This is a genomic window from Polaribacter gochangensis (assembly GCF_046224025.1).
Taxonomy (GTDB): domain Bacteria; phylum Bacteroidota; class Bacteroidia; order Flavobacteriales; family Flavobacteriaceae; genus Polaribacter; species Polaribacter gochangensis.
In genome coordinates this window covers 692,057-749,727 of the sequence record NZ_JBJXRF010000001.1, presented here as the reverse complement: position 1 = coordinate 749,727, position 57,671 = coordinate 692,057, and the positions used below count along the sequence as shown (strand labels likewise).

Annotated in this window: 50 protein-coding genes (1 of these 50 cut by a window edge); 10 read left to right on the top strand and 40 right to left on the bottom strand. The window is 30.2% G+C overall.

The window, feature by feature from the left end; genetic code table 11:
- Window positions 1-1,235, top strand: the 3' portion of a protein-coding gene (locus tag ACEWL1_RS03470) for an ABC-F family ATP-binding cassette domain-containing protein (protein ID WP_409231888.1). 634 nt of this gene lie to the left of the window's left edge; only the last 1,235 of its 1,869 coding nucleotides appear in the window; its start codon lies off the left edge, out of view; the stop codon is at window positions 1,233-1,235.
- On the opposite strand, the gene ACEWL1_RS03465 is transcribed toward ACEWL1_RS03470, so the two are convergent.
- The 4 genes from ACEWL1_RS03465 to ACEWL1_RS03450 form a co-directional block, all read right to left on the bottom strand.
- A complete protein-coding gene (locus tag ACEWL1_RS03465; RefSeq protein WP_409231887.1) occupies window positions 1,236-1,952 on the bottom strand; it encodes a 3'-5' exonuclease in 717 nt (238 codons plus the stop codon). It abuts the gene before it with no gap.
- An 86-nt stretch (window positions 1,953-2,038) separates the two neighbouring features.
- Window positions 2,039-2,965, bottom strand: a complete 927-nt coding sequence (locus ACEWL1_RS03460; RefSeq protein ID WP_409231886.1) for a T9SS type A sorting domain-containing protein — start codon at window positions 2,963-2,965, stop codon at window positions 2,039-2,041.
- 163 nt (window positions 2,966-3,128) lie between these two features.
- Window positions 3,129-4,235 carry a hypothetical protein gene (locus ACEWL1_RS03455; RefSeq protein ID WP_409231885.1) on the bottom strand — a complete coding sequence of 369 codons (1,107 nt, stop codon included), beginning with the start codon at window positions 4,233-4,235 and terminating at the stop codon, window positions 3,129-3,131.
- A gap of 120 nt (window positions 4,236-4,355) precedes the next feature.
- Window positions 4,356-7,130 carry a TonB-dependent receptor gene (locus tag ACEWL1_RS03450; protein ID WP_409231884.1) on the bottom strand — a complete coding sequence of 925 codons (2,775 nt, stop codon included), beginning with the start codon at window positions 7,128-7,130 and terminating at the stop codon, window positions 4,356-4,358.
- A 195-nt stretch (window positions 7,131-7,325) separates the two neighbouring features.
- On the opposite strand from ACEWL1_RS03450, the gene ACEWL1_RS03445 reads away from it, so the two are divergent.
- Both ACEWL1_RS03445 and ACEWL1_RS03440 read left to right on the top strand, forming a co-directional pair.
- On the top strand, window positions 7,326-8,027 hold the full coding sequence (locus ACEWL1_RS03445; protein WP_409231883.1) for a response regulator transcription factor: 702 nt from the start codon (window positions 7,326-7,328) through the stop codon (window positions 8,025-8,027).
- Between the two features lie 12 nt (window positions 8,028-8,039).
- Window positions 8,040-9,077: a sensor histidine kinase gene (locus ACEWL1_RS03440; RefSeq protein ID WP_409231882.1), complete on the top strand. Its 1,038-nt coding sequence runs from the start codon at window positions 8,040-8,042 to the stop codon at window positions 9,075-9,077.
- On the opposite strand, the gene ACEWL1_RS03435 is transcribed toward ACEWL1_RS03440, so the two are convergent.
- From ACEWL1_RS03435 to ACEWL1_RS03335, 21 genes are all read right to left on the bottom strand, one after another.
- Window positions 9,051-10,091 (bottom strand): glycosyltransferase, encoded by a 1,041-nt coding sequence (locus ACEWL1_RS03435; RefSeq protein WP_409231881.1) that lies wholly within the window; start codon window positions 10,089-10,091, stop codon window positions 9,051-9,053. The genes ACEWL1_RS03440 and ACEWL1_RS03435 overlap by 27 nt on opposite strands.
- A gap of 78 nt (window positions 10,092-10,169) precedes the next feature.
- Window positions 10,170-11,444: a phosphoribosylamine--glycine ligase gene (purD, locus tag ACEWL1_RS03430; RefSeq protein WP_409231880.1), complete on the bottom strand. Its 1,275-nt coding sequence runs from the start codon at window positions 11,442-11,444 to the stop codon at window positions 10,170-10,172.
- Window positions 11,445-11,498: 54 nt separating this feature from the next.
- Window positions 11,499-12,251: a glycosyltransferase gene (locus tag ACEWL1_RS03425; RefSeq protein ID WP_409231879.1), complete on the bottom strand. Its 753-nt coding sequence runs from the start codon at window positions 12,249-12,251 to the stop codon at window positions 11,499-11,501.
- A gap of 2 nt (window positions 12,252-12,253) precedes the next feature.
- Window positions 12,254-13,615: an undecaprenyl-phosphate glucose phosphotransferase gene (locus ACEWL1_RS03420; protein ID WP_409231878.1), complete on the bottom strand. Its 1,362-nt coding sequence runs from the start codon at window positions 13,613-13,615 to the stop codon at window positions 12,254-12,256.
- The gene (locus tag ACEWL1_RS03415) at window positions 13,605-14,732 is read right to left on the bottom strand and encodes a glycosyltransferase (RefSeq protein WP_409231877.1); all 1,128 of its coding nucleotides are present in this window, start codon (window positions 14,730-14,732) and stop codon (window positions 13,605-13,607) included. Before ACEWL1_RS03415 ends, ACEWL1_RS03420 begins: the two co-directional genes overlap by 11 nt.
- Before the next feature lie 117 nt (window positions 14,733-14,849).
- On the bottom strand, window positions 14,850-16,019 hold the full coding sequence (locus tag ACEWL1_RS03410) for an O-antigen ligase family protein (protein WP_409231876.1): 1,170 nt from the start codon (window positions 16,017-16,019) through the stop codon (window positions 14,850-14,852).
- Window positions 16,012-17,271 (bottom strand): DUF6418 domain-containing protein, encoded by a 1,260-nt coding sequence (locus tag ACEWL1_RS03405; protein WP_409231875.1) that lies wholly within the window; start codon window positions 17,269-17,271, stop codon window positions 16,012-16,014. The genes ACEWL1_RS03410 and ACEWL1_RS03405 overlap by 8 nt, the downstream gene beginning before the upstream one ends.
- The gene (locus tag ACEWL1_RS03400; RefSeq protein WP_409231874.1) at window positions 17,268-18,281 is read right to left on the bottom strand and encodes a hypothetical protein; all 1,014 of its coding nucleotides are present in this window, start codon (window positions 18,279-18,281) and stop codon (window positions 17,268-17,270) included. The genes ACEWL1_RS03405 and ACEWL1_RS03400 overlap by 4 nt, the downstream gene beginning before the upstream one ends.
- Entirely contained in the window at window positions 18,274-19,500 is a 1,227-nt protein-coding gene (locus tag ACEWL1_RS03395; RefSeq protein ID WP_409231873.1) for an MATE family efflux transporter, read from the bottom strand. The genes ACEWL1_RS03400 and ACEWL1_RS03395 overlap by 8 nt, the downstream gene beginning before the upstream one ends.
- Before the next feature lie 15 nt (window positions 19,501-19,515).
- Window positions 19,516-20,037: a KdsC family phosphatase gene (locus tag ACEWL1_RS03390; RefSeq protein WP_409231872.1), complete on the bottom strand. Its 522-nt coding sequence runs from the start codon at window positions 20,035-20,037 to the stop codon at window positions 19,516-19,518.
- 1 nt (window position 20,038) lies between these two features.
- Window positions 20,039-21,073 carry an N-acetylneuraminate synthase family protein gene (locus tag ACEWL1_RS03385; RefSeq protein ID WP_409231871.1) on the bottom strand — a complete coding sequence of 345 codons (1,035 nt, stop codon included), beginning with the start codon at window positions 21,071-21,073 and terminating at the stop codon, window positions 20,039-20,041.
- Window positions 21,070-21,804 carry a cytidylyltransferase domain-containing protein gene (locus tag ACEWL1_RS03380; protein WP_409231870.1) on the bottom strand — a complete coding sequence of 245 codons (735 nt, stop codon included), beginning with the start codon at window positions 21,802-21,804 and terminating at the stop codon, window positions 21,070-21,072. The genes ACEWL1_RS03385 and ACEWL1_RS03380 overlap by 4 nt, the downstream gene beginning before the upstream one ends.
- A 15-nt stretch (window positions 21,805-21,819) precedes the next feature.
- The gene (rfbC, locus tag ACEWL1_RS03375; RefSeq protein ID WP_409231869.1) at window positions 21,820-22,365 is read right to left on the bottom strand and encodes a dTDP-4-dehydrorhamnose 3,5-epimerase; all 546 of its coding nucleotides are present in this window, start codon (window positions 22,363-22,365) and stop codon (window positions 21,820-21,822) included.
- On the bottom strand, window positions 22,365-23,219 hold the full coding sequence (gene rfbA / locus ACEWL1_RS03370) for a glucose-1-phosphate thymidylyltransferase RfbA (protein WP_409231868.1): 855 nt from the start codon (window positions 23,217-23,219) through the stop codon (window positions 22,365-22,367). The genes rfbC and rfbA overlap by 1 nt, the downstream gene beginning before the upstream one ends.
- A complete protein-coding gene (rfbB, locus tag ACEWL1_RS03365; RefSeq protein ID WP_409231867.1) occupies window positions 23,219-24,229 on the bottom strand; it encodes a dTDP-glucose 4,6-dehydratase in 1,011 nt (336 codons plus the stop codon). The genes rfbA and rfbB overlap by 1 nt, the downstream gene beginning before the upstream one ends.
- 3 nt (window positions 24,230-24,232) lie before the next feature.
- Window positions 24,233-25,267 carry a hypothetical protein gene (locus ACEWL1_RS03360; protein WP_409231866.1) on the bottom strand — a complete coding sequence of 345 codons (1,035 nt, stop codon included), beginning with the start codon at window positions 25,265-25,267 and terminating at the stop codon, window positions 24,233-24,235.
- Between the two features lie 26 nt (window positions 25,268-25,293).
- On the bottom strand, window positions 25,294-26,958 hold the full coding sequence (locus tag ACEWL1_RS03355; RefSeq protein WP_409231865.1) for a DUF6909 family protein: 1,665 nt from the start codon (window positions 26,956-26,958) through the stop codon (window positions 25,294-25,296).
- A 49-nt stretch (window positions 26,959-27,007) separates the two neighbouring features.
- The gene (locus ACEWL1_RS03350; RefSeq protein WP_409231864.1) at window positions 27,008-28,651 is read right to left on the bottom strand and encodes a S41 family peptidase; all 1,644 of its coding nucleotides are present in this window, start codon (window positions 28,649-28,651) and stop codon (window positions 27,008-27,010) included.
- A complete protein-coding gene (rnpA, locus tag ACEWL1_RS03345; RefSeq protein ID WP_409231863.1) occupies window positions 28,629-29,030 on the bottom strand; it encodes a ribonuclease P protein component in 402 nt (133 codons plus the stop codon). Before rnpA ends, ACEWL1_RS03350 begins: the two co-directional genes overlap by 23 nt.
- A gap of 43 nt (window positions 29,031-29,073) precedes the next feature.
- Window positions 29,074-29,952, bottom strand: coding sequence for a dimethylarginine dimethylaminohydrolase family protein (locus ACEWL1_RS03340; protein WP_409231862.1), 879 nt, complete (start codon window positions 29,950-29,952; stop codon window positions 29,074-29,076).
- Entirely contained in the window at window positions 29,949-31,259 is a 1,311-nt protein-coding gene (locus tag ACEWL1_RS03335) for an amino acid permease (RefSeq protein WP_409231861.1), read from the bottom strand. Before ACEWL1_RS03335 ends, ACEWL1_RS03340 begins: the two co-directional genes overlap by 4 nt.
- Window positions 31,260-31,315: 56 nt before the next feature.
- On the opposite strand from ACEWL1_RS03335, the gene ACEWL1_RS03330 reads away from it, so the two are divergent.
- Window positions 31,316-32,398, top strand: coding sequence for an SRPBCC family protein (locus tag ACEWL1_RS03330; protein ID WP_409231860.1), 1,083 nt, complete (start codon window positions 31,316-31,318; stop codon window positions 32,396-32,398).
- A 70-nt stretch (window positions 32,399-32,468) separates the two neighbouring features.
- Window positions 32,469-33,647 carry an acyl-CoA dehydrogenase family protein gene (locus ACEWL1_RS03325; RefSeq protein ID WP_409231859.1) on the top strand — a complete coding sequence of 393 codons (1,179 nt, stop codon included), beginning with the start codon at window positions 32,469-32,471 and terminating at the stop codon, window positions 33,645-33,647.
- Window positions 33,648-33,744: 97 nt separating this feature from the next.
- Here ACEWL1_RS03325 and ACEWL1_RS03320 read toward each other — a convergent pair whose 3' ends face one another.
- The 9 genes from ACEWL1_RS03320 to ACEWL1_RS03280 form a co-directional block, all read right to left on the bottom strand.
- Complete coding sequence (locus ACEWL1_RS03320; protein WP_409231858.1) at window positions 33,745-35,061, bottom strand: TolC family protein; 1,317 nt, start codon at window positions 35,059-35,061, stop codon at window positions 33,745-33,747.
- A complete protein-coding gene (locus ACEWL1_RS03315; RefSeq protein ID WP_409231857.1) occupies window positions 35,051-38,248 on the bottom strand; it encodes an efflux RND transporter permease subunit in 3,198 nt (1,065 codons plus the stop codon). Before ACEWL1_RS03315 ends, ACEWL1_RS03320 begins: the two co-directional genes overlap by 11 nt.
- 3 nt (window positions 38,249-38,251) lie before the next feature.
- Entirely contained in the window at window positions 38,252-39,364 is a 1,113-nt protein-coding gene (locus ACEWL1_RS03310) for an efflux RND transporter periplasmic adaptor subunit (RefSeq protein ID WP_409231856.1), read from the bottom strand.
- A 176-nt stretch (window positions 39,365-39,540) separates the two neighbouring features.
- The gene (locus ACEWL1_RS03305; protein ID WP_347173019.1) at window positions 39,541-39,750 is read right to left on the bottom strand and encodes a YgaP family membrane protein; all 210 of its coding nucleotides are present in this window, start codon (window positions 39,748-39,750) and stop codon (window positions 39,541-39,543) included.
- Between the two features lie 18 nt (window positions 39,751-39,768).
- Window positions 39,769-40,074, bottom strand: coding sequence for a hypothetical protein (locus ACEWL1_RS03300; RefSeq protein ID WP_409231855.1), 306 nt, complete (start codon window positions 40,072-40,074; stop codon window positions 39,769-39,771).
- A 59-nt stretch (window positions 40,075-40,133) separates the two neighbouring features.
- The gene (locus ACEWL1_RS03295) at window positions 40,134-43,328 is read right to left on the bottom strand and encodes an efflux RND transporter permease subunit (RefSeq protein ID WP_409231854.1); all 3,195 of its coding nucleotides are present in this window, start codon (window positions 43,326-43,328) and stop codon (window positions 40,134-40,136) included.
- A gap of 47 nt (window positions 43,329-43,375) precedes the next feature.
- Window positions 43,376-44,455 (bottom strand): efflux RND transporter periplasmic adaptor subunit, encoded by a 1,080-nt coding sequence (locus tag ACEWL1_RS03290; RefSeq protein ID WP_409231853.1) that lies wholly within the window; start codon window positions 44,453-44,455, stop codon window positions 43,376-43,378.
- A gap of 50 nt (window positions 44,456-44,505) precedes the next feature.
- Entirely contained in the window at window positions 44,506-45,816 is a 1,311-nt protein-coding gene (locus tag ACEWL1_RS03285; protein WP_409231852.1) for a TolC family protein, read from the bottom strand.
- Window positions 45,817-45,922: 106 nt separating this feature from the next.
- Window positions 45,923-46,510, bottom strand: a complete 588-nt coding sequence (locus tag ACEWL1_RS03280) for a methyltransferase domain-containing protein (RefSeq protein WP_409231851.1) — start codon at window positions 46,508-46,510, stop codon at window positions 45,923-45,925.
- 82 nt (window positions 46,511-46,592) lie between these two features.
- Between ACEWL1_RS03280 and ACEWL1_RS03275 the strand changes: the two genes are divergently transcribed.
- Window positions 46,593-47,591: a metal-dependent hydrolase gene (locus tag ACEWL1_RS03275; RefSeq protein ID WP_409231850.1), complete on the top strand. Its 999-nt coding sequence runs from the start codon at window positions 46,593-46,595 to the stop codon at window positions 47,589-47,591.
- Between the two features lie 17 nt (window positions 47,592-47,608).
- On the opposite strand, the gene ACEWL1_RS03270 is transcribed toward ACEWL1_RS03275, so the two are convergent.
- The 3 genes from ACEWL1_RS03270 to ACEWL1_RS03260 form a co-directional block, all read right to left on the bottom strand.
- The gene (locus ACEWL1_RS03270) at window positions 47,609-47,746 is read right to left on the bottom strand and encodes a hypothetical protein (RefSeq protein WP_347173027.1); all 138 of its coding nucleotides are present in this window, start codon (window positions 47,744-47,746) and stop codon (window positions 47,609-47,611) included.
- 67 nt (window positions 47,747-47,813) lie between these two features.
- A complete protein-coding gene (gene trxA, locus ACEWL1_RS03265; protein WP_409231849.1) occupies window positions 47,814-48,113 on the bottom strand; it encodes a thioredoxin in 300 nt (99 codons plus the stop codon).
- 81 nt (window positions 48,114-48,194) lie between these two features.
- Window positions 48,195-48,827 (bottom strand): Crp/Fnr family transcriptional regulator, encoded by a 633-nt coding sequence (locus ACEWL1_RS03260; RefSeq protein ID WP_409231848.1) that lies wholly within the window; start codon window positions 48,825-48,827, stop codon window positions 48,195-48,197.
- A gap of 129 nt (window positions 48,828-48,956) precedes the next feature.
- Here ACEWL1_RS03260 and ACEWL1_RS03255 point away from each other — a divergent pair, with 129 nt between their 5' ends.
- Genes ACEWL1_RS03255 through ACEWL1_RS03245 form a run of 3 tightly spaced genes read left to right on the top strand, consistent with a single transcriptional unit; the run spans window position 48,957 to window position 51,399 of the window.
- Window positions 48,957-50,135 (top strand): peptidogalycan biosysnthesis protein, encoded by a 1,179-nt coding sequence (locus ACEWL1_RS03255; RefSeq protein WP_409231847.1) that lies wholly within the window; start codon window positions 48,957-48,959, stop codon window positions 50,133-50,135.
- A 35-nt stretch (window positions 50,136-50,170) separates the two neighbouring features.
- Window positions 50,171-51,040, top strand: coding sequence for an acyl-CoA thioesterase (locus ACEWL1_RS03250; protein ID WP_409231846.1), 870 nt, complete (start codon window positions 50,171-50,173; stop codon window positions 51,038-51,040).
- Between the two features lie 2 nt (window positions 51,041-51,042).
- Window positions 51,043-51,399, top strand: a complete 357-nt coding sequence (locus tag ACEWL1_RS03245; protein WP_409231845.1) for an SdpI family protein — start codon at window positions 51,043-51,045, stop codon at window positions 51,397-51,399.
- Here ACEWL1_RS03245 and ACEWL1_RS03240 read toward each other — a convergent pair.
- The 3 genes from ACEWL1_RS03240 to porZ are packed head-to-tail and all read right to left on the bottom strand — an operon-like array spanning window position 51,389 to window position 56,894.
- Window positions 51,389-53,848: a TonB-dependent receptor gene (locus tag ACEWL1_RS03240; RefSeq protein WP_409231844.1), complete on the bottom strand. Its 2,460-nt coding sequence runs from the start codon at window positions 53,846-53,848 to the stop codon at window positions 51,389-51,391. The two genes, ACEWL1_RS03245 and ACEWL1_RS03240, sit on opposite strands and share 11 nt — an antisense overlap.
- Window positions 53,848-54,570 carry a DNA repair protein RecO gene (recO, locus tag ACEWL1_RS03235; RefSeq protein ID WP_409231843.1) on the bottom strand — a complete coding sequence of 241 codons (723 nt, stop codon included), beginning with the start codon at window positions 54,568-54,570 and terminating at the stop codon, window positions 53,848-53,850. The genes ACEWL1_RS03240 and recO overlap by 1 nt, the downstream gene beginning before the upstream one ends.
- Window positions 54,570-56,894: a type IX secretion system anionic LPS delivery protein PorZ gene (porZ, locus tag ACEWL1_RS03230; protein ID WP_409231842.1), complete on the bottom strand. Its 2,325-nt coding sequence runs from the start codon at window positions 56,892-56,894 to the stop codon at window positions 54,570-54,572. Before porZ ends, recO begins: the two co-directional genes overlap by 1 nt.
- A gap of 92 nt (window positions 56,895-56,986) precedes the next feature.
- On the opposite strand from porZ, the gene ACEWL1_RS03225 reads away from it, so the two are divergent.
- The gene (locus tag ACEWL1_RS03225; RefSeq protein WP_409231841.1) at window positions 56,987-57,460 is read left to right on the top strand and encodes a CYTH domain-containing protein; all 474 of its coding nucleotides are present in this window, start codon (window positions 56,987-56,989) and stop codon (window positions 57,458-57,460) included.
- Window positions 57,461-57,671 lie beyond the last annotated feature (211 nt).

The following is a 57,671-nucleotide window of genomic DNA, read 5'->3' as shown; positions in this document are numbered from 1 at the left end:
AACGTGTTTGTAATGAAATTGTTGAATTAGATCACGGAAAATTATACAGATATAAAGGCAATTACTCGTATTATTTAGAGAAAAAAGAAGAACGAATTGCACTAGAACAAACTACGGTAGAAAAAGCAAAAAACCTCTACAATAAAGAGCTAGATTGGATGCGTCGTCAGCCAAAAGCTAGAACCACAAAATCTAAATCTAGAATTGATGATTTTTACGAAATCAAAGAAAAAGCACACAAGAGAAGACAAGATCATCAAGTTCAGTTAGAGATTAATATGGAACGTTTAGGGAGTAAAATTCTAGAACTTCATAAAATTAAAAAATCTTTTGATGATACATTAATTTTAGACGGATTTGAATACGTTTTTAAACGTGGAGAGCGCATCGGTATTATTGGTAAAAACGGAACAGGAAAGTCATCTTTTTTAAATGTAATTACGCAAAAAATCCCTGTTGATGGCGGTAAAGTTGTACTAGGCGAAACTGTAAAATTTGGGTATTATACACAAAGTGGAATCGTTATAAAAGAAGGACAAAAAGTAATTGAAGTTATTAGAGAATTTGGGGAATTTATTCCGTTAACCAAAGGACGAAAAATTACCGCTGGTCAATTATTAGAGCGGTTTTTATTTGATAGAAAAAAACAACACGATTTTGTAGAAAAGTTAAGTGGAGGCGAACAAAAACGCTTGTATTTATGTGCGGTTTTAATTCAGAATCCAAACTTTTTAATTTTAGATGAACCCACAAACGATTTAGATGTTGTAACCTTAAACGTCTTAGAAAATTTCTTGTTAGATTTCCCAGGAAACTTATTAGTAGTTTCTCACGACAGGTATTTTATGGACAAAATAATGGATTCTCTTTTTGTTTTTAGGGGAGAAGGAGTGATCGAAAATTTTCCGGGAAATTATTCAGATTTTAGAGCCTATGAAGATTCTAAACCTAGAGAAGAAAAACCGAATATCCCTTCATCAAAAAAAGAAGTAACAAAAACTGTTTCTAAACCAAAAGGAAAATTAAGTTTTAACGAAAATAGAGAATTTGGTTTGCTAGAAAACGATATTGCTAAGTTAGAGAAAAAGAAAACTCATATCGAACATCAGTTTGCAAATAACGAAATTTCTCCGGAAGAAATTAACGAGAAATCACAAGAATTAGAGAAAATTATTTTCGATTTAGAACAAAAAGAAGAACGTTGGTTAGAACTTTCAATGAAATTAGAAGGCTAATTAAGCTCTTACAATTTGAAACTCTTCAAGCAATTCTTCATTATTAAAACGCAATACTAATTGCGCAACAGCAATGGTGTCTTTTTCGCAATACGTAACAATTCTATCTAAATCTTTCTCTTTGTAATATACGCTTGCAACTTCGCTACCATCAATGTCATCTTTCGGAGAAGGAATTCCTAAAATAGACGTTAATAATTTTAAAGAAGAATAATGTTTATAATCTCCAAATTTCCATAATTCCATGGTGTCTAAGTGCGGAATTTCCCATGGCTTTTTACCAAACAGATTCAGTTTTTTTGGCAATTCAATTCGATGAATAATCATTCTTCTTGCGATATAAGGAAAGTCGAATTCTTTTCCGTTGTGGGCACACAAAACATGTTCGCTCTTGTTAAAATGTGTGTCTAATAGCCTCTTAAAGTCTATTAACAACTCTTTTTCATCATCCCCAAAAAACGATTTTACACGCAATTGTTTTTCGTTCTTTTGATTCACAAAATACCCCACCGAAATACATATTATTTTTCCGAATTCAGCCCAAATTCCGGCTCGTTCGTAAAATTCTTCAGCAGTAAACTCTTCTTTACGTTGGTAGGCGGTTTTTTGATCAAAAAGTTGTTTTGTGATTTCAGAAACTGAGTTCCAAGATGCTTCTTGTGGAACCGTTTCTATGTCTAGAAATAAGATGTTTTCTAGTTTTAAATGTAAATTCATAGCAGTAAATTTTTACTGTGAAGTTACTAAAAATAAAAAAGCCTCGAAAATTCGAGGCTTTTTTTTATATAGTTTTCTTGCAAAAGTTATTCTATAACTAATTTTTTAGTAGCCACTTTATCTCCTTCAAGAACTTTCATAATATAAATTCCAGAGTTTATATGAGAAACATTTAATTGCTTCGTTGCTCCAGAGAATTTTTGTTGAAAAACACGTTTTCCTAAAACGCTATAAATAGAAACTTCTTTTTCGTTAGAGTTTGAAGTTCTTACTGTTAACAATCCATTATTAACTGGGTTTGGGTAACTAGAAAATCCTTCAATGGTGTTCTTTCCTACTGATGCTGTAGCGTCAGAATATACTAATACATCAGCAAAAGTCTGACCTATCATTAAATCATCAACTCGAACAGTTTCATTTTCTTCTGAATCAGACTGTCTTAGGTCAAAACTTAATATTGTCGCTGCTCCTGTTCCAGTACCAGAAATAGATGTATCTGTTGAAGCAGTAGGGTCAATCCAAAGTTGAGCTGTACCAGTTACTTGGTCAAACTTTATAATTGCTCTATATACTTGGCCAAATGTTAAGTCAGTAGCCCAATTTGCTTCAGCTGTACTTGATGATGATGAAATTCCAACGGTATAGTCACCACCGCTTCCTCCGGTTTGAATATCCATTCTCGCTTTGAATCCTAAGTGAGTAAAATATTCAAAGTCTGATCCAGCTTTGTATGGAGCTCCCAAATCATCTACAGAAAAATCAAAAGCTACATAAATATCTCCTGAAACTGAAGCAAATGGAATTTTGACATCCTCGTCAGGAGTACCATGTTGAACAACAGCTTTACCTGAAGAAACTAAAAAATTTCCTGCTGTTCCACTTACGTTTTCCCAGGTACTATTTCCAACGAGACTTCCATCAGTATAAGAAAAGTTTTCAGCTAGAATAACTTGTCCAAAAGACATTGCCGAAATTAATATGAATACTAAAGTTAAAAAGTAATTTTTTTTCATGTATAAAAGTTTAAAGGTTGAATTAATCCCTAAATATATAAAATAATTCTTTATTTTCTTCGTTACAGAGAAATTTTCACAATGTAACATATTGGTTTTAAGTATTGCTTAAAGTAAAAAAGCAGGTTTTCCCCTGCTTTTTTACTCTAATTAATTCTAAACTTTACAAACCAACTGCCCAACCTGCTGTCCAAGTTGGTGCTAATTTTCCATTTCCAGCTCCTGTAGTTGTACCTTCAGTAAAATACGTTTCTGTTCCTGTATATTCATGTTTTGTTGTAACATTATCAAACTGAATGTTTGTAAATACAATGTTTCCATTTTTTACATTATCGTTTGCTGCAGTATCGGTTGATTTAATCTTAATTCCTAAATCAAAACCTGAAGTATAAATATTAGACGCTGTCCAATGTCCTCCACCTTCTTTAATGTATAATGCTCCTTCAGAGCCAGGACCAACAATTGAAATATTTCTTAAAACTGCTGTAGTTGTTGGACTAGCATTTCCGTCATCACCGTTATTAGAACCTTCAATTCCTGCTTTTGTTCCTTTGCTTATGTACCAGTATTCACCAGTTCCAGACCATCCATCAGCAAAATCAATTGAATCATCTCCAGAACCTGTAGAAACTAAATATTTACCTGTAACTGTTCCTCCAAAAAATTCGATTCCGTCGTCACCACCATTATAAGATTGCACGTATTCGAAAGTTGTTCCAGAACCCACACCGAATAAAGAAACTCCGTTAAATTCTTTTGAACCATTAAACGTTGCTCCTGTATATTCTACTCTTAAATACCTGATTGATCCAGAATTGTCATTTGCAACTGTTCCTCCATATGTTAAATCAGAAACTTCAGCAGTTGCTGTTGCTCCTTTGTTTGTTGGTGCTTTTCCGCAAATTACCAATCCGCCCCAATCTGCTGGTGCTGGAGTAGCTTTAGAGGATGTCATTACCACAGGATTATTTGCAGTTCCTTCAACAAAAATTTGAGCTCCTTGAGCTACTGCAATATAAGCACTTGTTCCTCCAGATGCTTTTATTACAGTTCCTGCAGGAATTACTAATTTAGCTCCTTCTTCAACCACTAGTCCACCAGTTAAATTGTATTCTACACTTGCGTCTAAAGTGACTGTTCCTTGTGTAATGATTCCTTTAAAATTTGTTGGGTCTACTTGAAAACCTATTGTAGGTTCATCATTAGAAGTTGTACAGTTTGAAAAAGCAATTGCTGCAATTGCTAAAATCGATAAAATAGTTTTTTTCATTTTGTGTTTTAATTATTTTCTTCCACAAAGAAATGGCTTCTGTTTGGTGTGTGTTTTATCTAAAGTTTAATAGTTTGTTAAGCATAAACCTATGTTGTTACGCTTATGTTAAGCGTTTTTTTAATCTAATTTATAAGTAAGTGATACACTTGCGTTTACTCCGTTTTTAAAAGAAAGTACTTCTACATTTTGAATTTCTTGCACTCTTTTAATGGATGGGTTTAAAAGGTTTTTTAAAGAAAAGCCAATTTTAATCTTTTTAGAAAGTTCTGATTTTAATATTACATCTAAACTTCCAACTCCTTTATCAATATGATCTCCTTTTCCAGCAGAACCAATTGCGTACACTCTATCTGAAAAATAATTGTACGTTATGGTTGCTAATAAATTAGCTGTCTTAGAAAAATCTTTTTTATAAGTTACATCTGCATTTAAAATTAAATCTGATGCTCCTGTTAATCTTCCTTCTGTGTTTGTAAAGTTTACATTTAGGTTGGTTTCGTTGATTACTTTAAGTCTGTCAAAATCTTGATTCGAATGCATATATGACGCATTAAATCCGGCAGATAATTTATTTGTCAATACCTCTGTTTCTTTATCATTTTCTAATGAAAAAAGGTTTTTTCTAATTTCAAATTCTGCTCCAAAAATAGTTGCTTGTTTTCCTGTATTTACATAAGAAATATCGTTTGTTGCAGAAGCAACAATGACTTCGTTAATTGGATTTTGAATAATTTTTCCAAATCCGGTTATAGAAATAACTTCTTCTCTTCGTGGAAAATACTCCCAACGTATATCTGCATTGTAATTGGTAGATAAATTTAAATCTGGATTTCCGAATTTAATTTGAGTTACTTCTTCGAATTGAAACGGAGCTCGTTCTTTATATTGTGGTAATGTGTACGATTTACTTGCTGCTAATTTTAAATTATTTTTGTCATTTACTTCATATTTAAACGTTGCGTTTGGTAAAAACTCAAACTTTGTAAAAGTGCTTTTATCTCCTGCTGGATCTAAAGAGGTTTTCCAACTAATATCTTGGTACAAATACTCAAATCGTACTCCTAAAACTGCTGTAAATTTTGGTGAAAACTTGTAGCTTGTTTCTAAAAACCCTCCATTTATAAATTGTTTGCCAAAATAGATTTGTGGATCTAGTGCGTTTGCTGTTGAAGCATCACCTCTAAATGTTTCTATTTTAAAAAAGTTGTTTGTTAAGCTAGATTGATTAAAATACGCATTTAAATTTGATGGATCAACAATTGGTTGTGCTGCATTTCTATTGATTCTAAAATTAAATTGGGTTGCTTTAAAATCTACTTTTTTAAATCTTCCACTATAACCTGCTGTAAATTTTCCTTTGTATGCTTCTTCTTTGTCTTTTGCGAAAAGGTAAGTAGTTGAAAAATTTGCCGAAACTTCATCTTCAAACAATTCTTGGAAAAAACGATGATTATCAGAAGCTGCTAAATCAGAAACTATTTTTACTCCTGTTGGATCATTATTATCTTTAGGAACCAACATATTTTGTCTTCTGTCTGGAATTACATTGTTAATATGATTGTATGAAATTCCCCAATCAACAGTAACTTTATCTCCAATTTTATGATTTCCCAAAAACTGATTTACAAACAATGCTGTTTTATCAAAAGTTGCTCTTTTTACAAAACCTCCACCATTACTTGCGTTGTCAAAAACATTAATTATTCCACTATATTCATCTAAACTTTGATTTGAAGAATTGACAAATAAAGAACTAAATTTATATGTGTTTTTTGCATTTACTTTATATGCAGCGTTTAACATTACTGTTGTATTCGTTTTATAACTGTATGATTTAAAGGCATAATCTGTATACGCTAAACCTTGTGCATTTACACTTCCTCTTTGTATTCCGTCTTTAAACTTATATCCACTAGAAAATGATGCTGTTCCAAATAAATTAAGCTTTCCTTCTTCTCCTATGTAATATTTTTTCCCTCCTTTTATAGAAATATTTGTTGCAATCGGAGTTTTAGAAACATTGTCCCAACTTGTTGTAAAATTATATCCCGTTAAAGCATTTGTTGGATATTCATTTTTATAAAAGCCTAAAGAATTAGGTCCGTCTTGTAAATAAAAATCACCTGAAAGATTAGAATTTGTTCCAGAACCAATTCCAATTTCCATAGATGGTTTTCCAACGTGTGCTTTAGATACAATATTTACATTTGCGCCACCAAAATCTCCATAAATTGTTCCATTATATATTTTATTAATGTCTATTTTTTGAACAATATCTGTAGAAAATAAATCTAGCGTAATATTTTTTCTTGATGGATTATTTGATGGAATTGGCAATCCGTTTAATGTAGTAGAGTTGTACCTGTCTCCTAAACCTCTTACAAAAATGTAATTAGAGCCTTCTTGTTTAGAAATCCCGGTTGCTTTCGTTACGGCAGTTGCCAAATCAGAAATTCCTTTATTTTCTAATTCTTGAGCGCCAATAGTCGTCTTAATTGCAACTGCTTTCTTTTGATCTAATAAAATTGCAGAAACTTTTGCTCTGTTGATAGTTGATTCAATTTTTATTTCATCTAATGTAACTCCGTCTTCTACACTTAACTTTTCGTTAATAATTAAGGTTTCTTTACCTTTTACATCAATCTGTTTTTCTAACGTTTTATATCCAATAAAACTAAAAACCAGTATGTGTTTTCCTGCATCAACATTTAGTAAATAGTTCCCGTCAAAATCTGTTGTTTGCCCAACAGTAGATCCTTTTATAAATACATTTGCAAATGGTAAAGGTTCATTATTAGAGTCTGCATCGGTTATAATTCCTTTTACAGTTCCTTTACTTTGAGCAGAAATTAATTGACTTAAAAATACAAATACAATGATTATTTTTTTCATTTTTTCTTTACTATATATTATTATCTTTTAACATACTGCAAATGTCTAGTGGCTTTGTAAAGGAAATGTTAGACTAAAATTAACCTTGCGTCAACAGAAGGTTAAGTCTAAGTTAAGTCTTTAAATGATTGTTATGTAACCTTTGATTTACAATATTTATCCATACTTTTGAACTATAAATGTCAAAAGACAATCATGAAAAAAAGTGATATTAAGATTTTATTAGTTGATGATGAGCCAGATATTTTAGAAATTGTTGGATACAATTTAAAAAATGAAGGGTATCAAGTTTTTACAGCAAAAAACGGTGCTGAAGGTGTAAAAACAGCAAGAAAAGTAATTCCGCATTTAATTCTGTTAGACATCATGATGCCAGAAATGGATGGAATTGAAGCTTGTGAAAAAATTAGAAAAATTAAAGAGTTAGAGCATGTTCTTATTTCTTTTTTAACTGCAAGAGGAGAAGATTATTCTCAGGTTGCTGGTTTTGATGCTGGGGCTGATGATTATATAACAAAACCTATAAAACCAAAAGTTTTAGTTAGTAAAATTAAGTCATTATTAAGGCGTTTAAAAAATAACGAGGAGCAAGAAACCACTACCAAAATTGGTGATATTATAATCAACAGAGAGGAATACGTAGTTTTTAAAGGCGATCAAAAAATTGTCTTGCCTAAAAAAGAGTTTGAACTTTTTTCTTTATTAACGTCTAAACCTGGTAAAGTATTTAAGCGCGAAACTATTTTAGATTCTGTTTGGGGAAACGAAGTTGTTGTTGGCGGAAGAACCATTGATGTTCACATTAGAAAGCTAAGAGAAAAAATTGGTGATGATTTCTTTAAAACCATCAAAGGCGTTGGTTATAAATTTGTTTTAGAAGAAGAAACCAACAACTAAAAACCTTTTTTTGTGAAGTTAAAAAAAACATATTCTTTTGCAATTATCACAGCTATATATTTAGTACTCTTGGTTATTGTTATCAATGTTTTGACTTATTTTTTATATCAAAAAATTGGCTTTTGGGTGTTGCCTTTTACTGTTTTAACGCTATTAATAATTTCCTTTTTTATCATTCAGTATAGAGTTGAACACTTTATTTATAGGCGTGTTCGTAAAATATATGACGATGTTTCTCTCTTACAAATTGAAGATTTAAAAAGAAAGTCTGTTACGACAGATATGGAAACTCTTTCTAAAAGTCTTCAAAAATTTGCCGAAGGAAAACGTATTGAAATCCAAAATTTAACAGAAAGAGATTCTTTTAGGCGCGATTTTTTAGGAAATGTTGCGCACGAATTAAAAACGCCGTTATTTACTGTTCAAGGCTATTTACTAACCTTAATTGAAGGTGCATCAAAAGATAAAGAAATTCTAGAAAAATATTTAAAAAGAGCCAATAAAGGTGTAGAAAGATTGGCGGCTATTGTGAAAGATTTAGATATGATTGCCAAATTAGAAACCGATGGTTTAAAAATAGATTTACAACCATTTAATATTCTAGAACTCGTTCAAAATGTATTTGATTTGTTTGAAATGAGAGCGAAAAAAAAGAACATTTCTTTAGTCTTTGACAGAATCTATGAATTTCCTATTTATGTTATTGGTGATATTGAAAAAATTGAACAAGTGCTTATCAACTTAATTGTAAACTCAATTAAATATGGTAAAATTGGTGGTGTAACCAAAGTTGCTGTAGATGATTATAACGAAAATAAATTCATTATTAAAGTTTCAGATAATGGAGAAGGCGTAAAGCAAGAACATATTTCTCGTTTGTTTGAACGTTTTTACAGAGTTGATCAAAGTAGATCAAGAAATCAAGGTGGTTCTGGTTTAGGTTTGGCAATTGTAAAGCATATTATTGAAGCGCATAACCAAACCATTCTTTTAAAAAGTACTTTTAAAGAAGGTTCAGAATTCTCATTCTCTCTTGAAAAGGCAAAGTAACTTTTTGTCTAATTTATTTTGATTACAAGAAAGTCCAATGTAGTTTTTTACTTCATCCAAAGCACTCAACTTAAAATCTTCTTCTTTACTAAAAGGAGCACATTTTATCACTTCTAAATGCTTTGCCAAATATTCTTGTTCTGTTTGACTTTTTGTCGGAATAAAAAACGCTTGCTTTTCTAAAACTGCCAAATCCATAATCGATGAGAAGCCAGATCTACAAATAATAATTTCTGATTGATTGATTTCTGTTTCCAATTCTTTTGAAAGTAAATAATTATAAACGGTTAAGTTTCCGATCGTTTTTTTTGTTTGATTTTCTTCAATCTTACCTTGTACCAACACTACTTTTTTAGGATAGTTTTTAAAAACTTGTAATAGGTTTTCTTCTAATCTTTTTCTTTGCGACTCGATGCCCGACAGCACAATTAAAATCGAGTTTTTAATTGGAATATTTACTTTTTCAAAGCGACTTAAAGCGCCAATATATTTTAAGTTTAATTTTTTATTAGTTGATTTAGAAAGTTTTCCTGACAAAGAATTTTCTTTTGAATCTGGTACCCAACATTCATTAAATTTTTGAATGATTTTCTGATGAATTTTTGTTGAAAAAAAAGTAAAAAATCCTGATAACACATTCAATTGATGCGTGATATACACAGACGGAATTTTCGCATTTCTAACTCCAAAACGATTGTCAGAAATGATCCCAACAACATCGTTGTTTTTAGCAATAAAATCACCAATAACAATGGTTTCTTTTTGTATTGCTTTTATAATTTTTGGAAACTGGATTAACAATCCTAATTTTAAATTTTTAGTATAAGAAATGTTGTAAGATGGTAATTCTAAACTTTCTAAATCTGGAAATTCTTTTTGTAAAAATGCTAAAGCTTTTCCGTCTGAAGCAAGTATAGGAACGAAGTTGTTTTCTAATAAAAAATGAATGATTGGCACACATCGAGAAGCATGACCTAATCCCCAATTTAGCGGTGCAACAATTATTTTTTTCACAAAGTTAATTTTAGGTTGCGACTCTGCTCAACCCGACAATAATTTTGTCTCCTCGAGCGGAGTCGAGAGGTTTTGTTTCTAGATTAAATCAAAACCAATATCTTTTCTATAATTCATGTTTTCAAAAGAAATTTTATCAATTGAATTGTACGATTTTTTCAATGCTTCTTCAATCGTATCACCAAAAGAAGTTATTGCCATCACTCTTCCTCCGTTTGTAAAAACTTTTCCGTTTTCTGAAGTTGTTCCTGCGTGAAAAACGATAGAATCAGTAACCGATTCAATTCCTAAAACTTCTTTGTTTTTTTCATATGCTTCTGGATATCCGCCAGAAACCAACATCACTGTTGTTGCAATTTTTGAGGTTACTTCAACCGATTTTTCGTGCAATGTTTGGTTGGCAACACCTTCAAACAAATCGAATAAATCAGATTTAATTCTTGGTAAAACAGCTTCTGTTTCTGGGTCGCCCATTCTTACGTTGTATTCTATTACTTGCGGATTTCCATCAACGTTCATCAACCCAATAAAAATAAACCCACGATAATCAATTCCATCTTTTTGCAATCCTTTTACAGTAGGAATTACAACTCGTTCTTCGACTTTTTGTAAAAATTCTTTGGATGCAAAAGACACAGGAGAGATTGCTCCCATTCCGCCAGTATTTAATCCTTCATCGCCTTCGCCAATACGTTTATAATCTTTTGCCGAAGGTAAAATTTTATAGCTTTTGCCGTCTGTTAATACAAAAACAGACAATTCTATTCCGTCTAAAAACTCTTCAATAACAACGGTTGACGAAGCTTCTCCAAATTTTTGATTAGAAACCATTTCTTCTAATTCTGATTTTGCTTCTGCTAAAGAATCTAAAATCAACACACCTTTTCCGGCTGCTAATCCGTCTGCTTTTAATACATACGGAGCATTTAACGTTTCTAAAAACGCAAATCCTTCTGCTAAGTTTGCTTTTGTAAAAGATTGATAACGCGCGGTTGGAATGTTGTGTTTTTCCATGAAAATTTTAGAAAAATCTTTAGATCCTTCTAACAAAGCACCGTCTTTTTTAGGTCCGATTACAGGAATATTTTTCAATTCGCTATCTGCTAAGAAAAAATCATGAACTCCATTTACCAATGGCGCCTCTGGCCCAACAACAACCATGTTAATTTTATTCTTTAATACAATTTCTTTTACGGCTTTAAAATCGGTTGGGTTGATATTTATATTACTTGCAATTTGCGAAGTACCTGCGTTTCCTGGCGCAACAAAAAGCTGATTTACTTTGTTACTTTCAGATAATTTTAAAGTAAATGCGTGTTCTCTACCTCCAGAACCTAAAATAAGAATGTTCATTGTTGTGTTGTTGTTTTAGGCTACAAATATACATTCTGAAAATGTATTATCTGTTTAATTTTGCCATTTCTTAAAGTATTTTCTAGCAGAAAGTAAATGCTGAAAAAGTAAATTAATTTTATTGGCAGAACCTCTTTGATGTAAATGTGTTATAGTTTCGTTTGGGAAATACATCTTTTTCTTATTGATAACATCTATTTTTTTACAAATATCAATGTCTTCCATGTACAAAAAATACCGCTCGTCAAATCCTTTAATTTTTATAAAATCTTGGGTTTTAAAAAGCATAAAACAACCGTGCATGCTTTCTGGAAAAAATGATTGAGATAAATCTAAATTTCTGTACTCACTTTCTTGAGTTTTACGTTTAAAAAGTCTTAATCTTCTATAAATTAATTCAGAAAAATTAGGGTATTTTCTACAGTAATATTGCATGCTTCCATCTGGATAAACAATCTTTGGGGAAATCATAGCAACCTTTACTTGTTTCTTTAATTCACGTATTAAATTAGGTAAGACTTGCGGATTAAAAGTGATATCTGGGTTTAAAATTAAATGAAATTCTGATGTTAATTTTGAAATAACCAAGTTATGTGCTGTTCCAAAACCTAAGTTTTTGCCAGTAAAAATATAGGTGATTTCTTCTTGTTTAAAATAATCTTTTAAAGAGTCTGTTGGCGAATTATCAACTAAGTATAATTTTTTAAGAAGTGGTGTTTTTAGAAAACAGTCTACGGTTTTTTGGAGCGTGTCAATATCTTCATTATAAGTAACAATTGTTGCTGATATTTCGATTTGATCACTCAAAATTAGTAGGCTTTTTCTTCACCTTTATACACATTAAATACAGTTTGTAATATAATTTTTATATCCAAAAGAATAGACCAGTTTTCTATATAAAAGATGTCTAATCGAATTCTGTTTTTGATGTCTGATTTCTTTTTAATTTCGCCCCTATAACCTCTTACTTGAGCAAGTCCTGTAATTCCGGGTTTCATCGCGTGTCTTTCTAAATAGTTATTGACATTTTTTTGGTATTCTACAGACAAACTTTTTAAGTGCGGTCTTGGTCCAACTACACTCATATTTCCTTGTAAAACATTAAAAAACTGTGGTAACTCATCTAAACTGGTCTTTCGTAAAAAAGATCCAAATTTAGTAACTCTTACATCATTTTTTACCGTGTGTTTATGATTTGAGTTTATATTCACTTTCATCGATCTAAATTTATAACAAACAAATAACTCTCCATTTAATCCTTCTCTTTTTTGTTTGAAAAAAGCAGGTCCTTTAGATTCTAATTTTATCAGAATCCAAATTATTGGTGTTAACCAAGACATTAAAAAGATTAAAATGAAAAGTGAAAAAACGACATCAAATATTCTTTTAATAATTTTACTTTCTATAGACTCAAAAGGCAACTTGTTTACATTTAAAACTAAAAGAGAATCTCCATAGTATTCTGATTTGTAACTTTTACTATACAACTCATTTGCATTCGGAATTAACTTAACAACAATGTCCTTTTCATTCGCAAATGTTGTCATTTTTTTTATTTCTTCTCTATCTAATTCCGATAAAGAGCAATACACTTCTTCTATGTTTTCTTCTAAAATAAACGCATAACTTTGTTCAATAGATCCCTTAAATAATTTTTTATTTGATGTTTTTTTATCTGTAAAAAACCCTGACACTTGATATCCAAATTCTTTTTTTTCTTTAAAAAGCTTGATTATTTTTTTGGCTGTTTCATCAGAACCTAAAACTATTACTTTTCTAAAATTATTACCTTTTGCTCTGTACTTTTTTAAGGCATAGATAAAGCTGTATTTTACCACAGTAATTCCTAAAAATATTGTCGTAAGAATTACTGTTTGATTGTTTACAACATTTCCTTCTCTAAACAAAGAAAAATAGGTGAAGAACCCAAGAAAAAAAATTGAAAACTGAATTGCTAATAAACTAAGTACTCTAAAAATTTCTGTATGTCTAAATACTTTATAAAACCCACTAAAAAGAGAGGAAACAATCCAAAAAATATTGATGTAAATTAAAAAACTAGATTGTAAATATTCTTTATCAGAAATGTAAAGAATTACCGCATTAATAATTATTAAATCGATTAATAACATTAAAGGTCTTATTGATTTTAAATAGCGTTTATTTTTCAAGAGTTCTGTTTAAGAAGGTTTCAATTTTTTTTTCGAAATTTACTAAAAATTGTTGTTCTGAAAAGCCTTTAGCGTGTTTTTTAATCCAAAATGGATTAAATTTTTCCTTATTTTCTTCAAAGAACAATAATGTTTTCTCTAAAGAAGCTATTGTTTGTTCTTTAAAAAATAATCCAGAAGATTGTTCAATTTCTTTTCGGTTTTCCACTACTGTCTCTAATGCTCCTCCTTTTTTGAAAGCAATAACTGGGAGTCCGTAAGCCATCATTTCTAAAGGAATCATCCCAAAATCTTCTTCTCCTGGAAACAACAATGCTTTTGATCTAAAAACTTCTTCCTCAACTAATTGCCAATTATCTATTGTTTTAAACGTAATATTTGATTTTGCAATTTCTTCTAATTTTTTTCTCTCCGAGCCATTTCCAATAATTACTAATTTTTTACCATTTTCATTAAATGTTTCAACCAATAAATCTATTTTTTTATAAGGAGTTATTGCGCCAAAACTTAAGTATTGATCCCTTTTTTTATTAAAAGAGGTATTTTTAGAAAACAAGTCATCGGCAATTGGTGGATAAACAACTTCTGAATTTCTTTGATAATATTTTTGAATCCGTTTAGAAACATTTTTTGAGTTTGAAAGGTAAAAATCTACATTATCAATGGTTGATGCATCCCATTTTTTAAGCCGCTCTAAAAAAATATTCATAAAAGGTCTTACCAATTTCGGAACAGACGCTAAATAGCTTTCTCTATGACTCCAACAATAACGCATTGGAGAATGTACATAAGAAATATGTGGTATTTTATTAGGGTTATTAATCCCTTTTGCAGGACCAGATTCAGAAGAAATAATTAAATCATAGTTGTCTTTTAATTTTAGAGATTTTATTGCCAAAGGATATAATGGAAATATTTTTTGATAATGTTTTCTAAAAAAAATATTGTCAAAAGCAGATGTAAATACTTTCTGATTTTTTAGATGGTCTCCATAAGTTTTTTCATCATAAAACAACGTGTAAATATCTGCGTCAGGAAAAAGTTTAAGTATTGATTCTATTACCTTTTCTCCACCTCTTCTACTAATGAACCAATAATGTACAATTGCTACTTTCATTGTTTAATTTTACTTTTTTCATAATATAAAAATAGGGTGATAAAAACTATAAAATAAGGCACCGGCAACTAGCGTTGTAATATATGGTATTTTAATCATGCGCTAATTTCTTTTTATTTATAAACTTAATTTATCATCATTCATGTTTGATAAACTTAAAAGAATGGCATATAAATATACTCCTATTTGTCTGTCTAAAATATTTTCTACAAGGCAAAAACACAGTATAGATATTAAAAATAATAACTCTATAGTTACAGTTTTTTTTCTAAAATTAAAATACAAATTAAACCCTTGAGGGAAAAGAAAAATTACCAATCCTAAAACACCTCCTCTTAATATTTCATTTAAATACTGATTATGAGTATTGTAGTTTTTAGTAATAAATCTGTTTTTCTCATCTATGCTTTCAAAGTCTTGATGGTTTTTATAATGCTCTAAAAGCTCATTTCTAGTGTTTTCTTGACTACCAGATCCTAAAAAAAAATTATTTGTTTTACTAAAAGAATTTATAGCTCCTTCCCAAATTATTACCCTAGCGTCTTTATTTATGTGTAAAAATCTATCTTTTAACGTATTGTTGCTAAAGTAAAAAACTAATAATAGTGATGTCAAGCCACTAAAAGCAATTAATTTTTTCTTGTTATTTAACTCAAAAAAGAGAGTAATAACTCCCAAAAATAACGCTGTTATTATAGAAAGTCTCGCAGAAATTATGATAATTAATAATAAAGAAAATACAGTTGCAATTATCGCTATTGCTTTTTTATTTTTCTGTTTAAAAAAGTAATAGCTAATAATAATATTTAGTACTGAAAAGTATCCTAAATAAGGTCTTTCATAATTTAATATTTCATTAATTTTCGAGTAGTTTTTAAGTAAATATTTTTTTCCTTCTGTGAAGTAATAATAGTCAATTATTCCAATTACAGAATTTATTTGAATAATAACAATACCGAAAAATAAAAATAATAACCCTTTAAATCTTACGTTCTTTTCGATGTTTAAAATACTAAAAGGAATTAATAATAGAGGTACTATTTTTTTATAATTTCCTTGTTCAATACTAAAGTCTGTGGTAAATACTCCGTTTATTAAAATAAATAAAAAAAACACCACAAGAGATATAATCACTGGGTTACTCATTGTTTTTTTATCTTTTTGTAAAAGGACACTTAAAAATAAAATACCTAAAAATATATTTCCAAATAATAATGAAATAGGTAAAAAGAACATCAATAAAAAATATGAGTAATTTGATATTTCTTTTTGTTCAACTTTAATCATTTTCTGCTTTTTTTTGATAGTATATTAAATATTTATAGGAAAAAAAAGCGATTATAAATAATACAGGAATTAACAATTTATTAAAATATGCCATCGTAAAAGTATAGCTTGTCCAAATTAAAAGTTGAAAAAGCACAATGCTTATTAAAAACGATTTTCTTTTTACAAAAAAAGCTAAAAGTGTCTGAATTAAAGATAAAAACGCCAATAAAATAAAGTTTGCTATTAATGCTATTACTAATGGAAAAATTCTTAATAATATTGATGGATAAGCATTTGTCCAACTAACCCCTCTAGTTGTTACGGATATATAATCCTTATAACTCCATGGCCAAAACTCAAACATTAAATGATGCATTCCCGTCCATAATTCAGAAATATCCCAAGTATTAGGTTTTCCTAAATACACGTATTGTTCGGCTGTTCCCCAAAACACATGAGCTTGTAATCCAAAAGCTCTATAAAAAACAGATTCAAAAGGTGTTAACCCTAAGTTTTTAAATGGTGGTCTTATACTGTACATATACATCACCAAACAAAACATAATTCCAATAAATATTAAAAGATACTTATTAAAAATCCATTTAAGTTTAAATTGTATTCTTTTTTCTGATGTATAATATAACCCTAAAAGAAAACCAATAGTTCCAATAAGAAAACCTGTAAACTTCTGCCCAACTAATATTAAATACAAGGCATATAGTAAGCCAAATAAAATTGCTGTTTTTTTATTTTTTCGGTACAATAAAGCCGTCCCAAAAGCTACAAAAGCCATTACATTACCAACAATTGGCTTAAGAAAAGGATATTTAGAGTTTTCCCAAAAATTAAATTTTGTGATTTCTTTAGAAAAAAGAGGGATTTCTGAAGAAAATAAGTTTATAAAAGCTGCTAAAAACACAAAACCCAACAACAGTAGTGTTAGTTTATTTTCTTCAACTCCAAAAAACTTAAATTTCGTAACTCTTAGGTTTTTAAAAAAAATAGAAAACACCTTCTTAAAAAAAACTAATGATAAGATTGTGGAAATATAAAATAACAACAATAATAAACTACTATAAGTAAAATAGCCATCTCTTCCTTGCTCAACAATATGAACTCCGGATTCAATTACAATTAAAGAAAAAAACATCCATATGTATTGTATAATAACCATAGATGAAAGTAAAAAAAGACCTAAATCTTTTTCTAAAAGATACAAGGTAATTATTACGGCAATTAAAGCTATTACTATGTTAAATGCAATAATCATTTATAAATATTGAATTTAAATTTTTTAAAAATAGATTCTAATAAGTAATTGTATTTTAAAAGCACATTAAAACTCAAAGACTCTCTTTGGGAGTCTTCAGCTTCTAGAAATATATTTAACAACGCACTTGAATCAAATGAATATATATATTTTGATCCTAATTTATTAAAATATAAATCTTCCAAAGGTTCATCTGATTCTAAATAGATAACTTTTTTAGAATTGAATTGTTTTTTAAACCAATTAAAGCTTATTCTTTTTCCATTTCTATGGGGTTTATAATATATTGTTTCCGCATTATAAAAGTTAGTGTTGGTTTTCATTAAACGTATTAACTCCCCTAAACTTTCTTTGTATCTTTTCTCTCCATATTGATTCATATATCCTTCTTGACCTATAATTAAAAAGGTATTTGTTAAGGAAATATTTCTTTTTGGATATGGTAGTTTTTCTGATTTTTTTGGAAACATTGAAAGTTCAGGAACTCTAACATATTGCTTTATTACATTTTTTGACTCAATTCCACTTGAATGACCTTTGTAAAATTTAAACCTTATTCCATAAAAATTACTTAGCATCCATTTTAAAATTATTTTCTTTTTTGAAAGTGATTTTATTGTATGTGGATAATAATTTAATGTACCATCTTCTACAACAATTCCTTTTATGTTTTTATTAAAAGAAAACAGTAAATAATTTGTTAAAATATCTTCAATATAAGTAAAATAAAGTGTTACTTTTTTTTCTTGCTTGTACTTTTTTAAGCTTAGTATTACCTGCTTATATTGTTTTATTTTTTGAGTGATGTTATAAAAAGCTGAAATCCCACTATTTGACTGATTATTAAATGATTTGTCTGCGTAAATTACTTCATCCCATAATTCAGTATTATTTTCTATTGTTTTGTTTGAAATCAAAACATTTTTAGAATTTAAACCTTCTTTTAACTTAAGTATTTCTTCATAAGAAAAAACTTGATTTTTAGAAATACCAATATATATATTAATCATAGCTCATTTTTTTTGCTTCTTTAAAACGCATAAAAAATAAAATAATGCAAGAAATTAAAAATGCAGAAGCGGTTCCATAAACTCCAAAAAAGAAGGTAAACATTATTGTTAAGATAAGACTTAATAAAGCCGAAACTACCATGACTTTAAGCAAGGATTTATCTTTATGAAAAATGTAAAGTTTAAAGTGGTAGATTAATGAATAATTCATTAATCCAGTACCAATTATCATAAAAAAGATAAGGGGTAAATATGTTTCAAATTCTATTTTATTTTGCCAAAATAAAAGAGGTTTAATTATAATAAGTAAAAAAACAGAAGAAATTATTACATGTGTTAATAGTGATTTTTTAAATTTCTTTAAAAGTTTAAAAATAGTAGGAGAATTTGTTGATGATATTAACTCTGGTAACTCAAAAGAAATAACAATAGTATTAACATACACGGTTATTAACATTGAAATATTTGAGTAGAATAAGAAAATTCCTGCCAACTTTTCTCCCATAAAAAAATCAACAATAAACCTATTTGCATACTCCATCATTTTTAAAGAAATAGTAGCTATTAAAAAAATTGAACTTATTCTCAATCCTTTTTTTACCCAATTAACAATAAGTTTTCCTTTTAAGATTTTATTATGATTTTTATAAAAAGCATAAATTAAAACAATAATTATTGTTAATGTATTGGCTGCCAACCAAAGACTTAAAATACTATTAATTGTAATTGTAATATTATTGAAATAATAAAATACAATTATAATACTCCAGCCCATAGTTCTTGTAAAAAGTAAAACATTTGCAAATAAGACTTTCTTAAAACCAATTAATAACCTGTAAGTTTCTTGAGAAAAATGTTCTGTTATACTTAGTCCAATTACTAAAAACACAAAAGGTTTTAAATAAGAAACATTATTAAAAACAGAATACGCTATAAAAGAAAAAACAACATAAATAACTACATAAAGTAAGAGTGAGGAAATCACTTTATTTACAACTTCTTGTGCTTTATTTGTATTTAAAATATCTCTGATACTAAAGTTGTAAAAATCTAACCCTAATGCAAAAATCAAAATTGTTATTAATGATGTTATCAATCCATAATTACCAAATACATTAACATTAAAGTATTTAGACATTAATGTTAAAATTATGAATTTACTCCCAATTCCTCCTATCCTAAGGAAAACATTAATCAACTTTAAAAGTGGAAGAGGCATAAATAAATTAAGTTATTATTGTTTGTAGTGTGTAATTAAGTTGGTGTCTTTTAAGAGGTCTATTACATTTATATTGTTTTCTAATAAGATTTTCTCAACAAATTCTCTAAAAACACCATCACCTCCTTTTTTTTCTAACACCCAATCAACAACTTCTTTAATATAAGTTGGCGCACTAGACGGAGCTGCGCTTAATCCTACATTTTGTAGAAGAACATAGTCATTTATATCATCTCCGACGTAAGCAATTTCTGACAGATTAATTTGCATTTTATTTGCCAGTTCTTCAATAATCTGCATTTTATTTTTTGCTCCTAAAAACAAATAATCAACTTTTAATTTTTCAGACCTTCTTCTAACCGACTCAACATTCTCTCCGGTAATAATACCAATAGGGATGTCTAAAAGCTTACAGAACAAAACTCCTGCACTATCATAGGTGTTGAATTTTTTTAATTCATTTCCCTTTTCATCGTAATACATTCCGCAATCTGTCCAGACTCCATCAATATCTGTTAAAATAAGTTTTGGCAGCATTTTATTCTATATTTTTTAAATAGATAATTTCATTTTTAGGAATATCTTTTTTTATTTTTTTTCCCAAAATCTTACTTCTATCATTCCATTGAATTCCATCTCCTGGACTTAATAAATGTATATCTTCTTCAGATATTATAGTTCCTGACTTAAGTGCTTTTTTTGTTGCAATTGACCTCTCCAATTTAGTTCTAGCACTTTTAACAGAAGACACTATGCTTATTTTCTCTTCACCTAGAGACAAATCTAAATTTCTTATATCTCTAACCATTCTATACATACCATCTATTGCTAAAGAACCTTTTTGATCTGTGCCTTTCATTTCTCGATCAAGTGTAATATGTTTTTCAATAATTTCAGATCCCAAAGCTACTGCCGCTATTGGAGTAGAAATTCCTATTGTATGATCAGAGTATCCAATGGTATATTCTGGATATTTTTTCTTTAAATAAGTTACTGTATGCAAGTTAACATTACTATACTGAGTAGGATACTCAGAAACACAATGTAAAATTGAAATGTTATTATTGTATTTACTAATTGTATCTAAAGCCAAATTCAATTCTTTTTCTCCAGACATTCCTGTTGATAAAATAATTGGAATTTTCGTTTCTGCCAGTGCAGAAAGTAGTGGTAGATTTGTTAAATCTCTTGAAGCAACTTTTAACCTATCTGGTGTAAATAATTTTAATAAACTTAAACACCCTATTGCACATAGCGTTTCAACAAAATCTAAACCTTTACTTTTTGTATATTTATATGCTTCAAAATGCTCATCATCTGTTAACTCTAAAAAAGCTCTATGCTCTCCGTATGTTTTCCCAAAAGAATGAGGAGAGTTATAAATATTGTTCATTTGAGATGTAGATAGCTCATTGGTCAAATCTCTTTTTGTCAACTTTACAGCATCCATTGGTTGCAGGTCTTTTCCAAATAATTTGTCTCTAATTGGTCTTGCAGCAACATCAATTAATAATTTACAGATATCTAAAGAGCCATTGTGGTTTTGCCCTATTTCTCCAATTATATATGTCATTTTGTGTTTTCTTTTATAATTTTTTTCATGCTTTTTAAAATGCTTGGATTATTTTCTATGTACTTAATTATATCTGAATAACCTCTTTCTGGATTTTTTTTTAGAGTACCAAAATATAACTTGCATAAGTTATCGAAATCTCCTTTTGTATCTAAGGTACATCTTATATTTTTATTTATAATAACTTTACTTATGAATTGCACATTAAATCTATCCGGGTTTTTATAAATGCAATTAGTTACATGTTCTATACAATTAGATGATTCCTCTTGATTTATTTTTTTTAATGCGCTTAGGCTCACTATTTCAGCGAAAAAACCGTAATGTGTTAATATTGATGGTACTTGATTTATCTTATAAGATAAATAATCTTCTCCTTTATAATTTGTACAAAGGTCTAAAATCGATTCAACATCAATAAATGGATTATCTGAGCAGATTCTAATAATAGAATTTAGATTATTAACTTCAGCGCATTTAATAAATCTGTTTAAAACATTTTGTTCTGAACCACGGAAAAATTTAATTCCATGTTTTTTTGAATACTTTTCAAGTACATCGTCTACTTCTAAGTTTGATGTAGCTAAAATAATTGGCATTCTATCTTTTAAAACGGATACTCTTTTTAATTGAATATCTAAAAAAGTAGTGTTTTTTTCTATTTCTAAAATAATCTTTTTAGGCAAACGTGTTGAAGATGTTCTTGCTTGAATAATTATTCCCGTATTCATAAAACTATTTATTTCCTAAATTTCTAATTCATTAAACGTTTTTAGCACTTTATCTTTTTCTGAAACAGCTATTTCATTCTCTGAAAGCATCCAATCTATATTAAGTGTTTCATCGTTAAATATAATTCCTCCTTCAAATTTTGGTTGATAAAAATTATCACATTTATACACAAAAACGGTATGGTCTTCTAAAACTGAATATCCGTGTGCAAATCCTCTTGGAACAAATAATTGTTTCTTATTTTCTTCTGATAAAACACAAGAAAAATGCTGTCCAAAAGTTTTAGAATTTGGTCTTACATCTACGACAACATCTAATACTTTTCCTTTTACAACACGAACCAGTTTCGCTTGTGCAAATTCTCCTTTCTGAAAATGCAACCCTCTTAAAACGCCTCTGTTTGAAAACGCTTCATTGTCTTGAACAAACTCAATTCCTTTGCCCGTTAATTCCTTAAAGTTTTCTTTATTAAAGGTTTCAAAAAAATAACCTCTTTCGTCTCCAAAAATAGTTGGTTCAATAATAAAACAGTCTTTTAACTTTGTTTCTGTAACCTGCATTAAATTCCTTCTAAATGTTTACCATAACCGCTTTTTAACAATGGTTCGGCTAATTCATGTAACTCTTTTTTAGTGATAAATCCACTTCTATAAGCAGATTCTTCGATTGCACCTACTTTTAACCCTTGTCTTTCTTCTATTACTTGCACAAATTGAGATGCTTGCATTAAAGAATCAAAAGTTCCGGTATCTAACCAAGCGGTTCCTCTGTCTAAAATACTCACATTTAATTTACCTCTTTCTAAATACGATTTGTTAATGTCTGTAATTTCTAATTCTCCTCTATGGCTTGGTTTGATGTTTTTTGCAATTTCTACCACTTCGTTATCGTAAAAATAAATTCCTGGAACAGCATAATTTGATTTTGGTTTTTCTGGTTTTTCTTCAATTGAAATTGCATTTCCACTTTCATCAAACTCAACAACACCATATCTTTCTGGATCATGAACATGATACGCGTAGACAATTCCGCCATCTGGATTGTTGTTGGCTTTTAATAATGTTGCCAATCCTGTTCCATAAAAAATATTATCTCCTAAAATCAATGCAACTTTATCATCTCCAATAAAATCTGCACCCAAAATAAATGCTTCTGCCAATCCGTTTGGATTCTCTTGAACTGTATATTCAAAAGAACATCCATATTTTTTTCCATCTCCCAATAGTCTTTTAAATAGGGGTAAATCTTGAGGTGTAGAAATGATTAAAATTTCATTAATTCCTGCGGATATTAATGTTGATAATGGATAATAAATCATGGGTTTATCAAAAACAGGCATTAATTGCTTGCTAATTGCAAGTGTAATTGGATGCAATCTTGTTCCAGATCCGCCAGCTAAAATAATTCCTTTCATTATTTATTGTATTTATTTAAATACCATTCTATGGTTTTTTGTATTCCTGTTTCAAAATTTTCTTCTGCAATCCAACCCAGTTCATTTTCAATTTTTGAGGCGTCAATTGCATATCTAAAATCGTGTCCTGGTCTGTCTTTTACAAAAGTAATTTGTTCTTTATAGGAAACTTCTTTTGGATAAATTACATCTAATATTTCACATATTTTATCTGCGATATATAAATTATTTCGTTCATTTTTACCGCCAATATTATAGGTTTCTCCTGCTTTTCCTTTTTGATATGCCAACTCAATTCCTTTGCAATGATCTAAAACAAATAACCAATCTCTAATGTTTTTTCCATCTCCATAAATAGGAATATTTTCTCCAGAAATTGCTTTTCTAATAATCGTCGGAATCAGCTTTTCATCATGTTGTTTTGGTCCGTAATTATTTGAACAATTTGTTGTAATTACATTCATTCCGTACGTATGAAAATAACTTCTTACAATAAAATCTGAGGCTGCTTTTGATGCACTGTACGGACTATTTGGTGCATATGGAGTTTCTTCTGTAAACAAACCTATAGCTCCTAAGGTACCAAAAACCTCGTCTGTAGAAATATGGTGAAAACGAGCATTTTCGAATTCTTTTTTATACAGATTTGGAGCATCCATCCAATAATTTTTTGCTACATCTAAGAGGTTAAATGTTCCATTGATATTGGTCTGAATAAACGCATCCGGATTTTTAATTGAATTGTCTACATGAGATTCTGCGGCAAAATGTAGTACTCCAGAAATAGTATGTTTTTTAAAGGTTTTTTCAATAAAACTTCTATCACAAATATTTCCTTTTTCAAAAATATATCTTGGATGTTTGTTTAACTCTTTTAAGTTTTCTAAATCTCCTGCATAGGTTAATGCATCAATATTTACAACCTTAATATTTTTGTTTTTAGCTAAAAAATAAGGAATAAAGTTTGCTCCTATAAAACCCGCACCACCTGTTATTAATATTGTTTTCATCAACTATTTTTTGTAGTTGTTTAAATAAGTATTTAATTGCTTTAACAGTAGTAACATGATCATTAATGCAACTGCCAATCCACTTATTAAAAATCCATAATTATTATCAATTCCTTTAATTTCATAACCAATTGGTTGAAAATTAGAAATGACATTTAGCACTTCAGATTTTTCAGATTTGTCTTCACTGATTTCTTTTAAATCTTTATTTATTCTCCTGTTAGTTTCAAATAGCTCTAGTTCTTTGGAAGTTGTTTTTGTTCCACCTAAATCAATACTTGTTCCTGAGTTTTCTTTCTTAGATTCTTCTACTAAAACCGTCATATAAACTCTTCTTAACGAATCTACTTGAGTTAAATTTTGCCTTAAAAGCGAATCTGTTCTATTAAGGTTTTCGTTTGTTAGTCTTTTTACTTTATTGTAGAATTTATTATTTACAACTGAAGAAATAATAACTTCATCTAACTTAGAAAAAACGTTGTTTTGAGTTGCAACAACATGAATATTATGAATTCTATAATCGTAATTTGTAAACGTGTTTTTAAACGCCTCAAACGAATAACTTTTTGCTGTTAATGTATCAACAGATAAAATTAAGTCATCATAAGAGGTTAAAAGGTCGTTTCCGTTTTTTATAGGATAAATTTGAAATTCTTTAAGTTTTGCTGCTATTTCAATTGAAAGATTAAACGTTTTTGCTAAAGTAATTGTGTCTTCTTGCTTTACCAAATCGTTGTAATAATTTACATTATTATACAATTGTCTTGTACTTTTAAAGTTGGGCTGTACCTGCATATCTGCCCCAAAAGTGGGTGCTTTTGTAAATTCAAAAAATGTTCCAATAAACCCTCCAATAACAGCGGCAATTGCAAGCTTAATTATATTTGTTTTTATAAATAGTAAAAACAAAATTAACAGGTGAAAAATTCCTTTAAAAAAAGTTGCTATAAAGTTAAAAAGATTTGAAAATCCTTTTCCAATAATTATAAATAATGATCCTAATTCTATTTCCTCTTTAGGTTGTGATTCTTTAGCCATTTTTACTTGTTTAGTTCGTTGTACTTTTAAAATATTTGTTCTAATATTTTTTGTGTAATTGCGTATGTTGGTGTGACACCAGACATTCCTAATCCTCCAGAAGCCAATGTTGCTCCAGTTTCTAATGGATTATCTGATGCGTAATAGGCATAACGCACTTTTACGTTTTCTGATATATTTCCTCTAATTTTTGATGCTGCTTGTATTGCTTTTTGATAATGAGCACCTTCCATTTCCAATCCAATTACATTCCAGGTAGAATCGTGAAAGAATTTTAAAATGTCTTTATTTTGAAGCGATGTTCCTAAAACAGAAATCATTGCTCCATCAAAAGAACGAACACCAAATCCTTCTAAATCTTCTTTAGACAATTCATTTTTAAACGGATAATTGTCTGCTGTTCCTTCAAAAACGTGAGAAGACGGAATCATAATATCGCCTTTTCCTCCTTCTAAAATTCCTGCTTTCCCCATAATAGAAACAGATTCTACATCTAAATGTGTGGTGTTGTTTTCTGTAATATATGGTTTCAACAACTCATCCATAGTTTCATAGGCTTGTTCTCCAAACGCATAATCCATTACAATTAATACCGGTTTTTTATTTTTGGAGTTCTGTTTTGTATAGTTTGTTGTAGCAAAATCTATTTTTTCTGTATCAATTATTTGAACATTTATGTTTGTACCAGAAGTATCTTTTATATAAATCAACCCATTTTTTGAAGCGTAATTTTTAACTTTTACTTGAAAATCTTTACTGTTCTCATTACTTAATAATTCAAATAATTTAAATCCTTTGTGCTTTTTAGCTTCCGTAGGAATTGCGCCTTGAGCATAAATCGAGTTCATAACGCTGTGCATATTTGCACTGATAATGTGAATTGGTCTTTCTAATAAATTATTTTCTTGAAGAATTTTTTTAATATTATTTGCCCAAACTTCACCATAAATATGTTGCCCAATTTGTTCGTTTAAAACCGAACTAAATGTTACAACACGTTTTTTGTTTTCTAGGGTTTCATTAATTGCTAATTGACCTAGCCAGTAAATTATCTGAAAAAAACGATCTGGATTTTTCTCTGTAGAAAACGTTGTATAAATTTTTGAAACTTCTTCATAAGTCCTTCCTAAAATAGTTCCTAAATGAGCAATGGTAACTTCTCTTTCTTCTTTTGTAATTGTTTTATCATACAAAACAATTTCTCTCAATGTTTTCCATTCTCTAATACAATCTGAACCTTCGTTTATTAAAACTTTGTCTTTAATCTTGTGAGACTCAATAAACAAAAAAGTTAAATGCGTTAAAATATCATAGATTTCAGATCTACCACGAGTAATCTCAATATCCATTTGATCTTTATCTATTCTATAACAATTTCTTCTTCTTTTTGCAGGAACAATTGGTTTAAAATGTGAGTTTTTATAGCCTTCATCTGCTGTTAAATTGATAAACTGACATTCTTCAATTCCTTCAGGTAAACGCTCAATAATATAAATTAATCCGTTTAATTCTACTTTTTCTTCTGCAATAGATCCATAAATTTCTGGTCTTAATTGTAATAACGATTTTCTTAATGTTTCACCAGAAATCCCCATCGGTTTGTAAAAACCTCTACTAAATAAATGACGCATAGAAATGTATAATCTTTCTATAGCTCCTGTAGATTCTTGCGCTCTTGTTCTTTCTTTCATTCTAATTCTTTACTTTTTTACATAATTCAAAGATACTAATTTATCTAGCTTAGTTTTTGCCAGATAAGATCTGATTGTACTTTTTTGTGTTCTTTAATAATTTAACAGCTGCTAACACCGTTTTATCTGAAGCAACTTTACTTTGATAAACACCTTCTTGATAATAATACTGATCTAAAATAACATCTTTTAACTCGTTCTTTAAAAACTCTTTATTACTTGCTAAAGCGCTTATTTTCTCTGCTTTTAATACACTTAAAATTTGAGAATATTCTTTGTTAATTTTTTTGTTTTGAGTAGTATTTAACATCTCATACGCTTTTTTAAACGACACTTCTTCTTTAGTTAAAAACGTAGTGTCTGTTTTTAAAAATGCTTGAAACTGTTTAAAGTTTTTATCTGTAAACCTAAAGTCTTTTGCTGTTGAAATTGTGTTGTTTCTATTTCTAAAATTGATTGCAAAATCAAATAATGCTCTAGAACCTAATAATATTTTTGTTTCTTCTGATAAGGTTTCATTTTCTGTTGTAATATCTGGTATAATTCCGCCACCATCAAAAACTTTTCTTCCGTTTTCTGTTCTAAATTCATTGATTCCGGCATCAGAAAACTTCGGCACTTTTCCTGTTTTAAAATCTCTATTTGCATAATCTAATTCTTGAATACATCTTCCGCTTGGCGTATAATATTTAGAAATGGTTACTTTTAATTGCGTTCCGTAACTCAATGTTCTGTAACGTTGCACCAATCCTTTTCCGAAAGAACGTTTTCCCATCACAACTGCTCGGTCATAATCTTGCAATGCCCCCGTTACAATTTCTGATGCTGATGCAGAACTTCCATTGATTAAAACAACCATCGGAATTTCTAAATCTAACGGGTTGTTTCTAGATAAATACGTATTGCTCCATTTTTTCACCTTTGCTTTTGTAGTAGTAATAACCTTTCCTTTTGGTAGAAAAAAGTTAGAAATGTTTACTGCTTCACCAAGCAACCCTCCAGGGTTTGAACGCAAGTCTAAAATCAAACTTTTTATGCCTTCTTTTTTTAAGCTTTCAAAAGCTTTTTTAATTTCTGCAGCTGCTTTTTCATTAAATCTTGTCAAAACAATATAACCAGTTTCATCATCAATCTTTTTGTAAAAAGGAACTGGATTTATTTCTATTTTTTCTCTTTTTAAATCAAATTGTAGTTTCTTTCCATTTCTTAAAACTTCAATAGAAATTTGGCTATCAGGTATTCCAAGTAACAAACTCGATGAATCTTCTTTTTCTAACTCTGCTAAAACCTGATTGTCAATTTTTAAAATAATATCTCCAGATTTTAAACCCGCTTTATCGGCTGCATAACCTTTATAAACACTAATTACTAAAGGATTTTTACTCGCATAATGGATTGATGCTCCGATTCCGCCATATTCTCCTTCTCGTCTTATTTTAGCAGCTTCAACATCTTGTTCGTTAAAGTAATTTGTGTACGGATCTAAATCTTTTAACGTGTTTTTTAAAGCACGAGTTGTTAATTCTGCCGGATTTATTTCATTCACATAATACATATTCAATTCTTTGAATAATGTGGTGTAAATTTCTATCTGTTTTGCAACCTCAAAAAATTTTGATTGAAATGAAAACGAAACAAAAACAACTGCGATAAGTAAACCTGCAATCGTTTTATTTTTGATGCTTTTTTTCATCTTTAGTTCTTTTAATTTGTGCTGTAAACGACTTTAAAAGCTGTTCCATTTTAATTTCGATTTCAGCATATGTGCATTTTTCTTTACCAATATAAGAAATCATATACACATACGGTTTGTCAATCGTGTTGTAAACAAGTTGTTTTTGTTTGCGATACGTTTCTCTTAGCAATCTTTTTAAGTGATTTCTATCAACCGCTTTTTTAAAGTTTCTCTTAGGAACAGAAACGCCAACTTGTGCCGGATATTTTGAAGTGTGTTCTGTTTGTATATAAACAAGCCTTAAAGGAAAACTCTTAACCGATTTTCCTTCTTTATATAATTTTCCAATGAGCGTTTTACTTTTTAAGCGCTCTTGTTTTCCTAAAGTTTGCTTCATTACTACAAACTTACACAAAAGAGTTGCTTTTTTAAGTAAAAATTTAGACGATTCTTGCCAAAGGTCTTGTTAAACACGTTGGTCCGCCGCCACCTTTTACACTAATTTCGTTTCCTACATACGTGGTCACTTTGCATCCAGCTTTTTCTAGTAATTTTTTAGTCTTTGGATTTCCAGCAACCATTACACAATTTCTCGGCGAAATTGCCAACACATTACATCCCATAGAATCAAATTCTTCTTCCGGAACTTCAATCAATTCAAAACCTCTTTTTAGTAATTCATTTCTAAATTTTATCGGCATTAAAGGTGAATACACAACGGCTAAATTTGCATCAACCGGACTTAAAATCGACATTAAATGAAACACATCTTCTTTGCCTTTGTAATGCGGTAAATCTGCAACAATAACTTGAACTCCGTTTGGTTCTAATAAGTTTTTTAATTGTTGAATTCCTTCTTCATTTGTTCTGTACGTATGTCCAACTGCCAATGTATTTTTATCCAGCCAAGCAACATCGCCACCTTCTAAAGTTCCTGGTGATTTTATGTGCCCTAAAACCGAAATATTTTTTTGCTGATATTCTTGTAATTGAGCATTTGGTTCATTCATTCTGCCTTCTTTTCCCATATTACAAATAATGATTCCAAAATCTGTTGCAATTGATGCATCTCTACAATAAATAGCATCCATTTTTACCTGTTTGTTTGATGGAAAATGACAAACTTCAACGTTATGTTCTTTAAAAATCGACTCAAACTTTTCGTATTCCTTCAGCGCCGAGCTAAAATCTGGCTTCGATAAATAATTCAATTCGCCCCATTGATTTTCTAACAATTCTTCTGAATGGAAAGCATCTTCTGCTGATTTAATATAAACTTTTTCTAGTTTTAAATATTCTGAGTGCTGTGTTTTGCTCATTTTTCTTTTGTTTTATTCCACTGCATCAATGCGTAAAAGGGTATTCCCAACAATAATAGTAAAAATCCGTAAAAAACAACATCTGCTCCAGAACCATAAATTGCCCAAACCGAATAGGAAAATCCTAATAAGCCAAGAACAAAGGTTTTTAGAATGCTATTCAAATGAATTTTTCTTTCAATTAAGACAATAATATATGCTGCCGAAACAAATAAATATGGTACCAAACATGTTAAAACCGTTAAGTTTACCATAAATGTAAATTGATCTATCAATCCTTCCGAAAAGTTCATCAACATTACTATTGAACTTAATATACTTCCAATAATTAAACCTAAAACCGGAGCGCCATTTTTGTTTTCTTTTTTAAATATTCTTGGAAACATTTTATCTTTTGCTGCCGCCATCGGGATTTGAGCAACGATTAAAATCCAACCATTTAATGCGCCAATCCCTGATATTGCTGCTCCGACTGCAACAAAATAACCAGCGTATTCTCCTCCAATTATTCTTCCTGCTTCTGCAAAAGGTGCTGCAGAACCTTTTAAAACATCCGTAGGTAAAATTCCAAATAAAACAATGGTTCCAAAAATATAAATACATGTGGTAATTATAGTTCCCAACATGGTTGCTTTTGAAACATTTTTCCCAGGGTTTTTTACATTTTCGGCAGGAATACTTGCACTTTCAATTCCTAAAAAAGCATACAATGTTAATGCTGCAACTACAGGAAATGTTTCAAAATTACTTTCGCCAGTTAAATTAAAATCTGGAAAATTATCTAAGCTAAAAAAGAATCCGCCAATTAAAATCACAAAAACTAATGGCAATAGTTTTAAAATTGTAGTAACTACTTGTACTTTTCCAGAAGCTTTTACTCCTTTAGAATTGACCCAAGTAAAAAACCAAATCATACTTAAACCAATGACAACAGCCAACATAGAATTGGTTTCTAAAATTGGGAAGAAAAAACTCAACGCGCCAATAATTGCAATAGCAATTGCCGCATTGCTTATCCAACAAGAAATCCAATAACCCCAAGCGACTAAAAACCCAATAAAAACTCCAAAACCTTCTTTAGAATACGTGTATGGTCCGCCACTTTTATTGACAATGATTTTACTGAAATTGCTAAATATTTTTGCCAAAATGATGGCTCCGGTTGCTGTAAATAACCAACCTAATAAACTAATACTTCCGTATTCTGCAAGTGACGCAGGTAATAAAAAAATTCCTGCTCCAATCATATTTCCAACTACTAAAGAAGTAGTGGTTATTAATCCAATTTTTTTCTGATTAGAACTCATATTTTGTGTATTTTTAGAAGCAAATCTCGAAGATACAATTAATTAACCAACTGATTATGAAGTTCAATGTTCACCCAGATATTAAAAAAGCAGAAACATTACCTGCCTTTTTTTATAAAGACAAAACTATTTTTGAAGCTACAAAAGAGAAGGTTTTTTTAAAATCTTGGCAATGGGTTGGAGATGAAAATTTAGTTCCTCTTGCACAATCTGTGCATCCATTTGTGTTACTAGATGGTTATTTAACCGAGCCATTAGTATTGACAAAAAACAAAAATGAAGAAATTAATTGTTTGACAAATGTATGTACACACAGAGGAAATTTAGTTGCTTTAAATCATGGGAAATCAAAAAAACTAACCTGTTTTTATCACGGAAGAAGATTCAATTTAAATGGCGAATTTGAATACATGCCTGAATTTGATCAGACAGAAAATTTTCCAAGACCTTGTGATAATTTACATAAATTTCCGATAAAAAAATGGGGAAAATTTTTGTTTGCAGGTTTAAATCCAGCGTTTGATTTTCAGCAAGTGCTTGATAAAATGAACGAACGCATTGGTTTTTTACCGTTGGATGAGCTTACCCTCAACGCTTCTCTTTCAAAAGATTATATCGTCAATGCAAATTGGGCGTTGTACTGTGATAATTATTTAGAAGGTTTTCATGTTCCTTTTGTACATCCAGATTTGAATGATGTGTTGGATTATGGAAGCTACAAAACAGAAGTATACGAATATTGCAATTTGCAAATTGGTTATACAGACGAAACAACAGAAGTTTTTGATTTGCCAGATAGTCACGTCGATTATGGTAAAAATGTAGCCGCTTATTATTATTGGGTTTTCCCGAATATGATGTTTAACTTTTATCCGTGGGGATTATCAGTAAATATTGTAAAGCCTCTGGATTTGAATAGCACCAAAGTGTCTTTTATTTCTTATGTTTTAGATTCAACAAAATTAAACAAAGGCGCAAGTGGAGATATTGATAAAGTACAACAAGAAGATGAGTTTGTTGTAGAACAAGTACAAAAAGGTGTAAAATCTTCTTTTTATAAAGCCGGGCGATTTTCTCCAACTAGAGAACAAGGTGTTCATCACTTTCACAGATTGCTTGCAGAATTTTTAAACGACTAAAAAATTAAGTTAATCCATTTCTATATCAGAAGTAATATTTACTTTTGATACTTCAATCAATTCAATTATAATGAAACCAGATTTATTTCAAGCTCCAGATTATTATCAAATAGATGATTTATTAACCGAAGAGCATAAATTAGTTAGAGACGCAGCAAGAGAATGGGTGAAAAGAGAAGTTTCTCCCATTATTGAAGACTACGCTCAAAAAGCAGAATTTCCAAAGCAAATCATCAATGGATTGGCAGAAATTGGTGCTTTTGGTCCTTATATTCCTTCAGCATATGGTGGAGCAGGATTGGATCAAATTTCTTACGGATTGATTATGCAAGAAATTGAACGTGGAGATTCTGGTGTTCGTTCTACTGCTTCTGTACAATCATCATTGGTAATGTATCCTATTTGGAAATATGGAAACGAAGAACAACGTCAAAAATATTTGCCAAAATTAGCTTCTGGTGAATGGATTGGTTGTTTCGGATTGACAGAACCAAATCACGGTTCTAATCCAAGCGGAATGGAAACAAAATTTAAAGATATGGGAGATCATTATCTTTTAAACGGAGCAAAAATGTGGATTTCGAATGCCCCTTTTGCACAGGTTGCTGTAGTTTGGGCAAAAAATGAAGAAGGTAGAATTCATGGTTTAATTGTAGAGCGCGGAATGGAAGGTTTTTCTACGCCAGAAACACATAATAAATGGTCGTTAAGAGCATCATCAACTGGAGAATTAATTTTTGATAACGTAAAAATTCCGAAAGAAAACTTATTACCAAATAAATCTGGATTAGGAGCGCCGTTAGGTTGTTTAGACTCTGCTCGTTACGGAATCGCTTGGGGTGCAATTGGTGCTGCAATGGATTGTTACGATACAGCTTTACGTTATTCTAAAGAACGTATTCAGTTTGGAAAACCAATTGGTCAGTTTCAATTACAACAAAAGAAATTAGCCGAAATGATTACAGAAATTACCAAAGCGCAATTGTTAACTTGGCGTTTAGGAGTTTTACGTAACGAAGACAAAGCTACTTCTGCTCAAATTTCTATGGCAAAACGGAATAATGTTGACATGGCAATAAACATTGCTAGAGAAGCAAGACAAATGTTAGGAGGAATGGGAATTACGGGCGAATATTCAATTATGCGTCATTCTATGAATTTAGAAAGTGTAATTACCTACGAAGGAACACACGATATTCACTTATTAATTACTGGTTTAGACATTACAGGACTCAATGCTTTTAAATAAGAGTCTCAGACTCTTTTAGCAGCTTACTCTTGGGCAGTAATAATAAATAAAAAAGAGCGGATAAATATCCGCTCTTTTTTATGCTTTAAATTTGCTTCTAAATTTCTGTATTTAGCAAATCTCCTGTTAATTGTAATAATTCTAATTCAATCAATTTAGCGTCGTATTTTGTGTTATTATATGCTGTTTTACTGTTAATTAAATTGATTTGCGCTTGTCTAAATTCAATCGAAGTAACTTGTCCTAAATTGTAACGTTCTTTTGTTCTATCAAAGTTATTTTGACTCGAAACTACATTTTGTTCTTGCGCTTTTAAAACAAACAATTTGTTGTTGTATAAAGACCAAGTATTTTTTAAATTGTTCTCTAAAGTTTCGTTTTGTTGTTGTAATAAAATCTGTTGGTTTTCTAACGCAATTTTAGAGTTTGCAACTCTTGTTTTTGTGCTTCCTCCATCAAAAATATTCCAGGTAAGATTTAATCCTGCATTTAACCCGTTTGAGTTGGAAGCAGCAGAAAAAGAGGTAGATGGATTTTCACTTTTATTCCATCCATAAGAAGTTGACAACCCAACTTTAGGTAAAAAACTTGCTTTGTTTATTTTGATATTAAACTCGCTAATTGCAAGGTTTTTTTCTGTCTTTTTTAATAAAACATTATTTGCTTTTGCTTTGTTTAATAATTCGTCAAAATTTAAAACTGGATTAAAAGTAACATCTGTTTCAACATTGTAATCAATTTCTTTTTGTTGACCCAATACAATATTTAAACTTCTTTTTGCATTCAAATATTGCTGCTTAGAATTGATGAGCGCAATGCTGTCATTATTCACATCCACCTCGGCATTTAACAATTCTAACTTTGTGGATTGTCCAAATTCATGTTTGTATTTTGCTCTTTCTAAACGACGTTTAGAAATGTTTAAAGCTTCTTTTAAATTGTTGTTATTTTCTGACAATCTAGCAATTTGAAAATACAAGGTAAACAACTGTAAATACGTGTTTTCTATCGTTTCTTTTGCTTGTAATTCTGATAAATTGTACGTTTCTTTTAATACTTCATAGTTGTATTTTCTTCCTAAACCATCAAAAATTGTATAGTTTACATTTAAAGAAGCATTATACGATTTAGTAATTGCTCCATCAACTGTTGTAACGGTATTGTCTTGTCTTGTAATTTCTTGATTATCTCTTCTGTAATTTGCACCAGAAGAAGCCGAAACAGTTGGTAAAAATTTAGAGTTTAAAACGTTTTTATTGTTGTTGGCAATTGCAATATTATTGTTGGCAATTTTAATTCCGTAGTTATTTTCTAAAGTTATTTTTAACGCTTCTTTTTTAGTTAAAATCTCTTGTGCTGTTGCTTGAAATGAAAGCGAAACAATTAAAATGATTGTGTATATATTATTCTTCATCATGTTCAAATTTAGATTCGATAATAGCTCTTTCTACTTCTTCCTCTGTTACATCTTCTCCTGTTCTTAACCATTTGATGCCTACTTTTATCTGATTAGAAACAGATAATAACAATGGTAATAAAACTAAAGTTAAAATGGTTGCAACTGCAATTCCGTAAGAAATTGAAATAGCCATTGGTTTTAAAAATTGCGCTTGTCTACTTTTTTCTAATAATAACGGAGCTAAACCCGCAACTGTGGTTAAAGAAGTTAAAACAATAGCTCTAAAACGTGATTTTCCTGCTTGAATTAACGCTTCATCATATTTCATTCCTTCTTTTAGATACGTATTAAATTTTCCAATTAAAACCAGTCCATCGTTGACCATAATTCCGATTAAGGCAATAATTCCTAACCAAGATAAAATACCAATCGCAAAATTGTGAAAATAATGTCCCCAAACAACACCAATCATACTGAAAGGAATCAAGAGAATTAATAAAATTGGTTGACTATACGATCTAAAAGTAAAAGCGATGACTAAATAAATTAAGATTAAAATAATTGGTCCTACAATTTTTACAGAATCTATTGTCTTTTTTGCCTCTCTATTTTGTCCTTCATATAAAGGTGTTACAGTTGCGTATTTAGAAATAATTTCTGGCATAACACGTATTTTAATATCTTCTAAAATATCCGTAGCGCTTTCTCCAGGCGTTTTCATATCTGCCGTAATTTGAATTTCTCTTTTACCGCTTAAATGATTGATGGCAATATCTCCTCGTTCTATTTCATACGTTGCAATTTCTGAAAAAGGAACTCGTTCGTTTGTTGGAGTTACAATACGCATGTCGTCTAAATTCTTGATAGAAGATCTGTCTTTTTTGTTGTAACGAACCCAAACTTTTATTTCGTCTTGTCCTCTTTGAAAACGTTGTGCTTGCGAACCAAAAAAAGCAAAACGCACTTGACTCATTACCGATTGTAAGTTTAATCCTAAAAGATATGCATCGTCTTTTAATTTGATACGAACTTCTTTTATTCCTGCAGGATCATTATCGGAAATATCTTTTAATAATGAGTTTTTTTCTAACTCTGCTTTCAGCAATTCTTTTGCTGCTTTTAATTCAGAAATATTGTTTCCTAGTAAAGAAACAGCTATTGGACTTCCTCCAAAATTTCCTCCAGAACCAAAAGTGAGGCTTTCTGCACTGTAGATTTTTCCGACTTTTTCTCTAATTGCATTTGTAATTTCAGGTGATGAAAATTCTCTAGATTCTCCGGGTAATAAATTTATTGTTAAGGTTGCGTTTGCTGTTCCTGGCCCAACTCTTTTAATGACGTTTTCTATAACTCTAATATTGCCAGTTTGTTTTTCTGTAAACTCTTCACTTACCAGCCAAACTTTGTCTTCGATTACAGAAATAATAGAATCTGTAATTTTATCATTTGTTCCTTGTGGCATTTTTAAGGTAACCTGAATTCGATCACTTGCAATTGATGGGAAAAATGACGTTTTAACTGTTCCGCCACCAATAGCACCAAAACTAAATATTAATAATGCAATTGGAATTGCAAATGCTAAGAGTTTATACTTTAAGCAAAATCTTAAAAAAGGCACAAAATAAGTGTCTCTAACAAAAACTAATAATCCGTCTGCTTTGCTATTTGCATTTCTAAAAAATACTTCTATTTTACTCTGTTTTTTTACAAATCCGTTTTCCTTTCTTTTTCTTGAAAGCGCTTTTGAATGTGCAATATGTGCTGGTAATATAATTAATGCTTCTATTAACGAAACACTTAATGTTAGTATAACAATTGTAGAAACTTCTCCAAAGAAACTTCCTATTCTTCCATCAACAAAGTAGAAGGTGGAAAAAGCAATAATTGTCGTTAAAATTGCTGACACAATTGGCGGAATAACTTCCATAGTTCCATCTATTGCAGCATTGATTTTAGACTTTCCTAAATCGTAATAATGATGGTAAATGTTTTCTCCAATTACAATTCCATCATCTACCAAAATACCAATAACGATAATCATCCCAAAAAGAGATAATACATTGATGGTAACGCCTAGTTGAGCGGCGAAAATAAACATTCCTAAGAAAGAAATTGGCAATCCAAATGCAACCCAAAAAGCCAATCTAGCATTTAAAAATAATGCTAAGAAAAACAGTACAAGAAGAATTCCCATTAGACCATTTTCAAATAATAATTGTGTTCTTTGGTTTAATGTAATAGAGGCATCACTAGAAATATTTAAGATTACATTGCTATTTTCTTGATTGAATTTATAAATGTATTCTTTAATTTTATCAGCGGAAGAAATTAAATCTTCATTGTTTGTATTACTAACAGTTACATTAATTGCAACGTCTCCGTTATAATAAAGTCTATCTGGATTTTCTGACCAAGAATCTCTTACTTCTGCAACATCTTTTAGTCTGATAATGTTACCTGCTGTTGTAGTTCTAACAATTAAATTTTGCAATTCTACACCATAATAGGATCTATTTCTAGCTCTAATTAAATAATCTTCTTCATCGGTTTTTATGTTTCCTCCAGTAATTAAAAGATTGGTGTTTCTAACAGCCGCTGTTACTTCTGCAATAGATAATTTATACGCTCTTAAATCGTTTTCTCGAACAGAGATTTCTATTTCTTCATCTGGAAAACCAGATAACGCAACTTGAGAAATTCCTTCAAAACTTCTTAAATCGTTTTCAATTTTTCTTGCATAATCTTTCAAAGATTTTAAAGACAAACCTTCTCCACTTATTGTAAAACTAATCGTTGGTCTTGTACTTTCTACTTTTGCTATTACTGGTGGTTCCATTCCAGATGGAAAAGACGGAACTCGATCAACAGCATTTTTCACATCTGATAAAACAATATCAATATTTTTACCTTTTACAACCTCTACATTTACAGACGCAGAATTTTCTCTAGAAACAGATGTTACTCTTTCTACACCAACAATTCCTTTTAAATTATCTTCAATTTTTAAAACAACTCCTTCTTCAATTTCTTCAGGAGAAGCTCCTGGATAGGTAAGGTTGATGCTAATTAATTGTGAATCTACTAAAGGAAAGAATGAAGATTTCATTCCTGAAATACCAATAATTCCAAATGCTACAAATGCAATTATAAAGACATTTACAGCTACAGGATATTTGATGAAATATGTAATTATTTTTTTCATCCTTTAGTTCTTTTTTTGAATTTTAACAACCATTCCGTCAAAAGCTCCAGGAACAGATTGTGTTAAAACCGAAGTGTTATTTTCTATACCTTTAACAACCACCGTTTCTGCATTAAAATATACAGGATTTACTTTTAAAAGTTTTAAAATGGTGTCTTTTACAGTATAAATGCTATTGTTATTTATCAATAATTTTCTAGAAATTTCGAAGGCATTTTCTTCTGATTTTGCCACCACATTTGCTTCTAGATACATTCCGTCTTTTAAGTCTTTATGAGCAACTTCTATAAATACTTTGATAGTTTGAGAAGCTAAATCTACTTTACCGTTAACACGAATTACTTTTCCGGTATAGGTTTTTGTTCTTTCTAAGTTTGTTAGAGAAACACTATTGCCAATTTTAAGTAAATCTGCAAAACCAGCATTGATAGAAACTTCCATTTCAAAAATGGATGGATCTATAAATTCTCCTAATTTTTGTCCTGCTCTAACCAACGATCCATCAGTAACAAAAGCTTCCGTTAAAATTCCGTTGTACGGTGCTTTAATAGTATACTTATTTAATTTTACTTCTGAGTTTTTAACATTAAAATAACTAGTTGTTATTCCTTTTCCAGACACAAAATACTTTTCTTTATCAGTAGAAAAATTTGGCAGCTCTGGAGTTGATTTATGAATGTCAAAATTATTTAAATAGGTTTGCCATTTCTTAAATTCTTTTGGAAAATCTAATCGAATATCTGGCATTATTGCTGTAATAAGATTAATTAAGTTACTTTTTTGAGATTGTAAACTTGCATAAAACTCATCGCTATTTATACTTAAGAGGGTTTCATTTTCTGAAAATTTTACTCCAGCTTTAAATTCTTTTTTTGTTGTGTGTAATACACCTTGAACTTCAGAAAACAATTCTATTTTATGTTTAGCAACTAAGTTACCGCTTGCTTTAATTACAATAGGAATTTCTTTATTTGTTACTTTTTCTACAAAAACAGTTTTAACGGTTTTGCTATATTTTGGTTTTGGTTTTTGCTTAGTATCAACCATGTATTTTGCTAAAAATAGTGCTGAAACAATTAGTAATACACCCAATACTGAAAGAATTATTTTTCTCATGCTAAATAGTTATAAAAGTCTGCAAAGTTAATCTAAAAAAAAATTTTTCTTTTAAATTTCATTTTTACAAAAATACTGTTAGTTGCGACGGCAACTTTTTAGTGTTTAGTTAAAGATTCGTTAAAACAAATAAGCCGCATTTAGAGCGGCTTACTTTGGTTTTTAAGGATGGTTGTTTAATTAACAGAACAACCATCACTTTCTTTTTTGATGCCTAATTTTACAAGAATCGTTTCTAATAAACACCATTTTGTAAAAGCAGATTGAATTAAATTAAATCCAATAAATACGGTGAACCACATCCAGTTTTGGTTTACGTAAACAGTAAGCACAACGCTTAACAATACCATAACACCAACAATCACTCTAAAATATTTGTTTAACATTTTTTTAAATTTTTACGTTTATATAAATTTTTCGATAGGCACAACAATCGCTTTTATTGGATTGTTGGTTTCTAAATTAGTATTGAACTCTTGTATCAATTTAAAAAGAGCATCAATTTTTTCTTCTTTTGTAAATGAAAAAAACATCGTAGATTCATTACTAGATTTAACTCCAGAAAACCAATTAGAAGCCACTAAAACAGAGGCGCTATTTTTATGTCCATCGATATCAGATTCACTAAAGTTTTCAATCTCTGCTTTCTTAAAAAGTAGAATTACTTCTTTTTGAAATGCTTCTACTACGGTTACAATTACTAATTTCATTTTTTATCGTTTTTACACAACCTGCAAGTTTTTTTCTAACCTTGTAAGTTTTTTTCTTATTATTTATAATTCTTCTTCTCAATCATATAATACACCAATGGCACAACCAATAAAGTAAGTACTGTAGAAACAATTGTTCCGCCCATTAATGAAATGGCCAATCCTTGAAAAATTGGATCAAACAAGATGACAAATGCTCCAATTACCACAGTTCCTGCTGTTAATAAAATTGGCGTTGTTCTAACAGCTCCTGCTTCAATTGCCGCTTGTTTTAACGGAACTCCTTCTGCTGTTCTTAAGTTGATAAAATCAATTAGTAAGACTGAGTTCCGTACCATAATTCCGGCTAAGGCAATCATTCCAATAAAAGATGTTGCTGTAAAAAACGCACCCATAATCCAGTGTCCTAAAATAATTCCGATCAACGATAAAGGAATCGCAACCATCATTACAATGGGTGCTTTAAAATTTTGAAACCATCCAACAATTAAGATGTATATCAAAATAATAGCTCCTAAAAAGGCAATTCCTAAATCTCTAAAAACTTCTAAAGTAATTTGCCATTCTCCGTCCCATTTCACCGTATAATTATCTTCAAAATCTGGCTGCCCTAAATACATTTCGTTCAATTCATATCCTTTTGGCAACGGAATTTCCTTCAATTTCTTTTCCATTCCTAAAATTGCGTACGCCGGACTTTCTAATTCTCCTGCCATATCTGCCAACACATACACAACTCGTTTTTGATTTTTACGATAAATACTTTTTGCTGCAATCGTTTCTTTAATATCTACCATATCTGCAATCGGAACCATGGTTCCTAATTTTGAGGTAATTTTTAGTTGAGAAATATCACTAATCGTAGATTTTTCTTTTTCATCTAAAGCCAATACCAAACCAACTTGATTTACAGCATTTTCATCATACAACGTAGTAATTGCATTGTTTGATAAGGCCATATTCATTGTATAAGCAATTTGTTGTGGAGCTACACCATATAACATTGCTTTTTCTTTGTTGATGTTAAATTGATACTCTTTTTGATCGGCTTCTACCATCCAATCTACATCTACAACATCATCTGTATTTCTTAAAATCGTTTGCAATTGATCTGCGATTGCAATTTGTTGATTGTAATCTGGTCCGTACACTTCTGCAACAATGGTTGATAAAACTGGTGGTCCAGGTGGCACTTCAACCAATTTTACATTGGCATTGTATTTTGCTGCTATTTTTTGAATTTCTGGTCGTAATAATTTTGCAATTCCGTGACTTTGAATTGATCGTTCACCTTTATCAATTAAATTTACTTGAATATCTGCTGTATTGCTTCCTCCACGTAAATCATAATGACGCACCAAACCGTTAAAAGTAATCGGTGCAGATGTTCCTATATAATTCTGATAATTTACTATTTCTGCTCTCGTAGCTAAATATTGAGCAATTTCTTGTGTTACAACCGCAGTTCTTTCTAAAGTTGTTCCTTCAGGCATATCAATAACCACTTGAAACTCGTTTTTGTTGTCAAAAGGCAACATCTTTACAGCTACAGAATTGGTGAAAAACAACATCATTGTTCCTAGCAATACAACAAAAGTACCTCCTAAAAACAACCATCTTTTTTTGCTGTTTTCCAATAACGGACGCTCAAATTTGTTATAAACTTTATAAATAAACGTTTCTTCTAAAGGTTTTTCTACCTTTTCAGCGTGTCCTTTCTTGTCTTTTTCTCTTAAGAAAATATATCCTAAATATGGAGTAATCGTTAAGGCAACAAACAATGATAATATCATCGCAATGGATGCTCCAATTGGCATTGGTGCCATATAAGGACCCATTAATCCGGATACAAAAGCCATTGGCAATACAGAAGCAATTACCGTAAATGTTGCTAAAATAGTTGGATTACCAACTTCATTGATAGCATATAAGGCAGCTTGTTTAAACGGCAAACGTTTCATTTTAAAATGCCTGTGCATATTTTCGGCAATAATAATGGAATCATCAACCACAATTCCTGTTACAAACACCAACGCAAATAATGTAATTCGGTTTAGTGTATAATCTAACATGTAATAACTTAACAATGTTAAAGCAAAGGTAATTGGCACCGATAAAAACACCACCAATCCACCACGCCAACCCATTGCCAACATTACTACTAAAGTTACTGCAATGATAGATCCAATTAAGTGTAATAATAATTCTGAAACTTTGTGCGAAGCTGTTTCTCCATAATTTCTTGTCACTTCTACATGAACATCATCAGGAATTAACGTCGTTTTTAAATGAGTTACTTTACCAATAATGAGTTCAGCAATTTTCATGGCATCTGCGCCTTTTCTTTTGGCTACAGAAATGGTTACAGCTGGATATTCCGATTTATAACCATCTGCTTTTACACTTCCTTTTCCAAATCCTAAACTCACGTAATTTTGCGGAATTTCGGGTCCGTCAAAAATCTTAGCAATTTGTTTTAAATAAATAGGTCTGTTTTGTTGCACACCAACCACCAAATTTTCTACATCTTTTGCAGTTTGTAAAAATTTGCCGGTATTCACTAAAAATTCTGTATCGTTTTTATCAAAACTTCCTGAGCTTATTTCAGTATTATTGGCTCTAATCATTTCAGAAACTGATAAAAAATCTAGGCCACTTTCTGCCATTTTATCTTTGTCTAAAACAACGCGTAATTGTCTGTTTCTTCCTCCAATTTTATGCGTGATAGAAACATCGTTTACTTTTTTAATTTCGTTTTCTAATTCTTCTGCAATTTGACTTAGCTGATAATCATCATAATTCTCGCTCCATAAAGTTAAACCTAACATCGGTACATCGTCAATAGCACGTGTTTTTACCAAAGGAAACGTAACGCCTTTTGGCATTTGATCCATGTGTTTGTTAATTTCGTTGTATAATTTTACAAACGAACGCTCAATATCTTCGCCTACATAAAACTGAACGATGACCATAGCTTTTTCATTCATAGAAGTAGAATATACATACTCAACTCCTTTGATATTTGAAATCAGTTTTTCTAAAGGTTTTACAACTCTAGACTCCACTTCTGTCGGACTCGCCCCTGGATAACCAACAAAAATATCTGCCATTGGCACATCAATTTGTGGCTCCTCTTCACGCGGAATTAAAAATGAACTATACACACCAATAACCATAAACACAATCATTAACAACACGGTTAATTTTGATTGTATAAAGACTTTGGCAATTTTTCCTGCGATTCCTTCTTTCATTTTATTTTATATTTTGACTGTTTTCTGAAAACTGTGACTACTCACTGTTACTGAATACTAATTTTAACTCCATTAAATAATCTTCCATCCGAAGAAATAATATACGTTTCTCCAGAACTTAATCCTGATAAAACCTCAACTTCATCTCCAAAAGTTCTTCCTAAGCGCAACCAACGTAAAATTGCAGTATTACTTTGACTCACAGAATACACACCCGATAATTGTCCGTTTGTAATAATTGCTTCTTTAGGCAACAACACCATGTTAGATGTTGTTTTTCTTTCTATCGGAAACTGCACATTGGCAAACATTCCAGATAAAATTGCTGAGTTTGTTTCTTCTAATTTAATTTTCACTAAATATTGACCGCCTGTATTTTTTGCTGATGAACTTACTGCTGTAACTTTCCCTGTTACGGTTGCATTGATAGATTTTACCAAAACACGCACTTCACTTCCTTTTTTAATTTCAGAAATTTCTGTTTCAGGAACCATAGCAATTACTTCAAAATCATTCGGATTTTCTATACTGATTAATGGCATTCCTGGAGTTGTCATATCACCATTTTCAATATTTTTACTGGTAATTATCCCGCTAAAAGGAGCAGTAATATTACTATACGAAAATTGAGCATTCATTTCGTTTTTAATTTGATTTGCAGCTTCTAATCCTGCTTTTGCCATTTGATAATTAGCAGTCATATCATCCATCTCTTTTTGACTAATACTTTTGCTTTGATATAAGTTCTGAAAACGTTTGTAGTTTTTTTCTGCATTTAAAAAAGCCACATTTGCTTGTGTAATATTGGCATTTACTTGCGCTTTTTTAGCTTCTAAATCTGTATTGTTTATAGAAACTAATAATTGTCCTTTGGCAACTTTATCTCCAATATTAACATGTACTTTATCAACAGAACCCATCATTCTTGTTCCAAGATCCGCACTTTTTACTGCTTGAATTTTTCCACTTACAATTAAAAACGGATTGTTGGCATTGGAAGACACTTTAGCAACTTTTACTTGAATGCTTGGCGAATTATCTACCAACTCTTTTTTATCATCATTACCACAACTTGTTAAAAATAATGCTGCTGTGATGAATGTTAATGGATATAAATATTTTTTCATTTTATTTGGTTTAATTTTTATTTCTGAACACTGAAACTTTTTACTGAAAACTAATTTTTAGTTAAAAATTCTAAATATGCTTGTGTATAATTGTATTGAAATATGGTTTGATAATACGCTAATTGTTTTTGTGCATACAGCGTTTCTGCCATCAATAAATCGGTAGTTTTTTCTAAACCTTCTTTAAATCGGTTTTTTCTAATTCTCAAAGATTCTTTTGATTGTTTAACAGATAAACTTGTTAGCTCTAATTGATTTTTTGCATCTAATAATTGACGTCTAGCTTTGTTTAATTCTAAATTACTTTTAGAAACGTATTGAGTATATTCTAATTTAGATTGCTCAAAAGCTGCTTTGCTTTTTTGTGTTTTTCCAATACGCTTAGAACCTTCAAAAAGAGTCCAACTTAATTGCGCGCCAATTACATAACCGTTTGCACTTCCTTGAAATAATTTATTGTCATATAACTCGTAACTTCCAAATGCATTTAAGCGAGGTAAAAAAGTCATTTTATCAGCTTTATTCATCGCCATATAAGCATCAGAAGCCAATTGCATCGCTTTAATATCCGCTCTGTTTTCGGATATGTTTATATTGGTGTTATTTGTAGTAGTTATACTTAAATCATCTGTTGATTTGTAAATTACATAGGTGTCATCATTCATTAAAAAAGACAAATAATTAGACGCATTTAACACATTGCTTTTTGCGGTTTGTAACTGACCTTTTATATCAGTTACTCGTACTTCTATGGTTAAAATATCTGCTTGCTGTAAATATCCTTGTTGAAAGTTATTTTCTGCTATTTTTTGATTTTCTTTGGCTGTTTCTAATGCTTTTTCTATAACCTCAACAGCTTTATACGCCAATTGTAATTGCATATATACTTTTGCTGCTTCTAGCTTCAAATAATCTGCAGTTCTTTCGGTTTGTAAGGAAGTTGCTTCCATTTTAGATTTTGCTGCTTTTCGCTGATAAAATCCGTCAAGATTAATTAAGGGTTGTTGAATTTCAATCTTAGTTCCAAAATTCTGAGTTTGAGAAGGATTGTTTAACAAAGCAGGATTAAAATCTGCCGCCGTTAAAATTTCTTGATTTAATTTAGATCCAAAAGCCATTAAAGGATTTGTAGTAGAAATGCCGGTATAGCTTGCTGTTATTGTTGGTAAAAAGATAGCATTTGTTTGAAGATAATCTGCTTTTGATTTGTGAAACTCTTGTTCAGAAATCTTTAATGTTAAATTTTTATTGGAAATGCTATTGAGCACCTCTTCTTTTGTAATGGCAACTGTTTCTTGTCCGTTTATATGAAACTGAACCGAAACAAAAATAATTAGTAGTATAAAAACTCTTTTACGCATCGTTATTTCTATTTGATGACGCAAAAATAAGCGCTATTTAAAGATTTGTTGGTAACATAGGTTACCTTCAAAAAAAGGTGTTTTTTAATAAAAACTTAAATAGGAATTAAGAATTATTTTTTTTGAACGATAAAAAAAGTTCCATGCCAACTCTACTCTGAATAGAATTATAACAATTTTCCATCGTAAGGATATTGAAATGAGGCGTAAAGTAGTTTAAATATTCTGCTTTTGATCCTCCAAAGGGCGGATGATCTTCGTTTAATGTTGCATCAAAAAGCAAGCCTACTAATTTTCCGTTTTCGTGAAGTAATTGGCTCATTTTTACAGCGTAATCTGATCTTAAGTTTGGATCAATCACACACAAAAAAGTTTGTTCTAAAATTAAATCAAAATGAATATCTAGGTCAAAAAAATTACCGTGAATTAATTGTTCTGAAGGGAAATTAGGAACTTCTTTTTGTAAATTTTGTAACGGAATTTCTGAAATATCAACCACATAAACATTTGTAAAACCTTTTTTAAAAAGGTATTCAGCTTCATATGAATTTCCACCACCAGGAATCAATATTTTCAAATCCTTATTTGTTAATTGATCTATATAGGCTTTTAAAGGCGGAGAAATTTCACCTAAATCCCAACCGGTTTTGTTTGTTTTGTATTTATTTTCCCAAAAACTTTCGTTTAAAATCATGCTTTTCTGTTCTTAAAATAAAAAGATAGTATATTTCGATTTGAAACAAATATCGTTAAAAAAAGAGACTACTTTTGCTTACATGGATTCATTAACACAAATTATTTTAGGTGCCGCAGTTGGAGAAGCTGTACTTGGGAAAAAAATTGGTAATAAAGCAATGCTTTATGGAGCAATTGCAGGAACAATTCCAGATTTAGACATTTTTTCTTCTCATTTTACAGATACCGTTTCTGCCTTAGAAATTCATAGAGGTTTTACACATTCTATCTTTTTTTCTGTACTTTTTGCTCCCATTTTTGGTTGGCTTGTTTCTAAATATGAAAAACACAAGAATGTTAAAGAATGGTCTTGGTTGTTTTTTTGGGCTTTGATAACGCATCCTATTTTAGATGCGCACACAACTTGGGGAACACAACTATTTTGGCCACTAGATTACAGACTTGCATTTAAAACCATTTTTGTAATAGATCCTCTTTATACGTTGCCCTTTTTAGTCTTTTTAATTTTAGCCTTTTTTCAAAAACGCGATGCACCAAAAAGACGATTTTATAATACAATGGGATTGCTTATTAGCAGCAGTTATTTAGTACTAACCTTTGCTTTAAAAGGAATCGCAAACAATCAATTTGAAAAAGCGCTGGAAAATCAACAGATTGAATACAGCGATTTTGAAACAAAACCATCGCCATTAAACACCCTATTATGGTCTGCAAATGTGTCTACAAAAAAGCAGTATTTAATTGGCTATTATTCCTTTTTTGATGAAAAACCAATTCATTTTGATGCCTATCCAAAAAATCATGAACTTTTAGGTGATTTAGTGCATCAAGAAAATGTGCAACGTATGATTCGTGTTTCAAAAGGTTGGTATAGCATTACTAAAAAAGAAGAGCGTTTATTTTACAACGATTTGCGCTTTGGCTTGTTAAGTTTACAACCCAATGCTCAAAACTTTGCCTTTCAATATGAAATTAAAGTTGATACTTTAGGGAAAGTAACTTTTATAGAAACCGAGAAAAATCGAGAAGACGCTAAACAGCTTTTAAATGATCTTTGGACCCGTATAAAAGGAAATTAACAACAACTTTTTTGATGCTATTTTTCTTCTTTTTTCTTATCGGTTGTCATCAACAACATAACTGCTGCAACAAGGCCAACACAGACAACAGCAAAAACTCCAATTAAGATGGTTCCGTTTGTCCAAGAAACTAAAGGTAATAAGGTATTAAACATAGCTAATAAATTTTATGCTACAAAATTCTTATAAATATATCATATAAAATATGATTTGTATCATCTTTTAATTTTGATGGTTGTTTATAATTTGTATTAGTTCGTTTTTTTGTAGCACTCCAGATTGTCTCCAAAGTTGTTTTCCGTTTTTAAACAAAAGAAAGGTTGGTACGCCTTTTACTTGATATTTAGCTGCTAATTGTTGATTAGTATCAACATTAATCTTAATGATAGAAACAGCATTACCTAAAGCATCCTTTACTTCTTTTAAAATTGGACTCATCATTTTGCAAGGTCCGCACCAATCAGCAAAAAAATCTACTAAAACAGGTTTATCTTTATTTATTATTTCTGAAAATTTACTCATTTTTTAAATTTTTGTTTTTTACTTTAATTGTAAATTTAAAGACATCACCATTTGTAAACGGTAACAAAAGTTACCAATACACTATACATTTAATACTGTAATTTGATTTCTATTTAATTGTATTTCTCCTTTTAATTCTAAAGCTTTTAAGAGTCGAGAAATGACAACTCGAGAAGTATATAAATCGCTCGCAATCTCTTTATGAGTAATTTGAATGACCTCATCTTTATTTACCATCGCTTTATTTTTTAAGTATTTTAACAAGCGTTCGTCCATATTTAAAAAAGCAATCGTATCAATTGCTTCTAACAATTCTTGCATGCGTTCATGATAACTTTGTAAAATAAAATTCTGCCAAGTTGAATATTTGTTCATCCATTCACTAATTTTCTGAACAGGAATCATAATCAACGCTGTTTCTACTTCTGCAACTGCTCTAATTTTACTTTTTGTTTGTCCTAAACAACAAGTAATTGTCATAGCACAAGTATCTCCTTGTTCAATATAATACAGCACTAATTCATCGCCTTTTTCATCTTCTCTTAAAATTTTAATTGCTCCATTTAAAATAAGCGGCATAAATTGAATTTGACTACCAATATCAATTAATTCTGTACCTGCTTTTACTTTTTTATACTCGCCAATTTCAAGAATTTCTTTGAGTAAATCTTCTTCAAAAAGGTGTCCGTAATTAAAATTAAAATCTGCCTGCATTGTTCTTTTTTAGGTTGATAAAAATACAATTAAATCTTTGTTTTTTATTAATTAACAAAAGATTGTTCTATCGCTTTATATGGTTGCTTTTCTTTTCGTATTTTTCGAATGTTAAATTACCTAAGCAATTTGAATTTATACAAAAAACCGAATACCGCTCTTTTTTTCTCTTCAGTAACAGAAATTACTCAAGATATTTGGCACGAATTGCAATGTACAGATAATGCGTATTTTCATCCAGATTATTTAATTTCATTAGAAAAAAACAATCCTCAAATTACATTTTCTTATTTGGTGTTGTTAAATAAAAAGCAACAGCCAATTGCTTTTGCAAGTATTCAAATTGTTGATTTTCCGCTAGACGGATTAGAAAGTTCTTTCAATAAAAGTTTTGATCAAATAAAATGTTTTGGAAGACGATTAGGTGTTTTTCCGAAGTTAAAACCTATAAAATTATTAGTCTGCGGAAATGTTTTTGTAAGTGGCGAACACGGAATCTTTATCAAAGAAAATCAGCACAAACAAGCAATTATAAAAGACTTAGCAAAAGCCATTTCTTCACAAATAACAACAAAAGATATTTCTATTTATCTTATAAAAGACTTTATAAAAGAATCTTTAGCCATTACTGATGAACTGCACGATTTAAACTATTATTCGTTTAATGTAGAACCAAATATGGTGCTCTATTTGAATGAAAATTGGAACAATTTTAATGCCTATTTAAACGCAATGAAAACCAAGTTTAGAGTCAAAGCAAAACGAGCCTTGATGTTAAGTAGCGATTTGGTTGTAAAAGACAGTTCTATTGAAAATATTAAGGAATTAATGCCAGAAATTACCAAACTATACAAAACTGTTTCAGACAAAGCCGATTTTAATTTGGGTGAATTTAATCTAGAAACCTACTTGTCTTTAAAAAAGAATTTAGGCGAAAATTACATTCTAAAAACCTATTGGTATCATCATAAAATTGTTGGTTTTATGTCTGGCTTAATTAATAATGATTCTTTGGATGCGCATTTTGTTGGCATTGATTATGCTGTAAATAAAGAATTGGCAATTTACCAACGAATGTTATACGATTATATTCAAATTGCGATACATCAGCAATTAAAAGTGATCAATTTTGGAAGAACAGCAAGCGAAATTAAAACGTCAATTGGCGCAGTTCCGCAAGATTTAACCTGTTATATCCGTCATAAAAAAACCTTAACTAATAAGTTTGTAAAACATTTTTTGAGTTATATAGAAACCAAACCTTTTAAGCAACAAAATCCTTTTAAATCTAAAACTTTAACCCAGTAAATCTCTTTATATTTGTAAAAAATATAACTTATTTTATGAACTCTATCGAGGATTTAATTGCAGTACTTACATTAGAAAAAAAATCGAAAAAAAAATACATTGGCGTTAGTAAAACTATTGGTAGTCCTAATGTTTTTGGCGGACAAGTATTAGCGCAAGCACTTAGCGCAGCTAATAATAGCGTTTCTGATCACAGAGTTTTGCATTCTTTACACGCCTATTTTTTAGAAGCAGGAAACTTAGAGCTTCCTATTATATATTCTGTAAAAGAAATGAGAGATGGTGGTAGTTTTTCTACCAGAAGAGTTACTGCAAAACAAAACGGTAAAAGAATCTTTATTTTAGCTGCATCTTTTCATAAAAAAGAAGAAGGACACGAACATCAACAAGGTTGTAAAAGCGACATTAAACAACCAGAAGAGTTGTTAAGTTGGAGCGATATGTTAGATCAAATGGGAGAATTTTTACCAAAACAATTAAAGTATTTTTTAGAAATTGAACGTCCGATAGAATTTAAACCAACTTTTATTGTAAACCCTTTAGATTTAAAAGATTTACCTCCGTTTTCGGATGTGTGGTTTAAAGTTAAAGGAAATCCTACAAACGTAGATCTTGCTGTAAAACAGCAAATTCTTACTTATATTTCTGATTATAATATTTTAAATTCAACGTTATACCCAAATGCAAGTAAAGCAAATTTTGGAAACACACAAATGGCAAGTTTAGATCATTCTATGTGGTTTTTTAGAGATTTTGATTTAGATGATTGGATGTTGTACAAAACAGAATCTCCAAATGCTTTTGGCGCAAGAGGTTTTGCAAGAGGAAATATTTATTCTAGAAAAGGAGATTTAATTGCCTCTGTTGCACAAGAAGGTTTAATAAGACCATTAAAAAAACAATAATTATGAATCCGTATATTTATGTTATTTCTGTAAACGGTGTGCTTTTTTTCTTTAGCATATTGTTTTATTTTTTTCCACCTAAAAAGATAAATGCTCTCTATGGTTATAGAACCAATAAATCAATGTTGAACGAAGAAATTTGGAATTTTGCCAATACTTTTTTTATCAAAACATTGCTTAAATATGCTGCAATTTCTTTTGTTGCTGCGTTGTTTTTAGTATTTATTTCTAGCGCAGAAATGACTTGGCAACCAATGGCTATTATGTTGCTTTCTTTAGCAGTTTCTGTGATTAAAACCGAACAAGTTTTGTCGAAAAATTTTGATGCAGACGGAAAAAAAATAAAGTCTAAAAAGTAGCGTGAATTGCTACTGAAAAATTTCTTCCAGGAGCAGAAACTCCAGAAGCAAATTCTTTGTAATGTTCATCTAAAAGATTCGTTATTTTTCCTTGAATCCAAAAGTTCTGATTTACATTATATTTTCCGTTTAAACCAACTGTTTTCCAGCTTGGTGTGCCGTAATATTTATCTACATTATTTGTAGCATTGGCGTCTACGATTGGCGTTTGAGTATGATTGTCAATTCCTTCAGAAATATTATAATTTTTAATGTCTTTTTTAGCATTAAATCTATAATCTGCCGATACTTCTATCTTATTTTTTCGATAACTAATTTCAAACCTTCCAAATAAAGGCGGAATTGAAGACATTGGTTCTTCTGTATCAAATGTTCTTCCTTTAGTGTAAGTTATGGTTCCAGAAGTTTTCCATTTATTATTTATTCTTCCAAAGTAATTGGCGGTATAACCTGTAATAAAAGCTCTCCCTTTGTTTACGTTTAGCACAACATTTCCTTGTTCTCCGTCGTACATAATTGTATTTCCGTTTGCTTCTCTTGTAATATAGTTATCTAAAATGGTGTAATAGGTGTTAAATCCAAAACTAAATCTTCTTTGATTAAAATATTTTAGAACTCCTATTTCTGCATTGTAGGCAAACTCTGGTTTTAATGCAATATTTGGGATGGTTACATCTCCACTTTTCTCTCTTATTTTACCAACATCATCTATATTTGGAGAACGAAATCCAGAAGAAATTACACTGTTAATTTTCCAATTTTTGGTTGGTTTATAAACGTAACCAAGTGTTGCAGTTAAGGCTGTATTATTGAGTTCTATTTCTGTTTTTGGCAACACAATAAACGTTTGATCTATCCATTTTGCATTTAGGGTTGTATTGGTTAATCTAATTCCTGTATTTAAAGTAGATTTTGAGTTCAAGTCTTGTCTATAATCTGTATAAACTGCTGAACTAGAATAACTACTTCCGCCATCTGGAAAACGAGATTGCACTTTAAAATCTCCTGTAAAACCAACCACTTTGTTACTTGATACAGCAATTTTTTTTCCTTCAGGAATTGAGGTTACATCATTATAAGAAATTTCAAACCCGTAAGATAAATTTCTGTTTTTATCACTTGTTAAAGGAACTGAAAAATCTCCATTTAACGTATAAACATCCACTTCTTCATTTCTGTAAAGTCGTTCTAAATCGTTAAATTTTCTTTGAACTCTAGATTCTTTTATGTTTTGATAAGCCAACGTAATGGTTCCTTGATCTAACCATTTTTTTTCTGGATTGATAGCTAATTGTGTTGAAACTAAAAATCGTTCTTGTGGGCCATAATACCATTCTGCAAACTTTAACGAGCCCGATTTTAATTCCATTAACTTATCAAATCTTGGAATGTTTGAAGAAGTTGAGTATTGAAAGTTTAACGTTACATCAGTTTTTTCTGATAACGGAATGTAAAATTTTTGTAGAAAATCTTTTTGTTCATATCCGGTATTTCTTTGAATATTTGGATCTGAATTTACAGTTAGATTTGCATAATAATTCGCATCAATGTTTTCTGAGAAATAAGGAACTAATCCCCAGTTTGTAAATCCGTGATTTCTATTTTTTCCCATTTTTAAATCTCCAAAAGAGCTTTGCGTATAACTGGTAAAAGATGCCCATTTTTGAAAACTTAATTCCGCTGAAATATTGGTAGTTATTTCTTGATTTGCGGTTCCAAATCTAGAAAAGAAATTACTTTTTATTTTAGGTTCTTCGGATGTTTTTGGTGTCTTTGTGTAATAATGTATTACACCGCCTAAAGCATCAGAACCATAAATAACAGAAGAGGGTCCGAACACAATTTCAGTTCGTTCTAATAAAGACGGAGAAATAGTAATTGAATTTTGTAAATGTCCTTTTCTATAAATGGCATTGTTCATTCTAACGCCATCTACAACCAATAAAACCCTGTTAGATTCCATTCCTCTTAAAACTGGACTTCCGCCACCAAATTGCGATTTTTGAATTTTAATTCCAGGTATTGAAGCTAATAAATCTGCGGATGTTTGTGGAGATTCTTTTAAAATCTCATCTCTAGTAATTGCAACCGTTTGTTCTGCAATGCGTGTAGATCTTTCTTGTGTTTTAAAAACCGACAAAACAACCTCATCTAATCGCGCCGTTTTTTTAATCAATTTAATCACAAACTTGTTTCTTTGTAAATTTGCAAACGATGTATTTATCGTTGCATAAGAAACATGCGAAATAAGCAGTATATCCGTATTCTCGAAATTAGAAATATCTGCAGTTCCATTAGCATCTGTAATGGTAGAAATTGTTAATTTTTTATTATAAATAGCAACTTCACTTATAGGAAAGCCACTTTCTTCATCTAAAACTTTAATTGTTTGTCCAAAACTTGAAATGCTATAAAAAGCGATTAATAGGGTAAAGATTCTCTTCATCATCAGTTAAATACTGTTTCTAATACTTTTAAAGACTTTGGGCGGCGAAATCCGTCCAAATGTAATTCAAAATAACGAATTATTATTTGTAAAACTTGTTGTCTTTCTTGTTGGTTAAATTTGATTGACTCTATACTATCAAAATTTGTGCCTAACAGCTTTTTAAATTGAACTAAATTATCTCCAAAAACAACCTCTTTTTCTGTTGTTGATTCCATAAAATTTCCTTCAATTAAATTAAAATAGTTAGAGTTTATATTAGATATATCTGGATAAAATCCTAAAAACTTAGTTAAGTTTAATAAAAAAAGTAAATGAAAGTTCGCGGTTTTATCATTGGTGTCTAACCAAATAAAAGAGGTTTCTAAAAAAGAAAATAATCCTTCGTTGGCTTCTTCTTCTTGTATGGTGCTGCTTAAAATTTCTGATAAAAACAGTACAATTGTTTGCTTAAAAATAGTGGTGTAAATGTTCTTATACGGATTTACAATATGAACCTCTCTAATGCTATTTAAGTTTCCTTTGTTATTGTGGTTGGCTTCGATATTTAATTGTGTTAATGGCTGAAAATAGGCTGATTTTATTTTTCCTTTTTTTGAGTTTAAAATACCTCTTAATAAATAGGATCTTAAACCGTCTTCTAAAGTAAAACAACGAACAATTAAACTTGTCTCTCCATATTTTAAGGAACTTAACACAATTGCTTTTGTTTTTATGAGAGTCATTAATTTATGATTGCAATTTTAGTGGAAGTTGTTTCTGAAGCATCATCATTAGAAAGCAACACAATATAAATACCTGAAGCTACTTTTTTTCCTGCCAAATTGGTTTTGTTCCAAACTACTTTTCCGCCTTTAATTTCTTGTCCTTCAACCACATTGGTTTCATACACCAAATTACCAGCAACATCTAAAATTTTAACATTTGTTCCTTTGGGTAAATGGTTTCCATTTATTCCATCAATGGTAATTATTTGATGGTTTTTTAACGCCGGATTTGGATACGCATACACTTGCTCTAACGTTTCTCCAAAACTTGCAACATTGCTATTGTAAGCAACAACGCCTTTATCTGTAGCAAAATATACTTTTCCGTTTGTAACATCTACGCTGATGTTTAAAATCTTATTTGATGGCAACGGAGAATTGTCTTTGTTAAAACTAGCCAATGTTTTTTGTCCACTCGGATTTGTGTATAAAACACCGCCATTATCGGTTCCAAACCATTTGTTATCTGCGCCATCAACAGCAATCGTATTAATAGTTTGATTTCCTAATAGTTTTTTCGGAATCCCATCGTCTAAAATAATAATAGGTTCTGTATCGTAAATCGACGCTTCAAAAACTCCGTTTGCATTATAAAAAACCACCAAACCAGATTGTGTTCCTATCCAAATTCTATTGTTTCTATCAACAGCAATTGTTCTCACATTTGCGTGCGGTAAACTTCCTTTGGTAGACTCGGTCGTTAACGCTCTTTTTCTATTACCTGTTTCGTTAAAAACATAAGCCCCATTTCTTCTTGTTCCCATCCATAAACTATTCGATTTATCAACTTTAATCGTGTTTAATTCTTGAGCACTATTGGTTTGTATACTTCTTAAATCAAAAGACTGCCAAGTACCGCCAGAAGATAGTTTTTTAAGCTTGTTTGTGGCAAGAACATCAGTAACCCAAAGGTTTCCTTGAGTGTCAAAAACAGTTCCGCTAACTCTAGTTGTAATGTTATTTGGATCGTTTGGAAAAAAATCTTCTAATGGGCTATTTTGTGAATTGTAAAAATTTATGATTTGATCATCTACAACTTCAAACAATCCGCCGCCAGATAAGATATTACCTGAAGAGGTTTGTGCAAAAGAACTTAAGAACGCTCTATTGTCATGATTTGGATCTATGGTAACACTTACCAAATCAAACACCGGAAAAGCATTTGTAAACGCTGTATTTTTCCATTCAGATCCATTGTAGTGGCTAAACCCTTTTAAAGTTCCTGTTGGAACATAAGCAGAAGTATAACCGCCATACACAAACCAAATATTATTTTTTAAAGCATCCATCGAAAAAACACTATTAGAAAGTGGTCCTTCAGGATGAATTTCTGTAAAAGTCTGATTTCCTGAAAGGGGAATTTGTAAAAGACCAAATTCGTTGGTTGCTAACAATAAATTATTTCCAAAAGAAGAGGCGCTGTTTAAAGTAAAATTATAAGGAATCGTTGGTGTACTTTTATAAACTTCATTTAAATTAGAGTTTAAAACTGATACCTCTTGATTAGAAGTAACAATTAAATTTTGCCCGTTACTTTTTAGCTTTTTAATGGTATTCGGAAATGTTTTTTCTACGGTTGAATTTGATCCCGTAATTTTAATTAAATCTGCCCCTTTTGATGTATAAATTGACGTATTAAACCTGGTAATATTTGAATAATTTCCCGCAAATAAAAGTTGCCAATTATTAAAATCGATCAAATTTGGGTTTGATAAACTTGCAACATAAATTCCGTTTTCTGTTGCCGCAAAAATTTGATTGTTGGCAATTAATGTTTGATTGATTTTTACAGAAGTAGAATTTGCGCCGATAAAATAGGTGTCTCCAAATTCTAATTTATCAATATCATAAACCACAACGGCAAAAGGAGTAGAAATATATAGTTTATTGTTGAGTTCAGAAATGTGATTGATGCGCTTTTCTCCTGATTGATTAAAGTTAACAATATCCGAAGAAATTTTAATCCTTCCGTCTTCATTTACAACCTCCATTAAACCCGTTTCATAACCAATAACAAGTCTCCTATTAGAATTGTTAAAGTGTATTGCAGAAGTCGTTTCTCCAGAAAGACCATTTATTGATGATAGTTTTTCGGTTTCATTAGTGTTTGTATTGTAGGTGAAAACAGCATTGTCTGTAAGTGCATAAATTTTATCGTTTACCGTAAGAAAATCTTTTACAGTATTGTAGGAAAAGAAATCTTCCCATCGATTGCTAAAATCTGTTTGAGAAAATGATAAAAAAGGAAGTAATAGCAAAAAAAACAAAAAGGTTTTTTTCATTATAGAAGTGTTTTTATAATTCAAAGATATCTAATAATTGTAACAATAACGATAAAAAACAATACATTAGTACAAATATTAACGGCAAATAAATGAATCTAGAAATAGAAAGGAAATTTTTAGTAAAAAACGATTCTTTTAAAAGAAAAGCTTTTCAAAAAAAACATATAAAACAAGGGTTTTTAAATTCTGATAAAGAAAGAACTGTTCGTGTTAGAATTATAGATGATAAAGCCTTTTTAACTGTTAAAGGAAAATCAAATAATGCCGGTACAATTCGTTTTGAATGGGAAAAAGAAATTCCGGTTTTAGAAGCAGAACAATTAATGCTCCTAACAGAAAAAACAGCAATAGAAAAAGACAGGTATTATGTTAAAGAAGAGAGTCATATTTTTGAAGTTGATGAGTTTTTTGGTGCTAATGTTGGTTTAATCATTGCAGAAGTTGAACTAACTACAGAAAATGAATTTTTTTCAAAACCATCTTGGTTGGGCAAAGAAGTTACAGGGGAAATAAAGTATTATAATTCTTCTTTAAGCAGGTCTCCATTTCAGTTTTGGGCATAAAAAACCTCGAACAAAAGCTCGAGGAAATTTAATAAACCTACCCCCTAAATAAGATTTATTTACCTTAAACGCAACAACAATAAAAATATTGTTTTTGTCATTTAAGACGACAAATATAACTTGTTTTTTACTGAATAACAAATAATTGCATTTATTTTAAATAGAATACTCTTTTTTTAAATTTATGATTGCATTTTATTCTTATTTGTGT

Coding starts and splice junctions, on each gene's coding strand:
- rfbC (WP_409231869.1), bottom strand. CDS start 22,365: ATGCAGGTTACAGAAACAAAGTTAAAAGACTGTTTTATTATTGAACCA.
- ACEWL1_RS03280 (WP_409231851.1), bottom strand. CDS start 46,510: ATGATTTTAAACGAAAGTTTTTGGGAAAATAAATACAAAACAAACAAA.
- ACEWL1_RS03465 (WP_409231887.1), bottom strand. CDS start 1,952: ATGAATTTACATTTAAAACTAGAAAACATCTTATTTCTAGACATAGAA.
- ACEWL1_RS03350 (WP_409231864.1), bottom strand. CDS start 28,651: ATGAAAAAAAGCATCAAAAATAAAACGATTGCAGGTTTACTTATCGCA.
- ACEWL1_RS03415 (WP_409231877.1), bottom strand. CDS start 14,732: ATGAAAGTAGCAATTGTACATTATTGGTTCATTAGTAGAAGAGGTGGA.
- ACEWL1_RS03330 (WP_409231860.1), top strand. CDS start 31,316: ATGAAGTTCAATGTTCACCCAGATATTAAAAAAGCAGAAACATTACCT.
- ACEWL1_RS03460 (WP_409231886.1), bottom strand. CDS start 2,965: ATGAAAAAAAATTACTTTTTAACTTTAGTATTCATATTAATTTCGGCA.
- ACEWL1_RS03275 (WP_409231850.1), top strand. CDS start 46,593: ATGGATTCATTAACACAAATTATTTTAGGTGCCGCAGTTGGAGAAGCT.
- rnpA (WP_409231863.1), bottom strand. CDS start 29,030: ATGAAGCAAACTTTAGGAAAACAAGAGCGCTTAAAAAGTAAAACGCTC.
- recO (WP_409231843.1), bottom strand. CDS start 54,570: ATGACTCTCATAAAAACAAAAGCAATTGTGTTAAGTTCCTTAAAATAT.
- ACEWL1_RS03305 (WP_347173019.1), bottom strand. CDS start 39,750: ATGTTAAACAAATATTTTAGAGTGATTGTTGGTGTTATGGTATTGTTA.
- ACEWL1_RS03355 (WP_409231865.1), bottom strand. CDS start 26,958: ATGAAAGAAAGAACAAGAGCGCAAGAATCTACAGGAGCTATAGAAAGA.
- ACEWL1_RS03385 (WP_409231871.1), bottom strand. CDS start 21,073: ATGACATATATAATTGGAGAAATAGGGCAAAACCACAATGGCTCTTTA.
- ACEWL1_RS03295 (WP_409231854.1), bottom strand. CDS start 43,328: ATGAAAGAAGGAATCGCAGGAAAAATTGCCAAAGTCTTTATACAATCA.
- ACEWL1_RS03290 (WP_409231853.1), bottom strand. CDS start 44,455: ATGAAAAAATATTTATATCCATTAACATTCATCACAGCAGCATTATTT.
- ACEWL1_RS03390 (WP_409231872.1), bottom strand. CDS start 20,037: ATGCTGCCAAAACTTATTTTAACAGATATTGATGGAGTCTGGACAGAT.
- ACEWL1_RS03325 (WP_409231859.1), top strand. CDS start 32,469: ATGAAACCAGATTTATTTCAAGCTCCAGATTATTATCAAATAGATGAT.
- ACEWL1_RS03250 (WP_409231846.1), top strand. CDS start 50,171: ATGAACTCTATCGAGGATTTAATTGCAGTACTTACATTAGAAAAAAAA.
- ACEWL1_RS03445 (WP_409231883.1), top strand. CDS start 7,326: ATGAAAAAAAGTGATATTAAGATTTTATTAGTTGATGATGAGCCAGAT.
- ACEWL1_RS03310 (WP_409231856.1), bottom strand. CDS start 39,364: ATGAGAAAAATAATTCTTTCAGTATTGGGTGTATTACTAATTGTTTCA.
- ACEWL1_RS03410 (WP_409231876.1), bottom strand. CDS start 16,019: ATGATTAAAGTTGAACAAAAAGAAATATCAAATTACTCATATTTTTTA.
- trxA (WP_409231849.1), bottom strand. CDS start 48,113: ATGAGTAAATTTTCAGAAATAATAAATAAAGATAAACCTGTTTTAGTA.
- ACEWL1_RS03360 (WP_409231866.1), bottom strand. CDS start 25,267: ATGGCTAAAGAATCACAACCTAAAGAGGAAATAGAATTAGGATCATTA.
- ACEWL1_RS03400 (WP_409231874.1), bottom strand. CDS start 18,281: ATGATTAATATATATATTGGTATTTCTAAAAATCAAGTTTTTTCTTAT.
- ACEWL1_RS03450 (WP_409231884.1), bottom strand. CDS start 7,130: ATGAAAAAAATAATCATTGTATTTGTATTTTTAAGTCAATTAATTTCT.
- ACEWL1_RS03340 (WP_409231862.1), bottom strand. CDS start 29,952: ATGAGCAAAACACAGCACTCAGAATATTTAAAACTAGAAAAAGTTTAT.
- ACEWL1_RS03285 (WP_409231852.1), bottom strand. CDS start 45,816: ATGCGTAAAAGAGTTTTTATACTACTAATTATTTTTGTTTCGGTTCAG.
- ACEWL1_RS03405 (WP_409231875.1), bottom strand. CDS start 17,271: ATGATTATTGCATTTAACATAGTAATAGCTTTAATTGCCGTAATAATT.
- ACEWL1_RS03335 (WP_409231861.1), bottom strand. CDS start 31,259: ATGAGTTCTAATCAGAAAAAAATTGGATTAATAACCACTACTTCTTTA.
- porZ (WP_409231842.1), bottom strand. CDS start 56,894: ATGAAAAAAACCTTTTTGTTTTTTTTGCTATTACTTCCTTTTTTATCA.
- ACEWL1_RS03245 (WP_409231845.1), top strand. CDS start 51,043: ATGAATCCGTATATTTATGTTATTTCTGTAAACGGTGTGCTTTTTTTC.
- ACEWL1_RS03300 (WP_409231855.1), bottom strand. CDS start 40,074: ATGAAATTAGTAATTGTAACCGTAGTAGAAGCATTTCAAAAAGAAGTA.
- ACEWL1_RS03260 (WP_409231848.1), bottom strand. CDS start 48,827: ATGCAGGCAGATTTTAATTTTAATTACGGACACCTTTTTGAAGAAGAT.
- rfbB (WP_409231867.1), bottom strand. CDS start 24,229: ATGAAAACAATATTAATAACAGGTGGTGCGGGTTTTATAGGAGCAAAC.
- ACEWL1_RS03455 (WP_409231885.1), bottom strand. CDS start 4,235: ATGAAAAAAACTATTTTATCGATTTTAGCAATTGCAGCAATTGCTTTT.
- ACEWL1_RS03240 (WP_409231844.1), bottom strand. CDS start 53,848: ATGATGAAGAGAATCTTTACCCTATTAATCGCTTTTTATAGCATTTCA.
- ACEWL1_RS03270 (WP_347173027.1), bottom strand. CDS start 47,746: ATGTTTAATACCTTATTACCTTTAGTTTCTTGGACAAACGGAACCATC.
- purD (WP_409231880.1), bottom strand. CDS start 11,444: ATGAACATTCTTATTTTAGGTTCTGGAGGTAGAGAACACGCATTTACT.
- rfbA (WP_409231868.1), bottom strand. CDS start 23,219: ATGAAAGGAATTATTTTAGCTGGCGGATCTGGAACAAGATTGCATCCA.
- ACEWL1_RS03320 (WP_409231858.1), bottom strand. CDS start 35,061: ATGAAGAATAATATATACACAATCATTTTAATTGTTTCGCTTTCATTT.
- ACEWL1_RS03395 (WP_409231873.1), bottom strand. CDS start 19,500: ATGCCTCTTCCACTTTTAAAGTTGATTAATGTTTTCCTTAGGATAGGA.
- ACEWL1_RS03225 (WP_409231841.1), top strand. CDS start 56,987: ATGAATCTAGAAATAGAAAGGAAATTTTTAGTAAAAAACGATTCTTTT.
- ACEWL1_RS03380 (WP_409231870.1), bottom strand. CDS start 21,804: ATGAATACGGGAATAATTATTCAAGCAAGAACATCTTCAACACGTTTG.
- ACEWL1_RS03315 (WP_409231857.1), bottom strand. CDS start 38,248: ATGAAAAAAATAATTACATATTTCATCAAATATCCTGTAGCTGTAAAT.